52 protein-coding genes (1 of these 52 running past the window's edge) are annotated in these 57,671 nt (G+C 33.9%); 35 read left to right on the top strand and 17 right to left on the bottom strand.

Annotated elements, in window-relative coordinates; all coding sequences use genetic code 11:
- The 12 genes from dnaA to KZH69_RS17190 all read left to right on the top strand — a co-directional run.
- A protein-coding gene (gene dnaA, locus KZH69_RS17245) for a chromosomal replication initiator protein DnaA (RefSeq protein ID WP_116797344.1) crosses the window boundary here: on the top strand, window positions 1-458 show its 3' portion. 970 nt of this gene lie to the left of the window's left edge; 458 of the gene's 1,428 nt are visible here — the last part of the coding sequence; the start codon falls outside the window, past its left edge; it ends in the stop codon at window positions 456-458.
- 8 nt (window positions 459-466) lie between these two features.
- On the top strand, window positions 467-934 hold the full coding sequence (locus KZH69_RS17240; RefSeq protein WP_219318724.1) for a low molecular weight protein-tyrosine-phosphatase: 468 nt from the start codon (window positions 467-469) through the stop codon (window positions 932-934).
- A gap of 109 nt (window positions 935-1,043) precedes the next feature.
- Window positions 1,044-1,766 carry an SAM-dependent methyltransferase gene (locus tag KZH69_RS17235; RefSeq protein WP_219318723.1) on the top strand — a complete coding sequence of 241 codons (723 nt, stop codon included), beginning with the start codon at window positions 1,044-1,046 and terminating at the stop codon, window positions 1,764-1,766.
- 252 nt (window positions 1,767-2,018) lie between these two features.
- The gene (locus KZH69_RS17230; RefSeq protein ID WP_219318722.1) at window positions 2,019-3,146 is read left to right on the top strand and encodes a methionine aminotransferase; all 1,128 of its coding nucleotides are present in this window, start codon (window positions 2,019-2,021) and stop codon (window positions 3,144-3,146) included.
- Window positions 3,147-3,224: 78 nt separating this feature from the next.
- The gene (locus KZH69_RS17225) at window positions 3,225-4,106 is read left to right on the top strand and encodes an SDR family oxidoreductase (protein WP_219318721.1); all 882 of its coding nucleotides are present in this window, start codon (window positions 3,225-3,227) and stop codon (window positions 4,104-4,106) included.
- Between the two features lie 256 nt (window positions 4,107-4,362).
- Window positions 4,363-5,130, top strand: coding sequence for a ParA family protein (locus KZH69_RS17220; protein ID WP_077375486.1), 768 nt, complete (start codon window positions 4,363-4,365; stop codon window positions 5,128-5,130).
- 4 nt (window positions 5,131-5,134) lie between these two features.
- On the top strand, window positions 5,135-6,034 hold the full coding sequence (locus KZH69_RS17215; RefSeq protein ID WP_219318720.1) for a ParB/RepB/Spo0J family partition protein: 900 nt from the start codon (window positions 5,135-5,137) through the stop codon (window positions 6,032-6,034).
- Window positions 6,034-6,594: a DUF5683 domain-containing protein gene (locus KZH69_RS17210; protein ID WP_219318719.1), complete on the top strand. Its 561-nt coding sequence runs from the start codon at window positions 6,034-6,036 to the stop codon at window positions 6,592-6,594. The genes KZH69_RS17215 and KZH69_RS17210 overlap by 1 nt, the downstream gene beginning before the upstream one ends.
- Window positions 6,595-6,641: 47 nt before the next feature.
- Complete coding sequence (dapB, locus tag KZH69_RS17205) at window positions 6,642-7,376, top strand: 4-hydroxy-tetrahydrodipicolinate reductase (protein WP_219318718.1); 735 nt, start codon at window positions 6,642-6,644, stop codon at window positions 7,374-7,376.
- A 58-nt stretch (window positions 7,377-7,434) separates the two neighbouring features.
- Complete coding sequence (gene lepB, locus KZH69_RS17200) at window positions 7,435-8,997, top strand: signal peptidase I (RefSeq protein WP_219318717.1); 1,563 nt, start codon at window positions 7,435-7,437, stop codon at window positions 8,995-8,997.
- 12 nt (window positions 8,998-9,009) lie between these two features.
- Complete coding sequence (gene lepB, locus KZH69_RS17195; protein ID WP_219318716.1) at window positions 9,010-10,623, top strand: signal peptidase I; 1,614 nt, start codon at window positions 9,010-9,012, stop codon at window positions 10,621-10,623.
- A gap of 71 nt (window positions 10,624-10,694) precedes the next feature.
- Window positions 10,695-11,315 (top strand): WbqC family protein, encoded by a 621-nt coding sequence (locus KZH69_RS17190; RefSeq protein ID WP_219318715.1) that lies wholly within the window; start codon window positions 10,695-10,697, stop codon window positions 11,313-11,315.
- 115 nt (window positions 11,316-11,430) lie between these two features.
- Here the strand turns inward: KZH69_RS17190 and KZH69_RS17185 are convergent, their stop codons facing one another.
- The 7 genes from KZH69_RS17185 to KZH69_RS17155 all read right to left on the bottom strand — a co-directional run bounded on the left by KZH69_RS17185 (window position 11,431) and on the right by KZH69_RS17155 (window position 18,625).
- Window positions 11,431-12,477, bottom strand: a complete 1,047-nt coding sequence (locus KZH69_RS17185) for an endonuclease/exonuclease/phosphatase family protein (protein WP_219318714.1) — start codon at window positions 12,475-12,477, stop codon at window positions 11,431-11,433.
- 70 nt (window positions 12,478-12,547) lie between these two features.
- A complete protein-coding gene (locus KZH69_RS17180) occupies window positions 12,548-13,408 on the bottom strand; it encodes a rhomboid family intramembrane serine protease (protein ID WP_219318713.1) in 861 nt (286 codons plus the stop codon).
- A gap of 54 nt (window positions 13,409-13,462) precedes the next feature.
- A complete protein-coding gene (locus KZH69_RS17175) occupies window positions 13,463-14,221 on the bottom strand; it encodes a rhomboid family intramembrane serine protease (protein WP_219318712.1) in 759 nt (252 codons plus the stop codon).
- Window positions 14,218-16,110 carry a DNA mismatch repair endonuclease MutL gene (gene mutL / locus KZH69_RS17170; protein ID WP_219318711.1) on the bottom strand — a complete coding sequence of 631 codons (1,893 nt, stop codon included), beginning with the start codon at window positions 16,108-16,110 and terminating at the stop codon, window positions 14,218-14,220. Before mutL ends, KZH69_RS17175 begins: the two co-directional genes overlap by 4 nt.
- A 165-nt stretch (window positions 16,111-16,275) precedes the next feature.
- Window positions 16,276-16,980, bottom strand: coding sequence for a DUF6624 domain-containing protein (locus KZH69_RS17165; RefSeq protein WP_219318710.1), 705 nt, complete (start codon window positions 16,978-16,980; stop codon window positions 16,276-16,278).
- 191 nt (window positions 16,981-17,171) lie between these two features.
- The gene (ribH, locus tag KZH69_RS17160; protein WP_219318709.1) at window positions 17,172-17,744 is read right to left on the bottom strand and encodes a 6,7-dimethyl-8-ribityllumazine synthase; all 573 of its coding nucleotides are present in this window, start codon (window positions 17,742-17,744) and stop codon (window positions 17,172-17,174) included.
- A 101-nt stretch (window positions 17,745-17,845) separates the two neighbouring features.
- Window positions 17,846-18,625 (bottom strand): tetratricopeptide repeat protein, encoded by a 780-nt coding sequence (locus tag KZH69_RS17155; protein WP_219318708.1) that lies wholly within the window; start codon window positions 18,623-18,625, stop codon window positions 17,846-17,848.
- Between the two features lie 389 nt (window positions 18,626-19,014).
- On the opposite strand from KZH69_RS17155, the gene recF reads away from it, so the two are divergent.
- The 8 genes from recF to KZH69_RS17115 all read left to right on the top strand — a co-directional run bounded on the left by recF (window position 19,015) and on the right by KZH69_RS17115 (window position 26,091).
- Window positions 19,015-20,094 carry a DNA replication/repair protein RecF gene (gene recF, locus KZH69_RS17150; protein ID WP_219318707.1) on the top strand — a complete coding sequence of 360 codons (1,080 nt, stop codon included), beginning with the start codon at window positions 19,015-19,017 and terminating at the stop codon, window positions 20,092-20,094.
- A gap of 78 nt (window positions 20,095-20,172) precedes the next feature.
- Window positions 20,173-20,871: a thioredoxin domain-containing protein gene (locus tag KZH69_RS17145; protein WP_219318706.1), complete on the top strand. Its 699-nt coding sequence runs from the start codon at window positions 20,173-20,175 to the stop codon at window positions 20,869-20,871.
- 8 nt (window positions 20,872-20,879) lie between these two features.
- Window positions 20,880-21,551, top strand: a complete 672-nt coding sequence (locus KZH69_RS17140; RefSeq protein WP_219318705.1) for a DUF2461 domain-containing protein — start codon at window positions 20,880-20,882, stop codon at window positions 21,549-21,551.
- Between the two features lie 35 nt (window positions 21,552-21,586).
- Window positions 21,587-22,600 (top strand): UDP-N-acetylmuramate dehydrogenase, encoded by a 1,014-nt coding sequence (gene murB / locus KZH69_RS17135; RefSeq protein WP_219318704.1) that lies wholly within the window; start codon window positions 21,587-21,589, stop codon window positions 22,598-22,600.
- A 54-nt stretch (window positions 22,601-22,654) separates the two neighbouring features.
- Window positions 22,655-23,269, top strand: coding sequence for an FMN-binding negative transcriptional regulator (locus KZH69_RS17130; RefSeq protein WP_219318703.1), 615 nt, complete (start codon window positions 22,655-22,657; stop codon window positions 23,267-23,269).
- A 76-nt stretch (window positions 23,270-23,345) separates the two neighbouring features.
- The gene (locus KZH69_RS17125; protein WP_219318735.1) at window positions 23,346-24,452 is read left to right on the top strand and encodes a glycosyltransferase; all 1,107 of its coding nucleotides are present in this window, start codon (window positions 23,346-23,348) and stop codon (window positions 24,450-24,452) included.
- A complete protein-coding gene (locus KZH69_RS17120) occupies window positions 24,443-24,994 on the top strand; it encodes an RNA polymerase sigma factor (protein WP_219318702.1) in 552 nt (183 codons plus the stop codon). The genes KZH69_RS17125 and KZH69_RS17120 overlap by 10 nt, the downstream gene beginning before the upstream one ends.
- Window positions 24,995-25,263: 269 nt before the next feature.
- Window positions 25,264-26,091 carry an energy transducer TonB gene (locus tag KZH69_RS17115; RefSeq protein ID WP_219318701.1) on the top strand — a complete coding sequence of 276 codons (828 nt, stop codon included), beginning with the start codon at window positions 25,264-25,266 and terminating at the stop codon, window positions 26,089-26,091.
- Window positions 26,092-26,178: 87 nt separating this feature from the next.
- On the opposite strand, the gene KZH69_RS17110 is transcribed toward KZH69_RS17115, so the two are convergent.
- Window positions 26,179-27,039, bottom strand: coding sequence for a M48 family metalloprotease (locus KZH69_RS17110; protein WP_219318700.1), 861 nt, complete (start codon window positions 27,037-27,039; stop codon window positions 26,179-26,181).
- Between the two features lie 247 nt (window positions 27,040-27,286).
- On the opposite strand from KZH69_RS17110, the gene lipA reads away from it, so the two are divergent.
- The 3 genes from lipA to KZH69_RS17095 are packed head-to-tail and all read left to right on the top strand — an operon-like array spanning window position 27,287 to window position 31,430.
- Window positions 27,287-28,186: a lipoyl synthase gene (lipA, locus tag KZH69_RS17105; protein ID WP_255558385.1), complete on the top strand. Its 900-nt coding sequence runs from the start codon at window positions 27,287-27,289 to the stop codon at window positions 28,184-28,186.
- A gap of 50 nt (window positions 28,187-28,236) precedes the next feature.
- Window positions 28,237-29,253: a type I glyceraldehyde-3-phosphate dehydrogenase gene (gene gap / locus KZH69_RS17100; protein ID WP_219318699.1), complete on the top strand. Its 1,017-nt coding sequence runs from the start codon at window positions 28,237-28,239 to the stop codon at window positions 29,251-29,253.
- The gene (locus KZH69_RS17095) at window positions 29,250-31,430 is read left to right on the top strand and encodes a tetratricopeptide repeat-containing hybrid sensor histidine kinase/response regulator (protein WP_219318698.1); all 2,181 of its coding nucleotides are present in this window, start codon (window positions 29,250-29,252) and stop codon (window positions 31,428-31,430) included. The genes gap and KZH69_RS17095 overlap by 4 nt, the downstream gene beginning before the upstream one ends.
- Here KZH69_RS17095 and KZH69_RS17090 read toward each other — a convergent pair.
- Together KZH69_RS17090 and lpxK are read right to left on the bottom strand one after the other, a co-directional pair.
- Complete coding sequence (locus KZH69_RS17090) at window positions 31,427-32,239, bottom strand: purine-nucleoside phosphorylase (RefSeq protein WP_219318697.1); 813 nt, start codon at window positions 32,237-32,239, stop codon at window positions 31,427-31,429. The genes KZH69_RS17095 and KZH69_RS17090 overlap by 4 nt on opposite strands.
- Window positions 32,211-33,236 carry a tetraacyldisaccharide 4'-kinase gene (lpxK, locus tag KZH69_RS17085; protein ID WP_219318696.1) on the bottom strand — a complete coding sequence of 342 codons (1,026 nt, stop codon included), beginning with the start codon at window positions 33,234-33,236 and terminating at the stop codon, window positions 32,211-32,213. Before lpxK ends, KZH69_RS17090 begins: the two co-directional genes overlap by 29 nt.
- A gap of 397 nt (window positions 33,237-33,633) precedes the next feature.
- On the opposite strand from lpxK, the gene KZH69_RS17080 reads away from it, so the two are divergent.
- From KZH69_RS17080 to rluF, 5 genes are all read left to right on the top strand, one after another.
- A complete protein-coding gene (locus tag KZH69_RS17080) occupies window positions 33,634-34,905 on the top strand; it encodes a tetratricopeptide repeat protein (protein WP_219318695.1) in 1,272 nt (423 codons plus the stop codon).
- A 400-nt stretch (window positions 34,906-35,305) separates the two neighbouring features.
- Entirely contained in the window at window positions 35,306-36,403 is a 1,098-nt protein-coding gene (locus tag KZH69_RS17075; protein ID WP_219318694.1) for a Nif3-like dinuclear metal center hexameric protein, read from the top strand.
- Window positions 36,404-36,406: 3 nt separating this feature from the next.
- Window positions 36,407-37,186: a zinc ribbon domain-containing protein gene (locus KZH69_RS17070; RefSeq protein WP_219318693.1), complete on the top strand. Its 780-nt coding sequence runs from the start codon at window positions 36,407-36,409 to the stop codon at window positions 37,184-37,186.
- 49 nt (window positions 37,187-37,235) lie between these two features.
- Complete coding sequence (locus KZH69_RS17065) at window positions 37,236-38,087, top strand: alpha/beta fold hydrolase (RefSeq protein ID WP_219318692.1); 852 nt, start codon at window positions 37,236-37,238, stop codon at window positions 38,085-38,087.
- 139 nt (window positions 38,088-38,226) lie between these two features.
- Complete coding sequence (gene rluF / locus KZH69_RS17060; protein WP_219318691.1) at window positions 38,227-39,039, top strand: 23S rRNA pseudouridine(2604) synthase RluF; 813 nt, start codon at window positions 38,227-38,229, stop codon at window positions 39,037-39,039.
- Between the two features lie 60 nt (window positions 39,040-39,099).
- Here rluF and KZH69_RS17055 read toward each other — a convergent pair whose 3' ends face one another.
- Window positions 39,100-39,981, bottom strand: coding sequence for a bifunctional 5,10-methylenetetrahydrofolate dehydrogenase/5,10-methenyltetrahydrofolate cyclohydrolase (locus KZH69_RS17055; RefSeq protein WP_219318690.1), 882 nt, complete (start codon window positions 39,979-39,981; stop codon window positions 39,100-39,102).
- Between the two features lie 148 nt (window positions 39,982-40,129).
- Window positions 40,130-41,482: a signal recognition particle protein gene (gene ffh / locus KZH69_RS17050; RefSeq protein WP_219318689.1), complete on the bottom strand. Its 1,353-nt coding sequence runs from the start codon at window positions 41,480-41,482 to the stop codon at window positions 40,130-40,132.
- A 335-nt stretch (window positions 41,483-41,817) separates the two neighbouring features.
- Between ffh and KZH69_RS17045 the strand changes: the two genes are divergently transcribed.
- Window positions 41,818-42,162, top strand: coding sequence for a DUF6686 family protein (locus tag KZH69_RS17045; protein ID WP_219318688.1), 345 nt, complete (start codon window positions 41,818-41,820; stop codon window positions 42,160-42,162).
- Window positions 42,163-42,669: 507 nt separating this feature from the next.
- Window positions 42,670-43,224: a hypothetical protein gene (locus KZH69_RS17040; RefSeq protein ID WP_219318687.1), complete on the top strand. Its 555-nt coding sequence runs from the start codon at window positions 42,670-42,672 to the stop codon at window positions 43,222-43,224.
- A 106-nt stretch (window positions 43,225-43,330) separates the two neighbouring features.
- On the opposite strand, the gene argS is transcribed toward KZH69_RS17040, so the two are convergent.
- Window positions 43,331-45,109, bottom strand: coding sequence for an arginine--tRNA ligase (gene argS, locus KZH69_RS17035; RefSeq protein WP_219318686.1), 1,779 nt, complete (start codon window positions 45,107-45,109; stop codon window positions 43,331-43,333).
- A 353-nt stretch (window positions 45,110-45,462) separates the two neighbouring features.
- On the opposite strand from argS, the gene KZH69_RS17030 reads away from it, so the two are divergent.
- Window positions 45,463-47,805 (top strand): TonB-dependent receptor, encoded by a 2,343-nt coding sequence (locus tag KZH69_RS17030; RefSeq protein ID WP_219318685.1) that lies wholly within the window; start codon window positions 45,463-45,465, stop codon window positions 47,803-47,805.
- A 138-nt stretch (window positions 47,806-47,943) separates the two neighbouring features.
- On the opposite strand, the gene KZH69_RS17025 is transcribed toward KZH69_RS17030, so the two are convergent.
- From KZH69_RS17025 to KZH69_RS17010, 4 genes are all read right to left on the bottom strand, one after another.
- On the bottom strand, window positions 47,944-48,951 hold the full coding sequence (locus tag KZH69_RS17025) for a 3-oxoacyl-ACP synthase III family protein (RefSeq protein WP_219318684.1): 1,008 nt from the start codon (window positions 48,949-48,951) through the stop codon (window positions 47,944-47,946).
- Between the two features lie 300 nt (window positions 48,952-49,251).
- Complete coding sequence (locus KZH69_RS17020) at window positions 49,252-50,196, bottom strand: ABC transporter ATP-binding protein (protein WP_219318683.1); 945 nt, start codon at window positions 50,194-50,196, stop codon at window positions 49,252-49,254.
- A 128-nt stretch (window positions 50,197-50,324) separates the two neighbouring features.
- The gene (locus KZH69_RS17015) at window positions 50,325-51,008 is read right to left on the bottom strand and encodes a YiaD family glycine zipper/OmpA-like lipoprotein (RefSeq protein ID WP_219318682.1); all 684 of its coding nucleotides are present in this window, start codon (window positions 51,006-51,008) and stop codon (window positions 50,325-50,327) included.
- 18 nt (window positions 51,009-51,026) lie between these two features.
- Window positions 51,027-51,536, bottom strand: coding sequence for a lipocalin family protein (locus KZH69_RS17010; protein WP_219318681.1), 510 nt, complete (start codon window positions 51,534-51,536; stop codon window positions 51,027-51,029).
- A 169-nt stretch (window positions 51,537-51,705) separates the two neighbouring features.
- Here KZH69_RS17010 and htpG point away from each other — a divergent pair, with 169 nt between their 5' ends.
- From htpG to KZH69_RS16990, 4 genes are all read left to right on the top strand, one after another.
- Window positions 51,706-53,607, top strand: coding sequence for a molecular chaperone HtpG (htpG, locus tag KZH69_RS17005; RefSeq protein WP_219318680.1), 1,902 nt, complete (start codon window positions 51,706-51,708; stop codon window positions 53,605-53,607).
- Between the two features lie 347 nt (window positions 53,608-53,954).
- Window positions 53,955-55,139: a pYEATS domain-containing protein gene (locus KZH69_RS17000; protein ID WP_219318679.1), complete on the top strand. Its 1,185-nt coding sequence runs from the start codon at window positions 53,955-53,957 to the stop codon at window positions 55,137-55,139.
- Window positions 55,140-55,331: 192 nt separating this feature from the next.
- Window positions 55,332-56,141: a hypothetical protein gene (locus tag KZH69_RS16995; protein ID WP_219318678.1), complete on the top strand. Its 810-nt coding sequence runs from the start codon at window positions 55,332-55,334 to the stop codon at window positions 56,139-56,141.
- A 246-nt stretch (window positions 56,142-56,387) separates the two neighbouring features.
- On the top strand, window positions 56,388-57,332 hold the full coding sequence (locus KZH69_RS16990; protein WP_219318677.1) for an MASE1 domain-containing protein: 945 nt from the start codon (window positions 56,388-56,390) through the stop codon (window positions 57,330-57,332).
- The last annotated feature ends 339 nt before the right edge of the window (window positions 57,333-57,671 follow it).

The following is a 57,671-nucleotide window of genomic DNA, read 5'->3' as shown; positions in this document are numbered from 1 at the left end:
AGATGCCGGATGATATCATAGAATACGTAGCTCGTAACATTAAATCAAATGTTCGTGAACTAGAGGGCGCTATCATTTCATTGATTGCACAATCTTCTTTCAACAAAAAAGAAGTAACTATCGAACTTGCTAAAAGTGTCGTAGAAAAATTTGTAAAAAATGTAAAGAGAGAAATTTCAATCGATTACATTCAAAAAATTGTTTCTGATTATTTCCAATTGGATTTAGAAACATTACAATCCAAAACTAGAAAAAGGCACGTTGTACAAGCGAGACAACTAGCTATGTTTTTTGCAAAAAAATTCACCAAAGCTTCATTGGCTAATATCGGTTCTCAAATAGGAGACCGTGATCACGCCACAGTATTGCATGCCTGTAAAACAGTAGACAATTTAGTAGCAACCGACAAACAATTCAAAAAGTATGTCGAGGATATTAATTCAAAATTAACGCTATAAAAAGCAATATGCCTGTTAAAATTTTAATGGTTTGTTTGGGTAATATCTGCCGTTCTCCATTGGCAGAAGGTATTTTAGCCTCCAAACTTCCCCCAAACAAATTCCTTGTAGATTCTGCAGGAACAGGTTCTTGGCATGTTGGCCGTGCTCCAGACAATCGTTCTGTAGCCACCGCCAAAAAAAACGGTTTAAACATTGCCAATCAACAAGGAAGACAATTTCAACAATCCGATTTCGATGCTTTTGACTATATTTTTGTAATGGACAACCACAATTACAATGATGTGATTCATCTTGCTCAAAACGAAACCCAAAAAGAAAAAGTCCAACTTGTTTTAGACGCTATCTTCCCAAATGAAAATGTTGATGTCCCAGACCCATATTATGGTGTTGCAAATGGTTTTGACATGGTCTATGAAATGCTCGATGAAGCTTGCGAAGTAATTGCCCAAAGACTGATTGCCAAACATTCCTAAAAAACTAAATAAGTTTTTTATAACTTTGCCCATAAAGGCAAATACATTAGCCCAAAACCATTATTAGAAAACTACAAAATCGTATTTCTAATAACAGAAAGTCACATCTATGAAATCAGCACCTCTTTTTGGTAAACTATACTTAATCCCAACTACTATGGGCGATTGCGACCCGATGGACGTATTACCACAAACCATAAAAAGATGCGTTGATTTAATTGACTATTATGTGGTTGAGAACGACAAAACAGCTCGAAAATCAATAAAACAGACTAATCCTGACAAAAAACAATCAGAGCTAAAGCTTTTTATCCTCAACAAATACACAGAACCCAAAGACCATCAAGAGTTCATCAAACCACTTTTGGAAGGTAAAGACATGGGACTTATGAGCGAAGCAGGATGCCCCGGGGTAGCCGATCCTGGTGCTGTAATCGTAAAACTAGCCCACGACAAAGGAATTCAAGTTGTCCCACTTGTTGGCCCATCCTCCATATTATTAGCCATGATGGCATCCGGAATGAATGGTCAAAGTTTTACTTTTCATGGTTATTTACCTATCGAAAAAGACGAAAAAAAAGCCAGTTTCAAGAGTCTAGAACGCATATCTTTTGAAAAAAATCAGTCTCAGATTTTCATTGAAACCCCATACCGCAACAACAAACTGCTCGAAGATTTAATCCAGACATTACATCCCGACACACATTTATGTATTGCTGCCGATATTACTTTATCAACTGAATACATAAAAACAAAGAAAATTTCAGCATGGAAAAAAGAAACTGTCGATTTACACAAACGCCCCACCATTTTCATAATTCATAAAATGTAATTAACAAAGCTCTTTTGGGCGTGCCACCATAAAAAAAATGGGCCTACTCATCTACACCGGTGAGTCGGCCCATTTTCTTTATGCTGTCGGGCTATCACGAGTGCTTTGGCGCCTTGCTCCATCCCTCACGCAGCACGCAAGAACACTCGTTTAACCCACAATATTTATATTTCCTGAACATCATTGCGCCAAAAAAGAAAAAACAAGCTTAAAAAAACTACTTTTATACTCCTAAATAAATTCATTTATTACATGAGTAAATTACCAAATGTAACAACTAGCATCTTTACGGTAATGTCCAAAATGGCAGCGGAACACAATGCAATCAATCTTTCCCAAGGATTTCCAAACTTCCCCGTTGATGAAAGATTAACTAAAATTGTTTCTCGATTGGCGCATGAAGACGTTCACCAATACACACCCATGTCAGGTTACCCTCCATTGTTGACAAAAATTGCAACATTGGTAAAATCATCTTACAATCGCAACATTCGTCCAGAAACCGAAATACTCGTAACTGCTGGAGCAACCCAAGCCATATTTACCTCTTTATTGGCTTTGTTGAAACCCAACGATGAAGCAATCATTCTTGATCCAAGCTATGATTCATACGAAGCCCCCATACTGTTAAGCCATGCCAAACCTATTCGTGTAGCACTTAATGACGATTACACACCCCATTGGGAGAATATTGAAAAGGCCTTTTCAGAGAAGACCAGAATGATTATCATCAATAATCCACACAATCCTACGGGTAAAATTTTAAATGAATCTGATTTTGAAAAATTAGAATTACTTTTAGAAAAATACCCTAATGTATTATTGCTTTCTGACGAAGTATATGAATACATCACTTTCGAACAAAAACACATTTCGACCCACACTCGACCCAAATTACTCGATCGTTGTATTATGGTTTCCTCTTTTGGCAAATCATTTCATGTAACAGGCTGGAAAATAGGTTATCTTGTAGCACCCGATTATTTGATGAAAGAAATCAAAAAAGTGCATCAATTTTTGGTTTTCAGTGTCAACAGCATTTGTCAAGTAGCCGTTTCCGAATACTTAGATTTAGTGAACATAAACGAGATCAGCTCACTTTATCAAGAGAAAAGAGATTATTTTAGAACCTTATTAAAAAACAGCCGCTTTGAATTAATGCCCTGCGAAGGAACTTATTTTCAAGTCGCGTCGTATGCCAACATTTCAAAAGAAAACGATGTTGATTTTTGCAAACGATTAATTACTGAATATGGCGTCGCTGCAATTCCCATATCTACTTTTTATGCTGATGAAAAAGATTTAAAGTTAATCCGTTTTTGCTTCGCCAAAGACAACCAAACTTTAGAAGAGGCAGCAAAAAGAATGTGTGAAATTTAAAAAATTATAATTTTACACATTTATTATGCATGCATACTATTTTATTTCACTACATTTACAATCCAAAAAAAATAAATTATGAGTTATACCGATAAAATGTTAAGAGACGATGCCTTAAAAGGCAAAGTAATAGTTGTTACAGGAGGCGGAAGTGGCTTAGGAAAAGCGATGACCAAATATTTCTTGGAATTAGGAGCTCAAGTAGCCATTACGTCCAGAGATTTAGAAAAACTAAAAAACACCGCTAAAGAATTAGAAACCGAAACAGGAGGTACGTGTTTACCTCTTCAATGCGACGTTCGCCATTATGAAGAAGTAGAAAACATGTTGCAAGAAGTACTGAAAGCTTTTGGAAAAGTTGATGTATTATTGAATAATGCAGCAGGAAATTTCATTTCGCCAACAGAACGTTTATCTGCCAACGCTTTTGACACGGTAATTGACATCGTTTTAAAAGGATCTAAAAACTGCACTTTAGCCTTTGGAAAACATTGGATTGATACCAAACAAACTTCGGCAAGCGTTTTGAATATCGTCACTACTTATGCCTGGACAGGTTCAGCTTATGTAGTTCCAAGCGCCACTGCCAAAGCGGGAGTTCTTGCCATGACAAGAAGTCTAGCGGTAGAATGGGCAAAATACGGCATTCGTACAAATGCCATTGCACCTGGACCCTTTCCTACCAAAGGAGCCTGGGACCGATTACTACCGGGAGATCTTGCCGAAAAATTTGATTTAGCAAAAAAAGTACCTTTGAAGCGAGTGGGTGACCATCAGGAATTAGCCAATTTGGCTGCTTACTTAGTCTCTGATTTTTCTGCCTATGTCAATGGTGAAGTAATTGTTATTGATGGAGGTGAATGGCTGAAAGGTGCAGGACAATTCAATTTACTTGAAGCCATTCCTGAAGAATTATGGGATCAATTGGAAATGATGATTAAAGCAAAGAAAAAAAGTTAGTCACTTGCAATATTCACCGATTAACATCAAAAACTACTGAAAACAATCAGAAATAACACCTAAATAAAGAGTCAAAAAAGAGAACTATTTCTACAGTTCTCTTTTTTTTAGCCATAATACTTACCAAAAAAGCAATAAATATAGACTATTGTTAAGATAAATTGGGGATTGGGAAAACTATTTGTTTTTGTTAACAAAATAGATTTTCAAAACCCATAAATAATTGTATTTTTACCGTTCAAAATTTAGAAAATAAATGGGCAAAATCATAGCGATTGCGAATCAGAAAGGTGGAGTTGGAAAGACAACTACTTCCATTAACCTAGCTGCTTCATTGGGTGTTTTAGAAAAAAAAGTATTACTAATAGACGCTGATCCTCAGGCAAATGCCACTTCAGGTTTAGGAATTGATGTAGAAACAGTTGAAATTGGAACCTACCAAATTCTCGAACACAGTCACACACCATCGGAGGCTATCATAAAATGTTCTTCTCCAAATGTTGATGTAATTCCTGCACATATTGATCTTGTTGCGATTGAAATAGAATTGGTTGACAAAGAAAATAGAGAATATATGCTTAAAAAAGCATTGGAAAGTGTAAAAGATCAATACGATTATATTTTAATTGATTGCGCTCCATCTCTTGGACTTTTAACCCTGAATGCTTTAACTGCTGCAGATTCAGTAGTTATTCCTATTCAGTGCGAGTATTTTGCATTAGAAGGTTTGGGTAAATTATTAAATACTATCAAAAGTATTCAAAAAATTCACAATCCAGATTTAGATATTGAAGGTTTACTATTGACCATGTTTGATTCTAGATTGCGTTTATCCAACCAAGTAGTAGAAGAAGTTCAAAAACATTTTAACGATATGGTTTTTGAAACCGTGATACAAAGGAATGTAAAATTGAGCGAGGCTCCTAGTTTTGGAGAAAGCATTATCAACTATGATGCAACTAGTAAAGGAGCAGTTAACTATATTCATTTAGCTCAGGAAATTATAAAGAAAAACAGTAAATAGTTGTATGTCAAAAGCAATAAAAAAACAAGCCTTAGGTAGGGGTTTATCTGCGTTATTAAAAGATCCTGAAAACGATATTCAATCGGTAGAAGATAAAAATGCAGATAAAGTAGTAGGAAATATTATAGAGCTTGAAATTGATGCAATAGAAATAAATCCTTTTCAGCCTCGTAGCAATTTTAACGAAGAATCATTACGAGAATTAGCCACTTCCATCAAGGAATTAGGAGTTATTCAGCCTATAACTGTTCGTAAATTAGACTTCAATAAATACCAATTAATTTCCGGAGAACGTCGTTTGCGCGCTTCGACATTAATCGGACTTACAACTGTTCCTGCTTACATTCGTATTGCAAACGATAATGAATCTCTAGTAATGGCCTTGGTTGAAAATATCCAACGTCATGACTTAGATCCAATAGAGATTGCGCTTTCTTACCAACGTTTGATTGATGAAATTCAATTAACTCAAGAACAAATGAGTGAAAGAGTTGGTAAAAAACGCTCTACTATTGCCAATTACTTAAGACTTTTAAAATTAGATCCAATCATTCAAACCGGAATTCGTGATGGTTTTATCAGCATGGGTCACGGTCGTGCCATCATCAACATTGATGATCATGATGTTCAAACCGATATTTATCAAAAAATAGTAAGTCAAAATCTTTCTGTTAGAGAGACTGAGACTTTGGTAAAAAACTACCATGAAAGTTTAAAACCAAAACCTGCCATCCCAACGAAAACAGCCTCTTTCGAAATTAATGATGAAGACGTTAGTACTTTCAACAAGTATTTTGGAACAAAAATTGATGTAAAAGTTGCTGGAAATGGTAAAGGAAAAATCACCATTCCTTTTCATTCTGAAGAAGACTTCAATAGGATTATAAAATTAATAGAAGGGTAGTGAATAAAATCATATCCATAGGGCTACTGCTTTTTCTTTTAGGAAACGCTTCGGTTTTTGCACAAGCAAAAACCGAAGCTGTTTTAAAGCCAAAAGACACTTTAAAATCAATAGACATAGACCCTTTGACACCTGCAAAAGCTGCTTTCTATTCGGCTATATTACCGGGATTAGGACAGGCATACAATAAAAAGTACTGGAAAATTCCAATTGTTTATGGAGCTATTGGAACTAGTTTATACTTATACGTTGACAACAAAAAAAAATACCACGAATACAGAGATGCCTACAAAGGTCGTTTAGCCGGAAATCCGGACCCTAACTACGACTATCTCTCTGACAAGCAGTTAATATCGGCTCAAGAGTTTTACCAAAGAAACGCTTCGTTATCAGGTCTTTTTGTGATTGGCTTTTATGTTCTAAACATTATAGATGCCAATGTTGACGCTGCCTTAATTCAATTTAATGTTAATCAGAGTTTGTCTTTTCGACCAGAAATCACTCCGGATGCTGTAACATTAAAATCAAATTTAGGACTAACCCTTAATTATCGTTTTTAGATTCGAGCAGTATTCGTTTCTTTTTAAAAATCAAAAAATATATACAAATGAAAATTGCGCTTTTAGGATACGGAAAAATGGGGCAAGTAATCGAAAGAATTGCTTTAGAAAGAGGACATGAAATAGTTTTGAGAAAAGATGAGTTTAATACCTATGATGGACTTTCTACTGCCGATGTTGCTATCGATTTTAGCGTACCAGCAGCAGCAGTAAGTAACATTTCCAGTTGCTTCAATGCACATGTTCCTGTAGTCTCCGGAACAACAGGTTGGTTGGAACATTATGATGAAATGATTGCACTTTGCAAAGCAAAAAATGGAGGTTTCATATCCAGTTCTAACTTTAGTCTTGGCGTAAATTTGTTTTTTGAGTTCAATGAATATTTAGCCAAAATAATGTCACAATTTGATCATTATAAAGTAAAAATGGAAGAAATTCACCACCATCAAAAACTAGATGCACCAAGCGGAACTGCTATTTCATTGGCCAAAGGCATTACTGAAAATAGTAATTACACCAATTGGACATTAGACACTTCAAAAGAAAATGAACCGAGCGACAGCGAACAGGCTAAGCAAATTCATATCAAAGCAGTAAGAGTTGGAACGGTTCCAGGAACCCATACAGTAACCTACAACTCTGATGTAGATTCTATCGAAATAAAACACACCGCACATAATCGGGAAGGCTTTGCCCTAGGAGCTGTTATTGCTGCAGAGTGGCTTGTTGGAAAACACGGTGTATTTACGATGAAAGACGTTTTGAATTTAAATTCCAAATAATAAATTACTAAATCCAAATAGAAATTTGGTTAAAATCTAAAGTTTAAAATCTAAAATTATGACACTATATCTTTGGTTTGTATTTTTCTTAGCTGTTCAGGTTATTCATTTCTTAGGAACTTGGAAATTATATGAAAGTGCCGGAAGAAAACGTTGGGAAGCAGCAATTCCAGTTTACAATGCGATAGTTTTAATGAAAATAATTGGTCGCCCTACTTGGTGGACTCTTTTACTTTTTATCCCAATCATCAACCTAATTATGTTTCCCGTTATTTGGGTAGAGACTATTCGTAGTTTCGGTAAAAAAACTTTTTTAGATACAGTGCTTGTAATTGGAACCTTAGGATTTTACATCTTTTATCTCAATTATACCCAAACTTTAAATTACGAAGCAGATAGAAATTTAAGTCCTGACCATAAAGCGGCTGACACAATTAGCTCATTACTTTTTGCAGTGATCGTCGCCACTATTGTTCACACCTACTTGATTCAACCTTATACTATCCCTACTTCCTCATTAGAGAAATCCCTATTGGTTGGTGACTTTTTGTTCGTGAGCAAAATGAATTATGGAGCTAGAGTCCCGATGACTACGGTAGCCATGCCAATGGTGCACGACACCATCCCATTGACCAAACGAAAGTCTTATTTAACTTGGCCTCAATTGCCTTATTTTAGACTTCCAGGCTTACAAACGATCAGTCGTACCGATATTGTTGTTTTCAACTGGCCAGCAGATACTGTATACAAATTCAGAGACCGTTCCGGACTAAGAGTAGACAAACCAATTGACAAAAAATCAAATTATGTAAAACGTTGCGTTGGTATTCCTGGTGATAGCTTATCCATAAAAGACGGATTAGTTTATATCAACGGAAAAGAATTGATTTTGCCGGAACGTGCTAAACCGCAGTTCTCATACAACGTAGTTTTGGATAGCAAAACACCTATTGACTTTGAATATCTTTTCAAAGATATGGATATCACTGATGGTGCTGGTTTCTTAAACCAACAAACAAGAGACACTTTATTCATAAGTGCCTTAACTGCTGCAGGAGCTGAAAGATTACAGCATGTTCCAGGAATAACAGCTGTAAACAGAATTATTTCAAAAAATATTGAAGATGGTATTTTTCCACACATTGGCAAATGGAATAGAGATAATTTTGGCCCAATTTATATCCCTCAAAAAGGAAAAACCGTTGCCTTAAACCTAGAATCGTTACCTTTTTACAAAACTATAATCACCGATTACGAGAAAAAAGATTTGAAAGTAAATGGAAATGAGATTAGGATCGATGGCAAAGTAGCCACAGCCTATACTTTTGACCAAAACTATTATTGGATGATGGGAGACAATCGTCATAACTCTGAAGACAGCCGTTATTGGGGCTATGTTCCCGAAAACCATATCGTAGGAAAACCAATATTCATCTGGATGAGTATCGATGGTATTAATGGCTCTAAGAGCAACTGGAAAGTTCGTTGGGACAGAGTATTCACAACCGTAAGCGGTGAAGGACAGCCTCAATCATACTTTAAATATTTCTTAATTGCACTTGCTGCCTTTTTTGTTGGTGAGTATTTTTGGAAAAAAAGAAAATCGAAAAAAGAACTATAAAACGAGGTGACTATGTCAATATATCAATGGTTTATTTTTTTTCTGTTCATACAAATAATCCATTTTTTAGGGACATGGAAATTATATGAAATTGCAGGAAGAAAACGCTGGGAAGCTTTAATTCCTGTTTACAACGCAATTATTCTAATGAAAATTATCGGCAGACCTGCTTGGTGGACTATTCTGCTTTTTATTCCTATTATTAATCTCATCATGTTTCCTATAATTTGGGTAGAAACATTACGAAGTTTTGGAAAAAATTCAAATTTAAATACCTTTTTAGCCATTATTACTTTAGGATTTTATATTTATTATGTCAGTTATACTCAAACATTAAATTATAAAGCAGAGAGAAATTTAAAACCTGAGAATAAAACAGCCGATACAATCAGTTCTTTACTATTTGCTATCATTGTCGCTACATTAGTTCATACCTATATTATACAGCCATTTACGATTCCTTCTTCTTCATTAGAGAAAACATTATACATTGGGGATTTTTTATTTGTAAGCAAATTAAATTATGGTGCAAGAGCTCCAATGACTGCAATTGCATTGCCTATGATGCATGATTCTATCCCTATTTTAAGAAAAAAGTCATACCTTTTCAATGATGATATCACAAAAAAAGAGACTTCGCTTTTGAATAAGTTTCAATTACCCTATTTTAGATTTCCTTCTATTGAAACGATTAAACGTAATGAAATCGTAGTGTTTAACCAGCCCGCGGATACTTTATTGGATATGGATAATTTCAAACCAATAAGAAATTACTACAAACCGATTGACAAAAAAACAAATTTAGTAAAACGCTGTGTTGCCATACCTGGAGATTCTTTGGAGATTCGTGAAGGAAACGTATATATCAACGGAAAACCAAGCAAATTACCTGAAAGCGCAAAACTCCAATACAACTTTTTTGTAAATACTCAAGGTACACCTATGGATCAAAATTCATTAGTGAACCTGTATGGTGCTAGGGATGGTTTGAAGAATGGGAATGGAGATTTTGCGCTGACCAATAATGGAGAATATGTATTGACATTAACCGATAATGAAGCAAAGAGAATAGCAAACAATCCAGTAGTTAAAAGTGTTAAAAAGTATCTACTCCCAAAGGGAGAAGATGGAGATGTATTTCCTCACATCCATTCGTTAGGATGGAACATAGACAATTTTGGGCCTATCTATATTCCAAAAAAAGGCGTGACAATTAAATTAGACAAAAACACACTTCCATTTTATAAACGTATTATACAGGAATACGAAAAAAACACATTACAAATTAATGGCGATAAAATTATAATAAACGGAAAATCTACGAACAACTATACTTTTAAACAAGATTATTATTGGATGATGGGAGATAATCGTCAAAACTCTTTAGATGCAAGATTTTGGGGATATGTTCCTTTTGATCATGTTGTTGGTAAACCTGTATTCATTTGGTTTAGTTGGGAAAAAGATGGTAAAGGCCTTCAAAAAATTAGATGGAATCGAGTTTTCTCTTTTGTAAATGAAAACGGTGAACCTAAATCATATTTAATTCATTTCTTAATTGCTTTAGCTGCTTTTTTTGCTGGTGAGCATTTTTGGAAAAAAAGGAAAGAGAAAAAAAATAGTTAAAAAAGTTCATAGTTTAAGGTTTAAAGTTACCCTGACAACCTTAAACTTTTAAACCTTAAACAAATCAACAAATGAACATCTTAATTCATCCCTCCTATTTTCCATCCATAAGCCATTTTGTTACCATGGCTCAATCGGATAGTATTATGTTTGAAATGGAGGATAATTTTCAGAAACAAACCAATCGCAACAGAACTTATATTTACAGTCCTAATGGGATTCAACTATTGAATATCCCTATAAAACATTCCAATTTAACACACCAGAAGACAAAAGACATAAAAATAGAATCGGAGTTTGACTGGCAAAAACAGCACTTTAAATCACTCGAAGCCGCATACAGAAGTTCGCCATTCTTTGAATATTTTGAAGATGATTTACTGCCTATTTTTCAAAAAAAACACACTTTTTTGATAGATCTTAATTTTCAAGCTTTAGAAATAACATGTAAATGTCTAAGAATGAAGCTAGAATTTGGCACCACAACCGAATATTTACACGAAATAGATAATACTCAAATTACTGATTTTCGCTATTTAATAAACGGAAAAAAAGATAATTCTGTATTTGAAAACTACACTCAGGTTTTCGATGACAAATTCGGTTTTTTGAATAATTTGAGCGTTCTTGATTTATTATTCAATGAAGGAAGATATGCTATGGATTATTTAAAAAATCAAGTGCTTCGATAACAGAACGAACCTCTTTAAAAATTAAAAACAGTACAGCAATTAAAATTCATTTCGAATTGAAACTTAATTGCTGTACTGTTTTTTTTTTACTTTTTATAAAGAAGTAAATCAAAATCTATTTCATAGACAATTTCGCCATAATGGGATAATGATCGGAGTTTTGAAAATCAGGAAAGTTTTCAAATTGCGTGACTTCCATAGTTTCATCTACAAAAATATAATCAATTCGAGCTGGATAATACTTAAACTTATAGGTAGCACCAAAGCCTTCTCCCGCTTCTTCAAAACTATCCTTCAATTTTCCTTTTATATTTCGATACACATAAGAAAAAGCACTGTTATTCATATCGCCACAGATGATAATAGGATATTTACAATTTTTCTCATGCTCTTTAAAAATTGCCGCTTGCTCCTGCTGCTGTTTAAACGCTTTACTGATTCGGATAAAAAGAAACTTTGATTTTTGCTGATCAATTACATCAATATTTTCGGAAATTTCATTAACATCCGGCGAAATCTTAATAGACTGCAGATGCATATTGTACACTCTAATAATATCTTTACCTTTCTTAATATCTGCAAAGACTACATTGTTATTCGAATTGGGAAACACAATATTTCCTTGATCTATAATGGGAAATTTTGAAAATATGGCTTGACCTGTTTTAATTTGTTTCCCTTCCATCAAAACGTACTTGTACGGATATACCTTTAAATCAATATTAGCCGAATTAGAAAACTCTTGAATACATAATATATCAGGATTCTCCGTATTGATAAATTCTAAAATTACATCTGGAATATCGTCACGATCCAACCATTTAAAAACATTGAATAATCTTACGTTATAACTCATAACCGTAAAATCTTTGTCGCTTTCCTGAAATTCTTTGGCAGAAAACTTATAAAACTTATTGAAAAAGGTAATTCCAACCAAAAGAACGATGCCAGATAAAATCATTCGCTTTTTAAATTGCATCGCCCAATAGACAAAGAACAATCCATTTGCTAAAAAAAACAAAGGCATAAATAAGGTAAAAACCGACAAAAGAGGAAATATTTTTGGCGCCAAAAAAGGGAGTAAATAGGCAATGAATGTTAGCACTATAAGTACTAAATTCAAAAAAAACATTCCCTTATTAAACCATGAAAGGTTCTTCATTTTTAATGCGTTTTAAACTTTAAGAGCAAAAAGTTCAGGATTTACACTTCAATAATTAGATAAAAATAGTTTATTTTCCGGCTTGAAACAAGAATTCTTTTTCTTCTTGACTCAAACTATCATAACCCGACTGGCTGATTTTATCCAAAATCTCATCTATTTGTTGTTGCTTTTTGTCTTTTACAACTATTTTGGAAACTGGCCTTTCGGCTGGTTTTTGATAATTTTTATGTACTTTTTTGAAGGGAGTTGCTGGTTTTTTAAAAATATTGGTAAAAAAATCTAAAACAATGCTCAATATTTTACTCATATCTATTCCATTTTGAAGCAACTTGATATAAACAAAACCGAAAAAAGCACCTGCTAAATGAGAAATATGACCGCCTGAGTTCTCCAATCGGAATTGCATTAAATCCAAAATAAGAATTACCGCCGTAACATGCCATAATTTTACATTCCCAACGAGTAACAATCGCACATTCATCAAAGGGCTATAAGTGGTTACAGCAACCAAAATAGCCATTATTGCCGCCGAAGCTCCAATTATTGCTCCGCTGTAATGCATTAAATTAAATCCCAAAACAAAAATAACACCCGCAAAAATGGCACTCAAAATATACAAGCCCAGATATTGTTTGGAGGAGAAAAAAGTCAAAAACAAATAGCTCGAAAAATTCAACACCATCATATTAAAAAACAGATGAAGAAATCCATCATGAAAAAAAGCATATGATAAAAAAGTCCACGGTTTCAAGACAAAAACAGCGGGTTCCGATGACAAAGCAATCCAACTAGGAAAATCAAATACCCCTACTTTAAACGAATAGAAAAAAACCAACGAAACCAGGAAACACGCTACATTCCAATAGATCATTTTTAAGGCGATACCACCTAATTTATATTGCAATTTTAAATCGTCTAAGATATTCATATTCCAAGTTATGAGTTATGAGTTCTATTCAATAACATAATTCCCAATTAGGGGTTAATTCCAACGATGATTGTCAAATTGATTTTTCTTCCAATACCACATCATCACAAAACCAACCAATGCGCCTCCAAGGTGAGCAAAATGAGCAATTCCGCTAGAACCTCCAAACAAAGAACCTCCAGAAACACCCAAATATAAATCAATTAACAATAATGCAGGAACAAAATATTTTGCTTTGATTGGAATTGGAATAAACATCAAGGCCAATTCGGCATTTGGAAACATAAATGCAAAAGCTACCAATAAACCATAAATAGCTCCCGAAGCTCCTACAACATTTCCTAAATAAGCTCCCATAAAAGCCTGAAAATCGGAAGGTGCTAATAATTCCTGCCATTTAGTATCAAATTTCCCTTCACTTAGAATTTTTAGTATTTCAACTTTTTGGTATCCATTGGCCACTAAGGTATTGATTCCATTTTCAAAGAAATAATAATTAACGCCGGTATGTAATAAAGCTGCTCCTAAACCACATGAAATATAAAAAAATAAAAACTTTTTACCTCCCCAAAAGTGTTCTAATGCAGAGCCAAAAGAATACAAAGCAAACATGTTAAAAGCAATATGCATGATATTTGGCAATGGAGCATGCATGAACATGTGCGTGAAGAGTTGCCAAAAATGAAAATCCGGGCTTTCGAAAAAATACATCGAAAGCAATTTATAAGCAGGCTCTCCAACAATCATAGAGCCAATAAAAAACAATATATTTATTATTAACAACTGTTTTACTGTAGGTGTAATATTCATCATAATGCAAATTTTTTATCTAAGTCTTCCACACGCATGGTGATGAAAGTCGGTTTTTGAAATGGGGAAACATTTGGGTCTTTACAGGCAAAAAGTCCATTTACTAAGTTTTCCTGTTCTTTTTCAGTCAAATAAGCACCCGTTTTGACTGCCAAACTTTTTGCCATAGATTTGGCAATAGTATCATTCTGACTAAAACTATTCTCTGGAATTCCGTTATGTAAATCACTCAATAACTGATCCAAAACCGCAGCAACTTCGCTCTCCGTAATGTTAACCGGAATACCCGAAATCACGATATGGTCTGGATTTGATTCCTCAAAAACAAAACCTGTGTTGACCAACGATTGCTGCAACTCTGCGATAAGTTCCATTTCGGCCGCTGAATAAAATAAATTAATAGGAAACAACAATTGCTGACACGAAGCATGTTGCACAGTCATATTCACCAGGAATTGCTCATACAAAACACGCTGATGCGCCCTGCTTTGATCGACAATCACCATACCCGATTTTATAGGCGAAACAATGTATTTTTTATGAATTTGATAGGTTTTATGAACTGCTTGCTCTACTTCCTCATCATTAAACAAAGAGGACGTTACCTCTTCATTTTCAAAAATAAATTCATTGTTTTCAAAACTAGAATCGTTGTTACTTGACGCAAATGCAGCACCTCCAGAAACAATACTTGTATCGTGTTTAACATCTACGTACAAACTCTCCCAACTGGCTGTTGATTCCGCTTTTTTATATGTTGGAAAAAGTTTATTTGACTTTTCATCAGCAAAAGGATTGTAATTTCCATCCACTTGAATGGTAGGCACTTCAGCATCTAAGTTTTTATAATGATAGGGGGTATCCAAATTTGCATCACGCTCAAAATCTAGAACAGGTGCCACATTAAACTGCCCTAAACTGTGTTTTATTGAAGCTCGCAAAATAGCATACATCGCACTTTCGTTATCAAACTTGATTTCCGTTTTCGTGGGATGTATATTGATGTCAATGGTATTCGGTGGTACGGTTAAATATAAGTAATAACTCGGTTGTGAACCAGCTGCTAAAATCCCATCATAAGCAGCCATCACGGCATGATGCAAATACGGGCTTTTTATGAAACGGTCATTCACGAAGAAAAACTGTTCTCCTCTACTTTTTTTTGCAAATTCTGGTTTGCTGACAAAACCCTGAATGTTCATCATCTCCGTATCTTCTACAACGGGCACCAATTTTTCATTGGTTTTCCCTCCAAAAAAATTAACAATCCGTTGTCTTAAACTCGATGGAGGCAGATTATACATATCGCTGCCATTATGATAGAATGTAAAATGAATCTTGGGATGTGCCAAAGCCACGCGTTGAAATTCATCAATAATATGACGGTACTCTACCGTATCCGATTTCAAGAAATTACGGCGAGCAGGTATATTAAAAAATAAATTTTTGACTGCAAAAGAAGTTCCTTTTGGCAGAACCGCCACATCTTGGGACATAAATTTACTCCCTTCAATAACAATGTGCGTTCCTAACTCTTCCTGCTCCAATTTAGTTTTCATTTCCATGTGGGCAATTGCGGCAATAGAGGCTAATGCTTCTCCGCGAAACCCTTTGGTATGCAGCGAAAATAAATCTTCAGCCTGGCGAATCTTGGACGTGGCATGACGTTCAAAACACATACGAGCATCGGTAACATTCATTCCCGAACCATTATCAATGACCTGAACCAATGACTTCCCTGCATCTTTTATAATCAATTTGATGTCGGTTGCTTTGGCGTCCACCGCATTTTCCAATAGTTCTTTTACTACTGAAGCAGGTCTTTGCACCACTTCTCCAGCGGCAATTTGGTTGGCAACATGATCAGGAAGCAGTTGAATTATACTCGACATTGAAAAATTTTAGATTTAGGATTTTAAATTTCAGATTTTAAATAATAATTAAAATCAAGGAGGACAAATTTAAGGAATTTCTGTTGGGTTTTAGCTCTTTGACAGTCATAAAAAAAAGCAAATTTAAATCGAAAGCTAACCCTTTTAAAACCAATAATAATGCTATTATTCTTTTATGGTTAATTGCTTTACTTCTTCAAGGGAATAACGTTTATAAGCTATTCCCATTCTTTTCGCATTCTCTTCTACAGTAGTGGTAAACCCCGCTTCCTTCCTCAGTTCATTTACTGATTCTGCATTTTGTATAGGCCAAATATAATTCCAAAACTCTTTCTTCCCCGATGTCGGGTTCAAAATATTCATTCCAGCTCCTTGAGTGCCATGAAGTTGCTCCTTTCCCTCCTGCATTAGCATTCTATCGTGCATCATGGCAACTTTTGTAAAGGGTATTTCATTGCTTGCTCCTGCTTCCTGAATCATCGGAAAATAATCAGCTATTTTTTTGCTGTGCTGAATCACAAACCAAGCCGCTTCATTGGTCGGTTCTCCAACTAATGTTTTACCTGGGTAACCCTGTTTTGCGATAATTTCCTCAATCCGTATAAGATTAATGGAATCTAGCTTATTCAGTATCACATACACATTACCATTTGCCAAATCATCTTTTGAATAACCTGTTTCATTGAGTATTTGTAATTTTCTGCTATCGGTTGTTTCAGAATCAATATACTCTCTAAGAATTTGGTCCGATTTATAAATACCATCCAACTCTTTTTTCAAATTTTCATCAATTACGCCTTGGGCCTGACTAAATCCGAATACAAACAACAACAGAATAAATGCATATCTTTTTATATTCGAAACTATCATCAATTATTTTTTTAAACATTTAGCATCAAATATAACAATTAAGAAGATTCCGTAAAATTCCGTTAATCACAAAAAAAACATAAAAAAGCCTATACAATTCAATGAAAAGTATAGGCTTTTTTTAAGTAATTAGTAAATAGCACTCCGTAATCAGCTTTTCACTAATTACTAATCGCCAATTACAAAATCTATTATTCTTCTATTTGCAAAGGCAAATTTTCAATTCGCAAAGCACCTGGAGACAATAAATGCTGATTGTCAATTTGGTGAGACAAAGAAGCTTGTTGACGAATGTAAGCCATTTTTATGGCTGCAATAGCTGCTTCAGTACCTTTGTTTCCATGAATCCCCCCACTTCTATCAATTGATTGCTGAATGTTATCATCTGTCAAGACACAAAAAATAACAGGTACATCGGTTTGAACATTCAAATCTTTAATTCCTTGGGTTACCCCTTCACATACAAAATCAAAATGCTTGGTTTGCCCTTGAATCACACATCCAATTGCAATTACAGCATCTACATTTTGAGTTTGCAACATTTTTTTTGAACCATAGATCAGCTCAAAACTTCCAGGAACATTCCACCGGATAATGTGATGAGAAGGAACCTCATTTTCCAACAAAGCCGCAATTGCTCCTTTAAAAAGACCTTCTGTGATAGTATCATTCCATTCAGAAACAACAATCCCAAAGCGAAAGTCTTTCGCGTTTGGGACCGTGTTTTTATCATAATCAGATAAATTTTTATTTATGGTAGCCATTATATTTTAGAATTTAGTCCCGAAGCTATCGGGATAGAATTTAGATTTCAGCTATTAAAGATAGAAATTTAATAGCTATAAACCAACAATCTTAAATCTTTTTACTCTTGTGACAAACCAATCAAACCATCCACTGTTGCAGCTTCAGGAGCGTTTTCGTAATTTTCTTTAATATCAGTGAAATATTTCAAAGCATCCGCTTTATTTCCTAATGCCAAAGCTACTTTACCGGCTTTCATCAAGAAACGAGGCGTTGTAAAATCATTTTTGCTAGCCTCAGAAGCTTTAATATAATTCTCCAAAGCTTCTTTTGGTTGATTTTTTTGAGAATAAGCATCCCCAATAGCTCCTTTTGCCAAAGCACTTAACATCAAATCATTTGAACTGAATTTACCTAAAAAAGTAATCGCTTCATCATATTTACCGGTATTCAAATAAGCAATACCCGCATAATAATTAGCCAAATTTCCCGCAGCAGTTCCAGAATATTCATCAGCGATTTTTACAAATCCAAATTTACCTTCAGAACCATTCAATGACAATTTATACAATGAATCACTTGCCACACCATTAGTCGCTTTTTCAAAGTTAGATTGTGCAACAAACATTTCGTTCGCAGCATCATCTTCTTTAGGATTGGCGATAAATTTTTGATAAGCAAAATATCCAACAGTTACCAATGTAATAGCACCAACAACCCCAATAATAATTTTTTGATTCTTAGCAACCCAGTCTTCTGTCTTAGAAGCTGTTTCGTCTAATTTCGAAAAAACCTCAGCCGTAGCACTGTCTTTTTCGTCAATCGTTACATTTTCAACTGCATCGTCTTTTACTTCCTTTTCTTTTGGTGTTTTATATCCTCTTTTACTGTAAGTAGCCATTTAAAATTTAATTTAGTGAACGGCAAAAATAAAATTTTTATTCTAATGCACGTAAAAAAAATGAATTTTATATTAAAATTTAGAAAAATATTTTTAATCCCTTATTTTCACTGAAAAAACACCCCTTAATATCCGAATAATTAGGGCGTGCCACCAGCTAGAAAAAAGGGCTATCAGCTTTGACGTCAGCGCCCTTTTTCCTAGCTGCTGTCGGGCCATCCGCGCTACTTTGGTAGCTTGCTCCTATCCCTCACGCGAGCGAACGGACGTAGTAAAAAAACGAAAACATAAATTCCCATCCTTTATATCGATATTTTTCAATAATTTGCACCTTCTTAGAAACCGTCCAAAAAAAGCTTCAAAGTCAACAATTCCAGCAAGACCTTCAGATGTATTTAAAAAAAATATCGTTATTCAATTACAAAAACTTTTCCGAAGCCAATTTCGAATTTGACAGCAAAATCAATTGTTTTGTGGGCAAAAACGGCATCGGAAAAACCAATGTATTGGACGCTATCTATCATTTGTCGTACGGGAAAAGTTATTTCAATCCACTTGCCGTTCAAAACATCAAACACGGTGAAGAGTTTTTTGTAATTGACGCCGAATTCGAAAAAAATGAAAGAACCGAACAAATTGTCTGCAGTCTCAAAAAAGGCCAAAAAAAAATACTGAAACGCAACGGAAAAGCATACGATAAATTCTCAGACCACATCGGTTTCATCCCTTTGGTTATTATTTCCCCAGCGGACAGAGATTTAATCGTGGAAGGAAGCGAAACCAGAAGAAAATTTATGGACAGCGTGATATCCCAATTGGATTCACAATATTTGCAACAACTCATCCAATATCAAAAGGTAATGAGCCAGCGCAATGCCTTATTAAAGTATTTTGCACTGAACCATACCTATGATAACGATACCTTATCTATATATAATGAACAGCTAACCGAATTTGGCCAATCCATTTTCGAAAAAAGAAAAGCGTTCATCGCCGAGTTCATTCCTATTTTCAACTTTCATCATCACAATATAACAGGCTCGCAAGAATCGGTACAGTTGATTTACGAAAGCCATTTATTCGAAAATGATTTACTGACACTCTTGCAGCAAAGCATTAATAAGGACCGCATCCTGCAATACACGAGTATGGGAATTCATAAAGACGACCTTTCTTTTGAAATCGACAATCATCCCATCAAAAAATTTGGTTCCCAAGGGCAGCAAAAATCTTTTTTGATAGCCTTGAAACTCGCGCAATTTGAATTCCTAAAAAAACAAAGTGGTGTAAAACCCATTCTGTTATTTGATGACATCTTCGATAAACTAGACGAAAACCGAGTGTCTAAAATCATCGAAATGGTCAACAACGACACATTCGGACAACTTTTTATATCAGACACCCATCCTGAACGCACGGAAACAATTGTAAAATCGACATTGCAGAGTTATACTATTTTCAATTTGTAACTTTTATTTAAGATTGCTTAAAGATTCAAAAAAGTAAAAATTGTTTAATTTTACACAAAATATAATACTAACACCCCAATGAAAACAAATCATTTTTTTTTATTCCTCATATCCTTTATTATACTCTCTTGTAACGGACAAACATCACCCGCTGTTAAAACAATTGATGTTACTACCTTTTCTGAAAAGATAAAGGCAACCCCAAATGCACAAATTCTTGATGTTCGTACACCCGAAGAATACGCCTCAGGAAATATCGAAAATTCCGATAATGTGAATTGGCTCAGTGATAGTTTTGTTTTAAAAACGGACAAATATGACAAAACCAAACCGGTTTTTGTATACTGTAAAAGTGGCGGAAGAAGTGCCAAAGCATCGAACAAATTGGCCGAATTGGGTTTTACAACCGTTTACAACCTTGACGGCGGAATGCTCAAATGGGAGGCCGCAGGATTGGCAAAACCCGACACTAAAATCATTGGTGTTTGCCCTCAGGAATATGCCGAATTATTAAAATCCGACAAGAAAGTGTTAGTGAATTTTTATGCTCCTTGGTGTGCTCCTTGCAAAAAAATGGAGCCTTATATCCTAAAAATGCAAAAAGAAATGACTGACAAAGTAGTAATCATTCGCTTAAACGCCGACGAAAATAAAACCATTATGCAGGAATTAAAAATCAGCGAACTTCCTACTTTAATATTGTACGAAAACAAAGCCGTCAAATGGCAAAAATCAGGATTCGTTAGTGAAGAAGATTTAAAAACCCAATTGCAATAATCTGGCCTATGCTCTCAAAAGACACTCTAAAATTCCTAGAAGATTTAAAAGCCAACAACAATCGTGATTGGTTTCTTGAAAACAAAAAACGATACGAAGCCGTAAAGAAAGACTACCATCAGTTGGTGGCCTCTTTTCTTGACGCTATGAAACCTCTTGATCCTTCATTGGAAATGCTCGAAGTAAAAAACTGCGTTTTCAGAATCAATCGTGACGTTCGTTTTGCCAAAGACAAATCACCTTATAAAACGAATTTGGGCGTTTGGATCTCTCCGGGAGCCAAAAATGCAGAAGCTTCGGGTTATTACCTTCATATAGAAAATGAAAAATGCTTTGTAGGCGGTGGATTGTATTGCCCACAGCCCGACCAGCTTCAAAAAATTAGAAAAGAAATTCACTTTTTCTATGATGATTTACAGGAAATTTTAAATGACAAAAAATTTAAATCTATTTATCAAAATCTGAATAGGGACGAAACTTCGACTTTGAAAAATCCACCAAAAGGCTACGATAAAGAAGATCCTGCCATTGAATTCCTGAAACTGAAAAGCTTTACTGCCACTCAGTCTTTCGATACCAAATTGGTTACCCAAAAAGATTTCGTATCCATCATGGCCGAAAAAATGTTGGCGTTAAAACCTTTCAATAACTTTATCGAGAGAGCTTTATATTCGGAATAAATTCAAAAGTTAAACATTACCTAATTACTTTCTTTATGGAGATTTTAAATGATTTTTCTTTAAAAAACTACAATACATTTGGCATTGAAGCCAAAGCCGAACAATTTGTTGCCGTTCACAGTGTCTCCGAATTGAAAAGCATTTTGGAACAAAACAAAAACCAAAAGAAATTCGTTCTTGGAGGAGGAAGCAATATGCTTTTGACAAAAAATATCGAAGCCCTCGTAATCCATATTGATTTAAAAGGAAAAAAAATACTGAAAGAAGATGCCGATTATGTTTGGGTAGAAAGTCAGGCGGGCGAAAATTGGCATCAATTTGTGCTTTGGGCGATAGACCAAAACTTTGGCGGACTCGAAAATATGTCGCTCATTCCAGGCAATGTTGGCACAACGCCAGTACAAAACATCGGCGCTTATGGTACTGAAATCAAGGACACTTTTGTTTCCTGCGACGCGATAAATATCGAAAGTCTAGAAATGAGAACCTTCAACAAAGAAGAATGTAATTTTGGATACCGAGAAAGTATTTTTAAAAACGAAGTAAAAGACCAATACATTATAACCTCTGTTGTTTTCAAACTAACGAAACAAAACCATAAAATAAACACTTCCTACGGTGACATCACCGCCGAATTAGCCAAAAATAACATCACAACTCCCGGTTTAAAAGACGTGAGTAATGCAGTGATTGCCATTCGCAAAAGCAAATTACCTGACCCTGCCGAATTAGGAAACAGTGGCAGTTTTTTCAAAAACCCAATCCTTTTAAAGTCTGATTTTGAGAAAATACATCAAAATTTTCCAGAAATGCGATTCTTTGACATTTCAGAAACAGAAGTCAAAGTTCCAGCTGGATGGTTAATTGAAAAAGCCGGTTTGAAAGGAAAACGTTTTGGAGATGCTGGGATCCATAAAAACCAGGCATTAGTTTTAGTGAATTATGGAAATGCAACAGGACAAGAAATTTTGGATGTTTCCAAAACGGTTCAAGATACTGTTTTCAATACATTTGGGATTCATATTGAAGCAGAGGTTAATATAATTTAGATTACAGATTATAGAATTCAGATTACAGTAATCCTAAATCTAAAATAGCAAAACATGTACATTCCAGATTTATACAAAAACGAAGATAAAGAAGTCATCAGAACCTTTCTCAAAGCAAATGCTTTTGGTATTCTAATCAATCAAACCAATGGAAAATTATGGGCAACTCATATTCCATTGGAACTGGAAAGCAATTCAGAAGGCGAAGAAGTTTTGATGGGACATATATCAAAAGAGAACCCGCAATGGACAGCATTCGAATCGGATAACCAAGTTTTGGCTGTATTTACAGGGCCTCACTCCTATATTTCTCCATCTTGGTACGATCATGAGAATGTTCCCACTTGGAATTACTCGGCGGTTCATGTTTATGGAAAGATAAAAATCATCGAAGGAGACGCTGTAATTGATTCCTTAACCAAACTGGTCGACAAATACGAACAAAACTCCAAATGTCCTGTCCGAGTGGCAGAGTTATCAAAAAAAACGATGATGCAGACCAGAGGAATAGTAGCTTTTGAAATTAAAATAGAAGAAATACAAGCGCAAACTAAAATGTCACAAAACCGAGATGACAAAAATTATTCGAATATTATTTCCGAATTAGAAAAAACAGAAAACCCTCAATCTATGGCTGTCGCGAAAGAAATGGCTAAATACAGAAAGTAATTACCGATTTTATATTGATAATTCACAATTGCTAATTACATTTGCAATCGTTTTTAAAAGCCAAAAAAATACAATGATGCTAACCTTTACTCTATACGTTTTTATTGCAATTGTTGTTATTCAACTTTTTTATTATCTAATTGTTTTTGGAAAATTTTCATTCACAAAAGCACAAGAAATAGAAGCCAAAAACATTCCAATCTCTGTGATTGTTTGTGCCAAAAATGAAGAAGAAAATGTAATCAAATACGTTCCATTATTGGCTGAACAAAATTATCCCAACTTCGAAATCGTTTTGATTGACGATGCTTCCAGTGATAACACTCTGGACATATTTGAAGAGTTTGAAAAAAAATATTCAAACATAAAATTAGTTAAAGTAAAAAATAATGAAGCTTTTTGGGGAAACAAAAAATATGCTTTAACATTAGGAATTAAAGCTGCTACAAAAGAACATTTATTATTTACAGATGCCGATTGTTATCCAATTTCCAAAGATTGGATTACCGCAATGAGCTCTCAATTCACAAAAGAAAAAACTATTGTCTTGGGTTATAGTGGTTACGAAAAGATAGCCAACTCATTACTCAATAAAATAATCCGATTTGAAACTTTGCTTACTGCCGTACAATATTTTTCGTGGGCAAAAATAGGTAAACCTTATATGGGTGTAGGCCGCAATTTGGCTTACAAAAAAGAGGAATTCTTCAATGTAAATGGTTTTATAGACCACATACAAATTCGTTCTGGTGACGATGACTTATTCATTAATCAAGCTGCAAATTCAGGCAATACCACTATTAGTTATAATCCTGAAAGTTTTACCTATTCGGCACCAAAAACTACTTTTAAGGATTGGTTTATTCAAAAAAGAAGACACGTTGCCACCGCCAAACATTACAAAAGCTTTGACAAAATGCAACTAGGACTTTTCTTTAGTTCTCAATTGTTATTCCTATTATTACCAATCGTATTATTGGCTTTTCAATTTCAATGGATATTGGTAGTAAGCCTCATTGGTTTCCGATATTTGGTTACTTGGATTGTTACCGGATTTGCTGCAGGTAAATTAAAAGAAAAAGATGTGATGTATTGGTATCCTATTATAGAAATTATACTTATATTCACTCAAATTAATGTCTTCATAACCAACATTTTTTCAAAACCTGCGCATTGGAAATAAGTAAACAAATAGAAAAAGCCAAGAAAGGAAATCAAGTTGCCTTTACTTTTCTATTGGATTACTATTGGAATGAGGTATATGGTTTTATGCTAAAACGCACCGAAAATGAAACTACCGCCGAAGATATTACAATTGAAACATTCTCCAAAGCATTTGACAAAATAGCCACATACAATCCCGAATTTCAATTCAACACTTGGTTGATTTCTATAGCCAAGAATGTGCATATCGATTTAATTCGCAAAAAAAAGTCGAGTCTTTTTATTGAAATCACTGACGAAGAAGACCAAACTGCTTATAATATTGCCGATACCACTCCATCTGCAGAAGACGTTTTGATTACCGAACAAAATCTTTCTCAATTATTACAATTCATCAAAGAATTGAAACCACATTATCAGGAAGTGATTCAGTTGCGTTATTTTCAGGAAATGAGCTATCAGGAAATTGCCAACAAAATAGATGAGCCTTTGAGTAACGTGAAGATTAAATTACTTCGCGCCAAAAAATTACTTTCGGAAATTATCCAAAACAGACGATAATTTCATCTAAAGGCTTTACGGAATAGCACCCAGAAAACATACTCCCCTCTTATATTAAAATTCAATTACATTAACATAACTTAATTTGTTAAATACCTATAGTTATATTCGATAAATATTTCTATATTTACTTACATCAATACCTATTTAACATTTTTGTTGAAAAATAACCATATATATAAATAATAAAATTCCTGTTATTTACGTTAAAAACTAAAACCACTTTAGCTTATGATTTAATTTCTACTTAACCATTAAATCCATAAATTATGTCTAAATCAAACATCTTCGAAACCAGTTGGACTGATCTTGTATTCGAAAACAGAAACAAAGAGTACGGCGCTTATAATTTACGCCAGGAAAACACCAAGACATCCTTTTTTGCGCTCTTTATGGGAGTATTACTTTTGACTGCGGCCATTAGTATTCCAATGGTTTATAATTACCTAAATCCAGATCATCGAATCCCATCACTAGTACCAGACTTACCCGCAGTTGTTGTCGTGGATATTGACCCTTATGCACTACCCGAAACAAAAGTCGAAGAAGCGCCTATGCCCCAAATTAAAAACCCAATTACTGAAAATATCAACACCAATGCGCAACTTATAAATCCAGAAATCGTTCAAGCGGCATTAGCAACTCCAGAAAAAATTGCTACTAATACTGAACTCAAAAATAATACGGATATCAATACCGCAAGCACAGGCGGTACTGGCATAGGAACAACTCCTTCAACCGGTACAGCTGTTGCAAGTACCACAGGCATTACTGATACCACCATTCTACCAAGCAATGCTGTTGATAAAATGCCTGAATTTCCAGGTGGAATCAAAAAATTCTACACTTATGTGGGCAATAATTTTGAAAAACCCGAAATAGACAGCGAAAATGCAATCCGAGTAAGTGTTTCTTTTGTTATAGAAAAAGACGGAAGCATGACAGATATAAAAGTTTTAAAAGATCCAGGATATGGTCTAGGAACTGAAGCCATTCGTGTTTTGAAATCATTAAAAACAAAATGGTCACCAGGTATGTTTGAAGGCAAAGCGGTTAGAACTTCTTATAATTTACCTATCACTATTCAACCAAATTAATTTCAACTTTTATATTACAAAAAAAAGAGAAAGCTGAACTTTTTGAGTTCAGCTTTCTCTTTTTTTAACACATACTAATATGAATAATTATTTTTTCTTTTTAGTAGTTGTTTTCTTTTTCGTTGTTGTTTTCTTTACAGGAGTTGTCACTGCCGGCTTTTTCACATAAGGCTTATACAAACCATCTTTTTCAGCCCTAGCTTTGGCTTCATCCGCTCTTAAACTGGAATCAGGATGCGAGCTCATCATTTGATCAATAAAGGAACTTTGAGCACCTTCACTCATTTTAGCCAATATTCTAAAAGCAGATTCTTCTGCATTTACATCATAACCATTTTTTTTCATGAATTCATAAGCAAACAAATCAGCCTCTGATTCCTGCTTGCGACTGTATTTACTATCAATCATCGCGCTACCGATTTTAGCCAATTGACTATCGGTTACTGCCGCTACTTTATTAGATTGTGAAGCTGCAGCATCAATCAAAGCTTCTTTTTGATACAAAGCTTTCATAGCATCTCTGGAATCATGATTATTAACGTGTCCGATTTCATGACCAATTACAGCTATTAATTCGTTATCATCCATTACATCCATCAAACCCGAAAAAACACGTACACTACCATCGGCAGTTGCAAAGGCATTGACATCTTTAGTCAGATACACTTTGTAATTCAAGGTGTAAAATTCTCCTTTGGTGTATTTTCCAAAAACTTTAGCCAAACGGATAGCATAGGGATCTGTTGGCCCTGCCACTTTATTTTCGGCATCCATTTTATCGACGGCAGGCTTAGACAAAGCCGCAGCATCTGCATCTGTAAAAGTAAATCCTGTCATTCCTTTTTGAACGGCACCTAATGCTCGTTCTCCAAAATTAATTTGCGCTTGAGCTTTTGAAAGCCCAAAAAACATTAAAAAAGCTCCTAATAACAATGATTTTGTATTCATCCTTTTATTTTTTTATTTAAAAATGCAAATATACTATAACTTTAAAAACAACGGAATCTTGTTTTTATTTTAATATCTAAAATTTAACACTACAAACCCCCATGTTAAATTTATCTACAAAAGCCACTTTTTAATGTGGAATTCTAAAAAACGACCTGATAACCGAACAAGTTTTATCAAAATTCATAAATACGTAACTCAAATTCTAAAACTACATTCCTTATCTTTGCAGTCAGAAAATTGAAATATGGAAACTGTTTTAGATAATACATCACCTATTGAAACCCGTGGCGTAGCCGAATCGAGCGTAACTAAACCAAAATGGTTGAAGGTAAAACTCCCAATAGGACAAAAATATACTGAACTACGCGGTTTAGTAGATAAATATAGCCTGAATACAATTTGTACGTCAGGAAGTTGCCCAAATATGGGAGAATGTTGGGGCGAAGGAACGGCAACTTTTATGATTTTAGGAAATGTATGTACACGCTCTTGTGGTTTTTGCGGTGTAAAAACAGGAAGACCCGAAACCGTAGACTGGGATGAGCCTGAGAAAGTAGCCCGCTCGATAAAAATCATGAATATCAAACACGCTGTAATTACAAGTGTCGACAGAGATGATCTAAAAGATGGTGGTTCAATTATTTGGATCGAAACCGTAAAAGCCATCCGAAGAATGAACCCAAACACTACTCTAGAAACTTTGATTCCTGATTTTCAAGGTATCGAAAGAAATATCGACCGTATCGTTGAGGCCAATCCAGAAGTGGTTTCCCATAACGTTGAAACTGTTCGAAGACTGACTCGTGAAGTACGAATACAAGCCAAATATGACCGAAGTCTTGAAGTTTTGAGATACCTTAAAGAAAAAGGAATCAACAGAACCAAGTCTGGAATTATGCTAGGACTAGGCGAACAAGAAGAAGAAGTTTTTCAAACCATGCGCGATTTACGTGCTGCCAATGTTGACATTGTAACTATTGGTCAATATTTACAACCCAGTAAAAAACACCTTCCTGTAAAAGAATTTATAACTCCTGATCAGTTTGCGATTTACGAAAAATTCGGCTTGGAGTTAGGCTTTCGCCATGTAGAAAGTGGTCCATTGGTTCGATCTTCTTACAAAGCACAAAAGCATATATTATAAATAGTTTATTCGGTTAATCGTTTAACCGATTACCCCATAAACAAATAAACGTGAAAACAAGAATTGCGATTAATGGTTTTGGAAGAATTGGGCGAAATTTATTTCGTTTGCTTTTGAATCACCCCCATATAGAAGTAGTTGCCATAAATGATATTGCCGACAAAAAAACGATGGCACATTTAGTAAAATACGACAGTATTCACGGCGTTTTGCCTTTTGCGGTAAGCGATGACGAAAAGGGAATTGTGGTCGATGGAAAACATTTTTTATTTTTCCATGAAAAAAGTATCCCAAACCTGGACTGGAAAAGCATAAGCATTGATTTTGTTGTAGAATCTACTGGAAAATACAAAACTTTTGAGGAAATAAACGCCCATGTTTTGGCTGGTGCCAAAAGAGTAATTCTATCGGCTCCATCGGAAGTGGACACCATTAAAACAGTAGTTTTAGGAGTCAATGAATCCATTCTTGACGGGACAGAGACCATTATATCGAATGCGAGTTGCACCACTAATAATGCAGCACCAATGATCAAAGTGATTGAAGAACTTTGTGGGATTGAACAAGCTTATATCACCACTATTCACTCTTACACTACTGATCAAAGTTTACATGATCAACCTCATAAAGATTTACGCAGAGCCAGAGGAGCAAGTCAATCCATTGTCCCAACTACCACTGGCGCAGCAAAAGCATTAACCAAAATTTTCACATCTCTTGATGGCAAAATGGGTGGATGCGGAATTCGAGTACCGGTTCCTGATGGTTCTCTGACCGATATTACTTTCAATGTAAAACGGACAGTTAGTATAGAGGAGATAAACAACGCCTTCAAATTGGCTTCTCAAACCAATTTAAAAGGAATTTTAGAATACACAGACGACCCTATTGTTTCTGTCGATGTAATTGGCAATAAAAATTCTTGTATATTTGATTCCCAACTTACTTCGGTAATCGATAAAATGGTAAAAGTAGTAGGCTGGTATGATAATGAAATTGGATATTCTTCCAGAATCATTGACCTCATTCTATTATTGAATAATAAAAACCATCCTCAATCATCATGAAATACTTTTTATTATTCATTGTTTTTTTTCATTCAATGCTCTATTCGCAGAATAGGACTAAAATAGACAGTCTTGCTTTTTACTCCAAACTAGCATCTGAAAATACTAAAAACAATAATTATAGAGAAGTTTTATTATTTACGCAAAAATCAATCGATTATTGTAAAAAAAACAATCAGAATGAAGCCGAAGCGATTCAAACATATAAGTTAGGTAAAATATATTTTGACCTAAACCTTTACAACGATGCCATTGAACTATTGAATAAAAGCATTTTTTTATTCAACAATATCTCAAAAAAACCCAACAATAATGTAGCCAATGCTTATTATTATTTAAGTTTATCCTATATTGAAAAAAGAGAATACAGCCTTGCGGAAGCCTGCCTCCTTCAAACCGAAGAGATCCAAAAAAAATTAAAGAGTAAGGAGAATGCAGATCAAATTACTCTTCAAAAAGGAATACTTTCAAAATTAAGAGGTAATACCATTGTAGCCTCAGATCTTTTCAATAGTATCATTTCAAAAGCTGAAAACAGAACATTAATAAACACAAAAGCCGAAGCCCTTTATCAAATGGGTACTATTGAAGCTGAAAATAAACGATACAATTTAGCTTTAAATTACTTCAATAAAGCTTCTAAATTAAACAACAAAACTAAAAACTTAAATCAAAAGTCTAATATCTTATTGGCTTTAAGTATGGTTTATGATAAATTATCTGATAAATCATCTGCCTTTACTTATTTAAAAAAACACTTAAATTTAAAGGAATACATTATACTAGCAAATGAAGAAAGACTACGTGTCAATGATTACAAAACTTTTAAAGAATCACAACGAAAGCACGAAGAATTACTACTGGAAAAAGAAAATAAAGAGAAAGAAAAAAACGATAAGTTTTCAAAACTCATCAGCATTCTAGCCATTGCTATAATTTCGATTTTATCACTTTTGAGTTTATCACTTTATAAAAACAACATTATACGCAATCAAACCAATTCACTATTGAAAGAAAAAAACAATGAATTGATTGCTGCCAAAAACAAAGCTGAAGAAGCTTCTAAAGCAAGATCTGAATTTTTATCGACCGTGAGTCACGAACTTCGAACCCCACTAAACGCCATTAACGGTATTACTCATTTACTTTTAGAAGAAAATCCAAAAAAGTCACAAATGCATTATTTGTCTTCACTAAAATTTTCCGGCAACTATCTGACAAATTTCATAAACGACATCTTAGAAATAAACAAAATTGACTCCAATAAACTGGAAATAGAATACATTACATTTAACCTAAAACAACTGCTGGGAGACATTCAAAATTCACTCAAAGAAATTGCCACCATAAATAATAATAAATTCATTCTTAAAATCGATTCTGCCGTACCTGAAAATCTAATAGGAGATCCTACAAAATTATCTCAAATTTTCATGAACCTTATTAATAACGCATTAAAATTTACCAATAATGGAACCGTTAGTGTAATCGCAAGATTGAGAAACCACCAAAACGACAATGCTACTATCTATTTTCAAATTATTGATACAGGTATCGGAATTCCGGAAGATAAATTAAAAACTGTTTTTGAAAGTTTTTCACAAGGTTCGGTCGAAATTAATAGAAAATTTGGAGGCACAGGATTAGGGTTGACTATTGTAAAAAAACTAGTTCGAATATTGGGTGGGAGAATAAGACTAAAAAGTGTGGTCGGCGAAGGTTCGACTTTTTCATTTGAATTAAATTTCAAAGTAGATACAAAACCCGCTCAAATTAAATCAAAAATCAAAAGTTATGATTCATCTTTGTTTAAAAATAAAAAAATATTAGTGGTTGAGGACAATAAAATCAACCAAATGATTACCAAAAAAATGCTATTGAACAAAGATATGGAATGCACTATTTTAGACAATGGCGAAGAAGCAATCGAAATTCTAAAAAACACTACTTTCGACATGGTATTAATGGATGTTCATTTATTAGGTATCAACGGCACTATTGCAACGCAACAAATTAGAGAGTTTGACACAAAAACTCCAATTCTTGCTCTTACAGCCATTTCATTAAATGAAAACAGGGAAATGCTACTCTCTTTTGGGATGACAGATGTAATAACAAAACCTTTTATTCCAGAGGACTTCTACAATGCTATTGCCCAAAATTTCAGCAATTCCTAATTCCTTATAATCAATTCTTTGATGAGACAACGCAAATGAGGCTCAGCATTTTTGGCGGCTTCCAAAACCTCATCATGTGAAATGGTCAATATACTTTTCTCATCACCCATATCAGTTATTATAGAAACTCCAAAAGTTTCTAACTCCATGTGACGCGCAACAATTACCTCGGGCACAGTGGACATTCCCACGCAATCGGCACCCAAAATTTTAACCATTCTGTATTCCGACAAAGTCTCAAAAGTTGGTCCTTGCAAGCCTAAATAAACGCCATCATGAACTTCAATACTTAACTCTTGAGCTATTGCTTTGGCCTTAACAATCATTTCAACCGAATAAGGCTGACTCATATTAACAAACCTGGGTCCAAAACGCTCATCATTTTTTCCTCTCAAGGGATGCTCTGGCATAAAATTGATATGATCCTTAATAATCACAATCGAGCCTACTTTGTAATTCGGATTCACACCCCCAGATGCGTTGGAAACTATTAATTTTTGAATCCCCAAATACTTCATCACCCGAACAGGAAAAGTCACTTCTTTCATGGAATATCCTTCATAAAAATGAAACCGCCCTTGCATAGCAACTACTTTTTTGGCTCCAATAGTACCAAAAACCAGTGCCCCTTTGTGTCCTTGAACAGTCGAAACCGGAAAATTTGGAATTTCCTCATACGGCAAAGTATATTCGATAATGATATCATCAGTAAATCCTCCTAGTCCCGACCCTAAAATCACACCATATTCTGGAGTGAAATTTATTTTCTCTTTTATATAACTAACGGTCTCTTGTACTTTGTCCCACATAATTCAAAATATTTTTATCAAAATTATCACCATCAGAAAGAAAGGTACTTTTTATAGGCAAATAATAAAGCTGATCGCTTAAAATACTCCCTTTCAATCGCACATAATCTTTTTCGGTTGTTACAATAATTTTACTGTTTGCTTTTTTCTTAATTTCCTCTAATTCGCCTTCGCTAAAATGGTGATGATCAGGAAAAGTCAAACATTCATCATTTTCTTGCTTCAAATAGGCAAAAAAAGATTCAGGTTTTGCAATTCCTGCCAAAAGCAACTTATCCATATTCTTAATTTCGGAGACTTTTAGCATTTTTTTATCCGAATAAACCACATCATCATAATCAATAAAGGTAAAGAACAAACTTTGATTAACAGAGAGATTCAGTTGTTTTTTTATAGCGTTTTGCTCATTCAGGGAAAGATTTGACGGACATTTTGTAACAATGACAATATTGGCTCTTTGGACTCCACTTCGGCTCTCTCTTAAATTTCCCGTGGGCAATATAAAATCATTGCAATACAAGTCTCCATAAGAAGTAAGCATAATATAAAAACCAGCTTTTACCTTACGATGTTGAAAAGCATCATCCAACAAAATAACTTCCGGAGGATTCGAATTGGAAAGTAATTGCTCAATTCCATTCTTTCTATTTGCATCTACAGCCACTTGAATGTCTTTGAATTTTTGATAAAACTGAAACGGCTCATCACCCAATTGTAATGCATCAGAATTTGAATTGGCCAAAACAAAACCTTCGGACTGTCTTTTATAACCTCTACTCAAAGTGGCCACTTTATATTTATCTGATAGCAACCGAATTAAATATTCTATTTGTGGCGTTTTCCCCGTACCTCCCACACTAAGGTTTCCTACTGCAATAACTGGTATATCAAAAGAATAGGTTTTTAAAATTCCTTTGTCAAAAAGAAAATTCCGAATGCTCGTAATAAAGCCATACAAAATGGCAAATGGAAACAATATTTTTCGCAGTAAATTCATTCTACGAAAGTAAAACATTTTATGATAATGCAGAAAGCAATTACAAATCAAATGCGCTAATAATTGAAAAATCTAAATCAGCAGATTTTCAATTAAAAACTGCCAATTATTATTTTTTAACAACAGAAGTAAGACTTTTTCATCAAATTAATTTTTAATAAAAAAAGGCATGCATAATTAGGATAAACATAAATTAATATTGCGATTTTTTTCTTATTCTGAAAATAATTTGACTACAATTAAATTTTCATTAAAATCATTTAAATACTTGAATTTTAACGCTATTTTTGTTAAAAAAAAATAATATAAATACTTTTTATCTAAAATAAATACACAATTCAAAACCAAAAAAATACTACAAAAGCCTCAAATTCGTTTAACCCACAATCCTCTCAACATGAAAAAAAACTACATTATTGTCACTATACTGTTATTGTTTACAGGAACTATTCAAGCTCAAAAAGATAAAATAAAAGCCGCTGAAAAAGAAATGAATAGTGGAAATCTTCAGGACGCAGTTATCATTCTTAAAAGTATCGAATATCAAATTTATAATTCTAATGATGACGACAAAGCCTTGTTTTATTATGTTCAGGGAAGTTCCTTATTAGGATTAGCTGATAAAAATATTGATGAAGGTAAAAATTTAGCTTTGGCCTCAAAAGCGTTCCAAGAATTGATTAAAACAGAATCCGAATCAGGAAAAATTAAATATTCCAGCCAGGTTCAAGGCTCCTTCAAAAACATTAAAGGAAGATTAGTAAATAGTGCCATAAAAGACTCTAAAGCAAATAAATATATCGAATGCGGAGAAAAACTCTTTGAAGCTTATTTACTGGACAAAAAAGACACCATTAATTTATATTATGCAGCATCAGCCTTTGTGAGCGGAAAAGATTTTAGTTCTGCACTTAAGCATTATGAGACGCTTAAATCTATGAATTATTCCGGAATTGGAATCTTTTATTATGCAATAAACAAAGCAACGCAAGTAGAAGATAGCTTCCTGACAGCTAATGAAAGAGATATTTTCATCAAAGCTGGCACGCATGAAAAACCAAGGACCGAAAAAGGGCAATCTAAAAGAGGTGAAATCTATAAAAACATTGCTCTAATCTATATACAAAATGGAGAAATAGAAAAAGCAAAAAAAGCTATTTCGGATGCAAGAACGAAAAATCCGGAAGATGATTCATTAGCTTTATCAGAAGCTGATTTGTATTTGGAATCGAAAGACTATGATTCATACAAAAAATTGGTTGCTGTTATTTTAGAAAAGAATCCCAACGACGTAAACTTAGTTTTTAACCTAGGAGTACTTAGTGAAAAAGCAAATAACACAGCTCAAGCCGAAACTTTTTATTCGAAAGCAATTACTATTGACCCCCAATACATCAAAGCTTACATTAATTTATCTGTTTTAAAGTTAGGAGGGCTGAAAACAATAAATGACGATATGGATAAATTAGGGACGTCAGCACAAGACATGAAAAAATACAATGTATTAAAAATAAAAAGGGACGGAATTTATAAAAGTGTAATTCCGTATCTCAAAAAAGCAGTTGAAATAGATCCTAAAGACAAAGAAATTTCACAAAGTCTTTTAAGTGTCTACAATGCCCTGGAGATGACAGTTGAATATAAAGAATTGAAAGCTAAACTATCCTAATATCATTTTGATTCATAATTGTACTATTTTATTCAATCCTAATTTTTGTGACTAAATAATTTTTACTCACTTAACCTGTTGGGTATAATTCTTAAAAACCAATTACACCCAACAGGTTCATTTAATAATATTTTTTTTTAAATAAAAGACCTTATTAATATACTTTTTCAAGTATCAAACCAAAATAGTAGTCTCAAATCAAACTGATAAAAAGCCATACAAATGACAAATAGATGCAATATTTTTTAAAGGAAATTCATTTTACGAAAATATAATATTTTATCTTTGAGCGGAAAATATTAAAAACAAACTAATACTATCTTTATAAATTAATACCTGATAATATACGTTGTTAGTTTATAAGGCACCGATTAATAAATACCCCAAAAAGAATAAAATAATGAGTACAATAAAAGAAATTCTTTCTATACTTGAAGAAATGGCTCCATTGGCTTATGCCGAAGATTTTGACAATGTAGGTTTAATAATAGGAGATGAAGATGCCGACGCAACAGGAATTTTAGTATGTCACGATGCATTAGAAAATATAATTGATGAAGCTATTGCTAAAAAATGCAATTTAGTCGTTTGTTTCCATCCCATTTTATTCACTGGAATAAAGAAAATAACTGGTAAAAATTATGTAGAACGTTCCTTGCTAAAGGCCATAAAAAATAACATTGCCATCTATGCCGTTCATACGGCACTAGACAATCACCCGGAAGGCGTGAATAAAATATTTTGTGACACCTTGGAACTTACAAACACTCAGATTTTAATCCCAAAACAAAATCACATCCGCAAATTGGTTACCTATACCATTCGCGACAATGCCGAAAAAGTTCGAAATGCTTTGTTTGAAGCCGGAGCAGGAAGCATTGGGAATTATGATAAATGCAGTTTCAACTCTGAAGGAACTTTTACCTATCAAGGCAATGAAAAAAGCGAACCTACCATTGGTGAAAGAGGTGTGCTTTCCAGAGGGACAGAAACCAAAATCGAAGTGGTTTATGCTAAACATCTTGAAGCAGGAATCATAAAAGCACTGAAAGAAAATCACATCTACGAAGAAGTCGCTACCGAAATTTACAATATGAAAAACACTTTTAATCATATTGGCTTGGGAATGATTGGTGAACTGGAAGAAGCAATGGATGAAAAGGATTTTCTGCAGTATGCCAAAGACAAAATGGGAGCCAACGGAATCCGCCATTCTTCCTTTACAGGCAAAAAAATAAAAAAAGTTGCCGTCTTAGGAGGATCTGGAAGTTTTGCCATAAAAAATGCTATTCAAGCTGGGGCCGATGCTTTTTTGACTGCCGATTTGAAATATCATCAGTATTACGAAGCCGAAAACCAACTTTTATTGGCCGATATTGGTCATTTTGAAAGCGAACGCTATACAAAAGAGTATATTGTTGATTATCTTAGAAAAAAAATCCTTAATTTTGCAATCATTTTATCGGAAGAAAATACAAATCCAGTTAAGTACTTATAGAATATGGCGAATACGAAAGAATTAAGTGTTGAGGACAAGTTAAGAGCAATTTACGATTTACAGCTAATTGACTCTAGAATTGACGAAATCAGAAACGTTAGAGGAGAACTTCCTTTAGAGGTTGAGGATTTGGAAGATGAAGTTGCAGGTTTAAGCACTCGTTCAGAGAAATTGAAAGGGGAACTAGAAGTAATCGAAAACCTTATCAAAGAAAAAAAGAATGCAATTGACGAACACAAAGAAGCTGTCAAAAAATACACAAAACAACAAGAAAGCGTTCGTAACAACCGCGAATTCAACTCTTTGACCAAAGAAATCGAATTTCAAGAATTAGAAATTCAATTGGCTGAAAAGCAAATCAAAGAAATGAAAGCTTCTATTGAGCATAAAAAAGAAGTGATTTCTTCTTCAAAAGAGAGATTAGAATCTAAATCATCTCACCTGAAACATAAAAAATCGGAATTGGATGCGATCATGGCTGAAACTCAAAAAGAAGAAATCTTCTTGACTGAGAAATCCGCAGAATTTGAAGCATTAATTGAAGAACGTTTATTGGTGGCTTACAAAAGAATCAGAAGCAGTGTTCGTAACGGACTAGCGGTTGTTTCTATCGAAAGAGGTGCATCAGCAGGGTCATTCTTTACGATTCCACCACAGACACAAGTAGAAATTGCTTCTAGAAAGAAAATTTTAATCGATGAGCACTCTGGAAGAATCTTGGTCGACAGTGTTCTGGCTGAAGAAGAAAGAGAGAAAATGGACCAATTATTTTCTAAATTCTAAAAAACCATCTAAGCCTCGAATTTCGAGGCTTTTTTTATACCCCTTTATTTTGAGTCTAAAAAAAAGCATTCGGTTTCTACTTATCAAATCCGTTGGTCAATACATCAACCTGCTTAGTTTTGTGCATCCCAAAAAAGCATTGCATCTATCATACACTCTTTTTACAAATCCTAGAATAGGCAAAATTTCAGAAGACAAACTTCCAGAAATTCTGCGAAACACCATCAAAGAAACATTTCATCATAACGAAGACCATTTTCAAACTTATACTTGGAAAGGAAACGACACCAGAATCCTTTTGGTTCATGGTTGGGAAAGCAATTCGGCCCGTTGGGAAAAAACACTGCCTCATCTTCAAAAATCCGGTAGCACCATCATAGCGATAGATGCTCCCGCACACGGGCAAAGCAGTGGCAAGGAATTCAACGTTCCTCGTTATGCAGAGTTCATCAACAAAGCAGTCGAAAAATACAGTCCCAGTATTATCATCGGTCACTCCATCGGTGGTGCGGCCTGTGTCTATCACCAATATTTGCATCCTAAAACCAGTATTGAAAAAATGGTGATTCTAGGCGCTCCCTCCGATTTAAAAACACTTATCGACAATTACATCAATATGTTGAGCCTAAACAAAAAAATGTTTACACTTTTGGAAAAGCGATATTTAGAAAATTTCAATTTCAAACTTAAAGATTTCTCCGGTGGCGCATTTGCCAAACACATCCAAATCGAAGGAATTATAGCCCATGACACCACAGACACGGTCGTTGCCTATGAAGAAGGTCAAAAAATTGCCAGTGGCTGGAAAAAAGGAAAATTCATCACAACCCAAAATTTAGGACATTCGATGCATGACGATGATTTGTATCAAGAGATATCTCGTTTTTTATTTGAAGAATAGATTATTAGATTTCTTGATTAATATTTAAGTTGTAAGTGTGTATTCTTTTTGACTGAATTCTCAGATTATAGAAATAACTGAAGTCAACAATCTAATAATCTAACTACCCAACAATCTAAAAAAAGACTATTTTTGCAGCATGAAAGAAAATCTAAAACGCCTCAATAAATTCATAGGAGAAACAGGCTACTGCTCCCGCCGTGAGGCCGATAAAATTATCGAAGAAGGCCGAGTAACTATCAATGGTATTGTGCCGGAACTTGGAACAAAAGTTTCGCCAGATGACGAAGTGCGCATAGATGGAAAACTAATCCGTGAGAAAAATGAAAAACCAGTTTATCTCGCTTTTTACAAACCAGTAGGAATAGAATGCACCACCAATTTGGAGGTGCGAAACAATATTGTAGATTACATCAATTACCCCAAACGTATTTTTCCAATTGGAAGATTGGACAAAGCCAGTGAAGGCCTGATTTTCATGACCAATGACGGTGACATTGTCAACAAAATATTGCGTGCCCGAAACAATCACGAAAAAGAATATACCGTAACGGTAAACAAACCCATAACCGACCGTTTTATAGAACGAATGGGAAATGGCGTGCCAATTTTAGACACTGTTACCCGAAAATGCAAAGTAGAACAAATCAGTAAATACATCTTCAAAATCATTCTGACACAGGGCTTAAATCGTCAAATCCGTAGAATGTGTGAATATTTAGGCTACGAAGTTACTGCCCTAAAACGCATCCGAATTATCAATATTTCGCTTGACGTTCCCGTAGGTCGCTACCGTGATTTATCCGATGCCGAAATCAAAGAACTCAATGCACTCATTGAACCTTCGAGCAAAACCGAAGAAGCCAGCTTACCTAAAACAGAAACGCCAAAACGAAGAACCGAATTCATCAAGCGAGATGACCCTCGATTTAAGAAAAGAGGAGATTATTAAATACTAAAAAGCCGTTTCACCAAAATGAAACGGCTTTTTAAATTTTATGATGTAGTGTTTTTATTTTCTACTTCTAATTTCTCGAGCCAAAAGTGTGTTTTTCAACAACATGGCAATGGTCATTGGTCCTACTCCTCCTGGAACTGGTGTAATAAAAGAAGATTTCTTGCTTACTCCATCAAAATCAACATCACCAGTAATTACGTAGCCTTTTGGATGCGAAGCGTCTTCCACTCTCGTAATACCCACATCGATTACTACAACTCCATCTTTAACCATATCGGCTTTTAGATAATTTGGAACTCCAAGAGCTGTGATGATAATGTCGGCATTTTTTGTGTACTCTTCAATATTTTTAGTTCTACTGTGAGTAAGGGTAACTGTAGAATCACCTGGATAACCTTTGCGACTCATCAAAATACTCATTGGTCTTCCCACAATATGGCTACGCCCAATAACTACAGTGTGCTTACCAGCAGTTTCTACTTTGTATCGCTCTAACAATTCCATGATTCCAAATGGAGTCGCCGGCAGAAATGTTTCCATATCCAAAGCCATTTTTCCAAAATTAGCAGGATGAAAACCATCCACATCTTTTTCAGGATCAATAGCCATCAATATTTTTTGTTCATCGATATGTTTTGGTAAAGGCAGTTGAACAATATAACCATCCAAATTATCATCTTCGTTTAATTCTTTAATCTTGGCAAGTAATGCTTCTTCGGTAATATCGGCAGGTAAACTCACTAATGTAGACTCGAAGCCAATCTGTTCACAAGAACGTACTTTACTTCCCACATAAGTTAAACTTGCTCCATCAGTTCCAACAATTACAGCAGCTAAGTGAGGTACTTTCTCCCCATTGTCTTTCATTGTTTTTACCTTAGCCGCAATTTCATTTTTAATATCCTGCGATGTTTTTTTTCCGTCTAGTATTTGCATTTTTTAAAAAGTTAAATGTTTGAAGTTTAAAGTTTCAGGTTTAAAAGGCGAAACTCAAATTATAAAATTATTCTTTGTTTAATTTAAAAAAAATTTAAGGTCTAAAATCTCAAACTATTTGAAACTTTAAACCTTAAACATTCTTATTTTATCTCTGCATACCACCTGGCATTCCTTTCATTCCACCCATCATTTTCATCAGGTTTTTTCCTCCTGGGCCTTGCATCATCTTCATCATTTTGCTCATTTGCTCAAACTGCTTCATCAATTGGTTCACTTGCTCTACTTTTGTTCCAGAACCCTTGGCAATTCTTGCTTTTCTTTTTACATCGATCAATGCTGGCTTGCTTCTTTCAATTGGAGTCATCGAATGGATAATCGCTTCAATGTGTTTGAAAGCATCGTCTTCAATTTCGATATCTTTCATTGCTTTAGAAGCACCTGGTATCATTCCTACCAAGTCTTTCATATTACCCATCTTCTTCACTTGCTGAATTTGAGATAAGAAATCATCAAAACCAAATTCGTTTTTAGCAATTTTCTTTTGGATTTTTCTGGCTTCGTCTTCATCATATTGCTCTTGCGCTCTTTCTACCAAGGACACGACATCCCCCATCCCAAGGATACGTTCTGCCATACGATTTGGATAGAAAACATCAATCGCATCCATTTTTTCACCAGTACCCACAAACTTAATTGGTTTGTTTACTACCGATTTAATAGATATCGCAGCTCCACCACGAGTATCTCCATCTAATTTGGTCAAAATAACCCCGTCAAAATTCAAGATATCGTTGAATGCTTTTGCAGTGTTCACTGCATCCTGACCAGTCATCGCATCCACAACAAATAAGGTTTCTTGTGGTTGGATGGCTTTATGCACTTTGGCAATTTCATCCATCATTTCCTTATCAACAGCCAAACGACCGGCAGTATCGACAATTACCACATTAAATCCATTCGCTTTTGCATGCTTAATTGCATTTTGAGCAATTTCAACTGGATTTTTATTTTCTGGTTCAGAGTATACTTCAACAGCAATAGAATCTCCTACAACATACAATTGCTGAATAGCCGCCGGACGATAAATATCACAGGCAACCAAAAGCACTTTCTTATTCTTTTTTGTTTGAAGATAATTAGCCAATTTTCCGGAAAAAGTAGTTTTCCCAGATCCTTGCAATCCTGACATTAATACAACGGATGGCGTGCCCGAAAGATTGATTCCCGCAACATCTCCACCCATCAATTCAGTAAGCTCATCTTTGACTAACTTCACCAATAATTGTCCAGGTTGCAATGTCGTTAATACATCTTGACCTATTGCTTTCTCTTTTACTTTGGTTGTAAAATCTTTGGCAATTTTAAAATTGACATCGGCATCAAGTAAAGCACGACGCACTTCTTTCAAAGTTTCGGCTACGTTTACTTCTGTGATTTTTCCGTGTCCTTTTAATATATGAAAGGCTTTGTCTAGTTTATCGCTTAAATTATCGAACATAATTTTATTTCTCTTTAATTAAGGCGCAAATTTAATGATTTGATATTGAAGTTTAAATAGTATTAGAAATAAAAAAGCAATTGTTTTAAAATAAAATTCAAAACAATAAAAAGAGGCCCGATAAATCCAGCCTCCTTTCTCCAAAAACAGTAAAACGAACTAAAAATGATTATACATATTATTTGCTGTCAATTCATTTTTTACAAACAAAAATAATATTTTTAATTAAATAATGCTACGATAACATTCAATGTCTTTTTTTCAATTGAAAATTGACTAATGGAACCAGCAAAAATCATATTTCTTTACTCATAAAATAATTAAGAATTACGCTTATGTGCAATCTAAAAGTATTAAACCGAACCTCTAATGGAATTCTGCTGTATTGCCAACATAGAGACATGTATCAATTGCTGTTTAATAATTTGACCTTTGATTTGAACAGCATCGAAATGACGAGTTTTGCCAATTATTTAAACCAAATAGATATTGATTATTGGGAAAGGGAATATAAAAATTCACTTTATGAAAAGAAGATTCCGATTCCAACTTTACAGTCTAATTTTATTATTCTGCTAAACAGAAAAGAACTGGAGGAATTACGCTTTTTGGTAGATTGTGTCAATGAAGATAAAATTCTAAAACCAGTAGAAATCAATTATCTGATTATTTCAAATTGATAAACAGACATAGAGACAGCACATAAAAAAATCCGTCCCGTTTTATTAAACGGGACGGATTTTTTGTTTTAGGCAGTATCTGATAAAATTTAATTTGTGATGAAAAGCAGAATTTAAGGAATTCAAAATTACTGCAAAAGCGGCATATAAAAAGTTATATTTTGAGATGTCATCTTTTATACAATTTAAGACTAGTTTTTCATGTCTTCTGATTGATAATTAAGTCGGATTTTACGCTTTTAGCATTAATTTATATCAAACGTTTTCGTTTGTTTTACAGTTTGCCAAAAGAAGCTTTTAAATTAATGTCTTAATGTTAAAAAATAAAGAATAATTTAATTTAAAATTAAAATAAACACATAAGATTATTGTATTTGCAAAAAATATTTGTTTTTTTGAAAAATTAATAAAAAAATATTTTTACTGTTTCAAAAATAAATGTACTTTTATACTATAAAATAAAAACATAAAAATCATTAAAAAAACAATATAAAAAAATACAAGATCATGAGAACAATTATCACCTTTGCCCTTTGCTTAAGCTTCTTTTCTGCGACGTATTCACAAGACCAAAAAACAGCTGATAAAAAACCAGAAACTTTAAAAATGGAAGTATTACCAGAAGTATTAGTTTCACACACTAAAAATGTTTCAAAATACATCCCAGACAACAATCCTGATGCAGTTATCAGAAACACTCAAAACGAATTCATTTCCTACAATGTAGATAATGAAGAGTGCAAAAATTTCGACGAGTATTTAGTGACTTTAGAAAATGAAAAAGGCTTCTTGGTGGCAACTTACAATCAACACGGAGTACTAGTACGGGTTAACGAAAAATATGCAAATGCAGAATTACCAAGAGAAATAATGCGTTTTGTCTTTATGTGGTATCCTGAATGGACAATTACAAAAAGTAAGTTTGAATATTCTCAACAAAAAGGAGCAATATTAAAAAAAACATACCATTTGAAACTTAAAAAAGATAATCAAACTCAAAATATACAAATTAGTTCAACAGGCGAAATTGTTAAAACAAACAATGAATTAGCAATGAATTAAAATTGCAATGATTCTCAATTAAACCAAAATTCCCCCGTCCCTAACAAATAAAAAAGAGGCTGTCTAAAAACATAGACAGCCTCTTTTTTAAATTTTATTTATAAAATTACATTCTTTCTGGAACATTAATCCCTAATAAACTAAAGGAATCTGCAATAACATCTGCCACTTTTTTAGACAATTGCACTCTGAATGTTTTTTTGTTCAAATCTGTTTCTCCAAGTATAGAAACGGCTTGATAAAAAGAATTGTATTCACGAACCAAATCATACGTAAAATTAGCGATCAAAGCTGGGCTGTGATTTTGAGCCGCATTCTGAATCACCTCTGGGAACAATTCTAATTGTTTTACCAATTCTTTTTCTTTTTCGTGAAGTTCAACAATTCCTGCATTGGCTGCAAAATCAAAGTCAGCTTTGCGAATAATTGATTGAATTCTCGCATACGTATACTGAATAAACGGACCTGTATTCCCTGCAAAATCAACTGATTCTTCTGGATTAAAAAGGATTCGTTTTTTTGGATCTACTTTTAGAATATAATATTTAAGTGCTCCAAGGCCTATTGTATTGTATAATTTTGCTTTTTCTTCTGCCGAATAAGAATCCAATTTCCCTAAATCTTCAGAGATTTTTTGGGCTGTATCGGTCATTTCCTGCATCAAATCATCAGCATCAACAACTGTTCCCTCACGGCTTTTCATTTTTCCGGAAGGTAAATCAACCATTCCATAAGATAAATGGAACAGACTGGAAGCCCAATCAAATCCTAATTTTTTCAATATCAAAAACAATACTTTGAAGTGATAATCCTGTTCGTTCCCAACTGTGTAAACCATTCCGCCAACATCTGGCATATCCTTTACACGCTGAATTGCAGTTCCGATATCCTGTGTCATATACACCGCCGTACCATCCGAACGCAAAACAATTTTACGATCCAAACCTTCATCAGTCAAATCAATCCAAACAGAACCATCTGGATCTTTTTCAAAAATTCCTTTTTCTAAACCAATCTGAACAACATCTTTACCCAATAAATAGGTATTGCTTTCGTAATAAAAGCTGTCAAAATTGACTCCAAGATTTTTATAACTTATTGCAAAACCATCATAAACCCATTGGTTCATAGTTTTCCAAAGTTCGATAACTTCAGGTTTTCCATTTTCCCAATCCAAAAGCATTTGCTGCGCTTCGAGAATAATTGGCGCTTGTTTTTTGGCTTCATCTTCTGTTTTACCGGCATCCATCAACTCTTTGATTTCTGCTTTGTAGGCTTTATCAAAAGCAACATAATAATTCCCAACCAATTTATCGCCTTTCAATCCTGTAGATTCTGGAGTTTCTCCGTTTCCAAATTTCTGCCAAGCCAACATGGACTTACAAATATGAATCCCTCTATCGTTGATGATTTGTGTTTTATATACTTTTTTCCCAGATGCCTTGATAATTTCGGCAACTGAATATCCTAATAAATTATTACGAACGTGTCCTAAGTGCAACGGTTTGTTAGTGTTTGGAGAAGAATATTCTACCATCACCGCTTTATCATTTGCCGAAGACGTAACAAATCCGAATTTCTCCACATTTTTGATTTCGTTGAAAAAATTCAAATAATAACTATCTGAAATCACAATATTCAAAAATCCAGAAACCACATTAAAACGAGCTACTTCCGAAACATTTTCAATCAGATAATTTCCAATTTTATTACCTAATTCAACAGGATTGCTTTTTACCAATTTAAGCAATGGAAAAATAACCATCGTAATATCGCCTTCAAACTCTTTTCTTGTGGTTTGAAACTCTACTTTATCAATCGTTACATCAAACAAAGTTTGAATGGCTTTCTCTATAGATGGGGTAAGAATATTGGATAATGACATGGATACTTGATTTTTTTAAGTGTGCAAATATAAGGCTTATTCGCCAAATATGGAAAGTGAAAAAGCATTCTGTATTGTAATGTTTCTAAAAACGGATTATCATATGCAATGCAAGGCGATATTGGATGCAAACTGTATCCATTTATAATAAATCTTCCGAAACACAGATCCATTAGACTATAAAAATGACTTTTAAATTAGAAAAAAATAGATATCGAATCTCCTAAAAATCAAAGCACTCAAATAAAATATCCAAATATTTTAAAATTTATTTTTAAAAATGTGTTACAAAAAGAAGACAAAACAGTCTTATGGAAAATCATCAATCAAAATCATCAATCAAAAATCAAATCATGAAGACTAAACTATTAATTGTATTCCTAATGAGTTTTATAGGAATAACACATGCCGAAAACCCGGGAATTATTTCGGGTAAAGTAATAAACAAAACAACAAACCAGCCCGTACAATTTGCTTCAATAGTAATAAAAGATGCTGGCAAATTGGTTACCGGAATTGTTGCTGACGAAAATGGAACCTTTTCCATTAAAAATCTAGAATTGAAAAAATATACCTTGGAGGTAGAATTCATTGGTTACAAAAAATATTCCACTTCTTTAGAATTGAATACCGAGAAAAAGAATTCAACTATAAAAATATTACTGGAAGAAGAAGCTACAGAGCTGCAATCAGTTGACATTATCAAAGAGCATTCCTTAATCGAACAAAAAACAGATCGGAAAATCATCAATGTCGGCAAAGATTTATTGAGTGCAGGAGCTACTGCTGCCGAAATCATGAACAATATTCCTTCGGTAAGTGTCGATCCACAAACCAATGCGGTGAGCCTTAGAGGAAATTCAAATGTTCGTATATTTGTAGACGGTAAACCAAGTACTGTTGATACGGCTCAGCTATTGCAGCAAATTCCATCTACTTCAATCAAACAAATTGAATTAATCACAAATCCATCGGCCAAATACAATCCCGAAGGAATGAGCGGAATCATCAATATTGTTTTAAACAAAAACGCCAAAATAGGTTTTAACGGAAGTATAAATGGTGGTGTGACTTTTGGTGAAACTCCCAAAACAAATTCTTCTTTTGATGTAAATTACCGCAATGGAAAAGTGAATATGTATGCCAATTATGGTTTAACTACCGGTAAGCATCACAATCATGGACAAGTAGAGACGTTCAATGACAATGGAGCTATTGAAAACACTCAAAAATTTGATTTTTCAAATGAGAATACATCGCACTTAGCCAAAGTAGGACTTGACTTTTATTTGAATGACACCAATACTATTTCTATCTATACCACCCAAAACATCAGTAATGAAAATGGAAAATCTCAAGTAAATGTAGATTTTTCAACCCCTCCTAAACCAAGTATCAATCAATTACTGGACACTAAAAACGATAATTACACACAAACCTATAATTTAGATTACAAGAAAAAATTCAAAAAAGAAGGACATACTCTTGAATTTGAAGGCAATTACAGCAACAACGACAATACCGAAAATAGTGTATTCAACACTCCTAAAACGAATGACATTACCAATAAAGGAGAGAATGTTTTACTCAATTTAGATTATACCAATCCTTTGACAGAAACCATCAAATTGGAAGCAGGATTAGAAACTCGCATTGAAAACACCAAAAACAACTTCCTTTTGGATGGTGCCTATAATTCTAATTTCAATTACGAAAGAAATATTTATTCTGCCTATACCACAATCTCAAAACAGTGGAAAAAATGGAATGCACAAGTTGGAGCTCGTTTTGAAAAATACAATGCCGATGCTTTATTCAAAAAAGTGAATGAAGCCGATGGCACTTTTAATGATAATTTATTTACCGTGTATCCTTCGGGTTTTTTAAATTATGCACCAAATGATAATGACTCCTTCAATTTGAGTGTTTCAAAACGTGTAGACAGACCAAGTATTGATCAAGTAAATCCTATCCGAGAATGGAGTACACCACTAATAGATTCAGAAGGTAATCCAAATTTATATCCTCAATTTACCAATTCGGTTGAATTAAATTATACTCGAAAAACAAAAATAGGTTCCATCACTTCGGGAGTGTTTTACCGTCAAATCAATGACGAAATCTCAAGAACTCTTAATGAAAACCCAACTGATCCTGAAAGACAAATATTGTCTTATGCCAATTTGGGCGACAACAATGCATTTGGAGTAGAACTTTCCGGAAATTTAGACTTTACAAAATGGTATACGGCCAATATTAGTTTTGATTTATACAACAAAAAAACCAAAGGGTATGTAGAAACAGAATATGTGGAAGTTGATGTTACAACTTTTAACTCTCGCATAAGCAACACCTTTAAAGCATCTAAAAATTTACGTTTTCAATTGACAGGAATGTATCGTGGAGAAGATTTAGGACTGCAATTTCTAAGAAAACCAATGTGGAAAATAGATTTAGGTTCTAGCCTAACCGTTCTTAAGGGAAGTGGTACCATAACTGCCAGAGTAAGTGATCTACTTGATAGTATGCATTTTGCTTTTGATGCTACAAGACCCAAAGTACAAACTGGTGAATTCCATTGGGAAAGTCAAACTGCCTATGTAGGATTCAATTATCGTTTTGGAACTGGAAAAAACAAAGCAATTCAAAGAAAAGAAAGAGATAAGAATGAGACCCAAGGAAGTGGTGGTTTTTAAAAATTAGTTTTAATAATAGGTTACCCAAAAAGAAACCCCAGAGTATGCCAACTCTGGGGTTTCTTGTGTTTAAAAATAATGTTATTGTGAGCTTTTATTTCGACAGTTATCGAATTCTTTAATCAATAAAAGAATATATTACCATTTTATAATAGCACTTGCCCAAGTAAATCCACTTCCAAAAGCAGCTAAAACCACAGTATCTCCAGATTTTATTTTCCCTTGTTCCCAAGCTTCGGTCAAGGCAATTGGGATAGAAGCTGCGGTTGTGTTACCATACTTTTGGATATTGTTGAATACTTGATCATCATTCAATCCAAATTTCTTTTGAATAAACTGTGAAATTCTCAAATTGGCTTGATGTGGAATCAACATATCAATATCCGAAACCTGTAAATTATTAGCTTCCAAACCTTCGTTGATTACTTCTGCAAAACGAACTACTGCATTTTTGAATACAAATTGTCCATTCATATGAGGATAATAACTTTCGTCATCCGGATTGTTGTCAGCCAAAATATCTGTTACCCAACGGCCTCCCATTCCTGGAGCTGTTACAACCAATTCTTCGGCATGTACTCCTTCAGAATGTAGATGTGTTGATAAAATTCCTTTAGTCAAATCTTCTTCTCTGCTCAAAATAGCAGCTCCTGCCCCATCACCAAAAATCACCGAAACGCCACGCCCTCGAGTAGTCATATCCAAACCAGTAGATTGAACTTCGGAACCAATTACTAAAATATTCTTGTACATTCCTGTTTTGATATATTGATCCGCTACAGAAAGAGCATACACAAAACCCGAACATTGATTACGCACATCTAATGCTCCAACAGTTCTTAAACCCAAATCACGTTGCACTAAAACTCCTGGACCTGGAAAATAATAATCTGGGCTTAGCGTTGCAAAAACGACGAAATCAATATCCTCCGCAGCTACACCAGAACGCTCCATAGCAATTTTGGCAGCTTTTACACCCATTGAGGTGGTTGTATCTTCACCGCGTATAATATGTCGTCTTTCCTGAATCCCTGTGCGTTCCTGAATCCATTCGTCATTGGTGTCTATAATCTTAGACAAATCATCATTAGTCACTACATTTTCTGGGACATAATATCCCAAACCTGTTATTTTTGAATGGTACATAGTTTTGTTGTTTTATTAAAATCAAGGGTGCAAATTTAAATATACTTTAAAATATTCGGCTACAAATTACTGAATTTTTAGCAATATGCGAATATAATTTTTGGGAGCTATTTCCTGTTTACCGACAGCTATCGGGAAACTATATCTTTTTTTCTCGAGAAAAACGAGAAAAAAGGTTGCGGTTTCCATAAGGGCTAAGTGTCCAAAAAACAGATTTATTTAAATAATTAAGTTCAAAAAAAGAGACAGTCGTAAACATAGCTCTTCCTAATATAAATGACTTTGTTGATTTCTAACACACTAGGAAATCTTCAGTACGACTTCTTGATTGAGTTCTAAGGCTGTTTCATGTTCAAAGAAAATAGCTTTTCTATCAAAAGCCGCTTTTATTAAATAACGACTTCCTTTAAAAAAAGACTGCTTTACAACTGCTTTTAAAGACCCGTTTTCATTCACTTTTAACTGATGCGGATACAATAGAATAATTTCATCCTCTCCGTCTATTGGCATCAATTGTGACAATCTCAGTTCGTTCACTTCTCCAAAAAGGGATGCGACATATTTATTTAGGGGATAATTATATACATCTGCTGAAGGACCTTTTTCTATAATTCGTCCTTGATACAAAACAAGAGTTTCATCAGAGAAAGAAAGAGCATCGGTACTATCGTGAGTGGCTATAAAACAAGTAATTCCCTTTTTCTTTAGATAAGCGAACAAATTTCGGCGCAATGCATTTTTTCTAAAATTATCAATATGACTAAAAGGTTCATCAAGCAATAAAACTTCTGGCTCCAAGGCCAAAACTCTAGCCAATGCAACGCGTTGTTGTTGACCGCCACTCAATAATTTTGTTTTTACATTAGCAAATTCAGTCATTTCAACCATTTCCAGCAACTCCTGAATACGCAGTTTTTTCAGAGGCAAAAAGCCATTCGAAAGAAACTTACCCACATTCTCAGCTACGGTTTCATAGGGCATTAAATCAAAATCCTGCGCCAAATATTTCATAAATGGCACCCCTGGAATCAAATTGTATTTGGGTCCTCGAATCTCCGTTTCATTATAAAAAATGTGTCCTTCATTTAAATCGTACATCCCGTAAATAAGCTTTAAAAGCGTACTTTTCCCACATCCACTTTCACCAAGTATAGCAATGTTTTGTCCTTTGGCAACCGTGAAATCTACATTTTGAATAATGATTTTTTCAGTATAGCCGAATGAAATATTTTGAATTTGAAGCATTCTATGACATTAAAATTTGAGAGAACAAATATAGTCCCTTTACTAAAAAAAAATTGTTGATAATTCATTTATATCCAAAAAAAAACTGCTTTATAAAAGCAGTTTTTTTTCGTTATTCTAAGAAGTCGCTATTGTTTCTTTTTTGCTTCCTCAATCATTTTGGCATTTGCAGTAATGGCAAATTCAACACGACGGTTTTGACTTTGACCCTCTTTGGTGTCATTTGAGGCAATTGGGTCTGCAATTCCATAACCAGATGTTTTGAAACGGCTAGCCGCTAATCCTTTAGAGATTAAATATCCTTTTACTGATTCGGCTCTTTTTTGAGAAAGTGTTAAATTGTATTCCGGTTTACCTGTATTATCTGTATAACCAAAAATTTCAATGTTAGTATCTGCATACGAATTAAACACTGGAACCAATTTATCCAAATTTGTTTTGGCTTGAGAAGTCAAAGTTGATTTATTTAAATCAAAACGTACTGCATCTTCTTTTAAAACCAAACGGATTCCTTCGCCTACTCTCTCAACATCAGCACCAGGAAGTGCTTCGTCTATTTCTCTTGCTTGTTTATCCATACTATTACCAATCAAAGCTCCGGTACCACCTCCTACAGCAGCACCTATGGCGGCACCAGCAGCAGTTCCAAGCTTAGTATTGTTTCCAATAATTGCTCCAAGAACTCCTCCTGCAACAGCTCCTATTCCAGCTCCTTTTTGTGTGTTATTGGCATTCTTTACAGAATCACAACCTGTAAAAAGAAAACTCAATACCAATAAACTACTTAATCCTAAAATCGTTATTTTTTTCATCTTTATCTTATTATATTTTTAATTAACTCTTTGGAATTGATAAACAACATCAGTTGGGTTGTTGCCTACATTTATTTTGTCGATCAATTCAAATGAAGTTTCTGTTTGGTTTCTAACTCCTAGAATAAAACCTGTTTTCACCTTTTTAGACTTCAATCCTTCGTCTAAAATTTTAAGAACAAACTGCCCTTCCTTATTCACATACCAAGTAATGTCAGATGTAAAAGCGGTACAATTAGGACTGTTCAATGTCATATTCCCTTTATTATTGTTCGAAATAAACTTCCATGTACTTCCTACAAAACATTTCGAGTCAGCAAGATTAAAAGAGTTTACTTTAATATAATCAGAACCTGGATAACTAACATTCGTAATTTGCCAATTTCCTTTCATACCTACTTGAGAAGTCTTATCTAATTTTGTCATAGGAGCATTAGAAACTGGCTCCGGGGCAGCAGGGATAGTAGACGCAGATTTACATGCAAAAACCAAAATGGCTATAGTGCATATTAAAAGAATTTTCCTCATTTTTTTTCAATTTTAAATTAATGTAAGTACAAAGGTACATATCAAATTTATTAAAATTTATTTTTTTGTTTATATAATTTACTTACGACAATTTGTCACTTCCCTCGCAATTGGTACTCTATTTGAAAGCTAAATAAACAGATTGTAAAACCTTTAAAAAAATTAAAATATGACAACAGGTAAAATTAATGTTTCGGTTGAAAACATCTTTCCCTTAATCAAGAAATTCTTATACAGTGATCACGAAATTTTCTTGCGTGAATTGATTTCAAACGGAACCGATGCGACTTTAAAATTAAAACACCTTACCAGTATTGGTGAAGCCAAAGTTGAATATGGTTCTCCGATTATTGAAGTTAAAATTGATAAAGAAGGCAAAAAAATCCACATCATTGACCAAGGTCTTGGTATGACAGCCGATGAAGTAGAAAAATACATCAATCAGGTTGCCTTTTCCGGAGCCGAAGAATTCCTGGACAAATACAAAGATTCTGCCAAAGATTCTGGTATTATTGGACATTTTGGACTTGGCTTTTATTCTGCCTTTATGGTTGCCGAAAAAGTGGAAATTATCACCAAATCATACAAAGACGAACCAGCTGCACACTGGACTTGTGACGGAAGCCCTGAGTTTACTCTTGAGCCAGCTGACAAAACTACCAGAGGAACTGAAATCATTTTACACATCGCCGAAGATTCTCTTGAATTTTTGGAAGAATTTAAAATTTCGGGCTTATTGAATAAGTACAATAAGTTCATGCCTATTCCAATTAAATTTGGAACCAAAAAAGAAAAAATAGAACAAAAGAAAGGTGAATTTGTTGAGTCTGAAGACAAAGAAAATGCTTTTACAGAAGTAGAAGTGGACAATATCATCAACAATCCAAATCCTGCCTGGACAAAACAACCGACAGAATTATCTGATGAGGATTACAAAAATTTCTACCGTGAAATGTATCCGATGCAATTCGAAGAACCGTTGTTTCATATCCATTTGAATGTTGATTATCCTTTTAATTTAACGGGTATTTTATATTTTCCAAAATTGGGTTCTGACTTACAAATTCAGAAAGACAAAATTCAATTGTATCAAAACCAAGTATATGTAACCGATAATGTAGAAGGAATTGTACCTGAATTCTTGATGATGCTTCGCGGTGTAGTTGATTCTCCAGATATTCCTTTGAATGTTTCCCGTTCTGGATTGCAAGCTGATGGTGCAGTTAAGAAAATATCCAACTATATCACTCGTAAAGTTGCTGATAAATTAAAATCTTTATTTAACGAAAACAGAGAGGATTTTGAACAAAAATGGAATGACATTAAAATCGTTCTCGAATACGGAATGCTTTCTGAGGATAAATTCTACGAAAAAGCTGGAGCTTTTGTCTTGTACCCAACAGTTGACGACAAATACTTCACTCTTGAAGAATTAAAAGATAATCTGAAAGAAAAACAAACAGACAAAGACGGAAAGTTGGTTATTTTATATGCTGGAAATAAAGAAGCACAACATTCTTATATAGAAATTGCAAAAGACAAAGGATACGAAGTATTGCTTTTGGACTCTCCTATTATTTCTCATTTAATTCAGAAAATTGAAGGCGATAACAGTGGGTTGCATTTTGTTCGTGTCGATTCAGACCATATTGATAACTTAATCAAGAAAGAAGACGCTGCTATTTCAAAATTATCTGACGAAGAGAAAGAAAGCTTAAAAACTGTTCTTGAAACTATCGTCCCAAAACAAACGTACACAGTACAACTAGAGGCGTTAGACAGCGAAGCGGCTCCATTTATTATTACGCAACCTGAATTCATGCGTAGAATGAAAGAAATGAGTCAGTCTGGTGGTGGGGGAATGTTCGGAATAGGAAATATGCCGGAAATGTATAATTTGGTAGTAAACACCAATTCTGATTTAGCAACAAGCATATTGAACAACAAAGACAAATCAGCTCAAGAAAGCTTGGTAAAACAAGCATTAGATTTAGCTAAATTATCTCAAAACTTATTAAAAGGAGAAGCTTTGACCGCTTTTGTGAAAAGAAGTTTTGATCTAATCAAATAATTTTATCCTTTTTTAAAGGAGAATCTAAACCTGCAAGGATCAACAATTGCAGGTTTTTTTATTTTCTGCAATTCTATATTTTTATTTCTATTTCAAACAAAATATAAATTATATTCCTGTAAAATAAGCACTTACACTTCATTTATGTCATTTTTTTACTTAATTTTAAGACATAAAAAAAATAAACGCATACTTTATTATTATTTTAAAATACATTAATCTTTATTTCTTCTTTTGAAACATTCCTGTAATTTTCGGGACATGAGTATTTGTTCTTATTGAATAATTCAGCTTAACAACCAACCTACAACTGATCTTGATTTAGAATTAATTAAAACTTTACACTTATGACAAACAACGAAAATAAAAGTCTAAAAGAAAAGGAATTAGAAGAAAAAAAAAGCACAGGAAAAGAAGCTGAAACTTCGGTCTTACTTACTTTATATATGGGCCTTTTTTTAGGAATGGTACCCGTTATTGGTTTCCCAATCACAATTCCGGAGATGGGCGGAAAAATTCTTTTTATAGGTCTCTTACTTGGGATTGCCGCTTTTATAAGTTCTTTTTTTACGGGTACTTTATTCGGTATGCCCAAACGAAACAATAAAAAGGAAAACAACTATTCTCTCAATAATAGTTTGGTCGAAATCTCAGATTGGTTAACCAAAATAATTGTAGGGATTGGATTAGTCAATCTAAAAGAAATCCCAGGATATTTAATTTCACTTGGGGAATATGTGAAAGAATCTTCAAAATATACAGGTCAATTATTGAATGTGTACACCATTGGCATTGTGGTGTATTTCGGTTTTTTGGGTATATATATCGGATACAATTATATGCGATTGGTTTTGTCTAATAAATATAAACACGCTGACGATAATTTGATTCGGATAGAACTGGAAATGGCAAAAGAAAAAGTTCTTGAAATTAAGCAAGAAAATCAACAAAAAGACAAACGAATTATTGAAATACAAAGTCTTGTCCAAGAAAAAGATCAATTGACAAAAACATTAATAGATAAAGTCAATGAACCTACGCTGTCTAAAAATAAAATTGAAACAATTGTTAAAAAATTAGTCCAAACCGATGAAATTAAAGATGAAAACATAGAGTTATACGTAGATAAAATGATAAGTGAAGCCAAATTAAAACTACAAAAAGGCCTAATCCTTAATCATGACGATCCTCAAAAAGGACAATGGAAAAATAATGCCCTAAACAATGAACGAGAATTAAAAGCTACAGTTTTTGAAGAAGCAAAAGGATTGTACAAAATAAACTTACAAATAGTGTCCACAAATCCAAAAAACAATCCATTAAAAAATGGCGACTTGGTATTATTCGCTTTACACAATACATTTGGCGATCCCCCTTTCAAACTGGTAAAAATAGATAAACAATCTGCTGAATTGAATTTTTATGCTTATGGTTCTTTTACAGTAGGCGCATTTGCAGACAATGGAGCCACAGAATTAGAACTTGATTTGGCTGAACTACCAAATGTTTCGAGTCATTTCAAAATACATTAATCTTATTTTGCTTTGACAAACAATTACTTACTATTGACATCCTAAAACAATTCTATATGTACGATTTTTAAATGAAAATAACATAATAAAAACGTTTCCTTCAATATTTAACAACCATTTCAATCAATAATTCATTTAAAATAATAAATTTGCCTACCCAACACAATAAACTTAACTAAATATTAAAATTTTATGAAGAAAAGCTTTTATTTATTAGCCACATTTACCTTTACTTGTTTTTTATTTGTTTCATGTACTAAAGAAGATTCTTTGAGTGCAACCGACAATAGTCCAGTAGTAGCATCAGCGTCTATTGATGCAATAAATGAAATGGATATTCAATCAGGAAACCAAGTATCTTTCGATAAATTAACTGCAAAAAAAACAGGAAAATCTTTAACAGGTTCATGCGCAACTGTAACAATGGACCCGATAACATCTACTTTCCCTAAAACATTCTATGTAGATTTTGGTGCTGGTTGCGTTACTAATAGCATTACTAGAAAAGGAAAATTAAAAATCACTTTTTCTGGCTATATTACAGAAACAGGTAGTACTATGACTGTAGAAAGAGTAAATTACTATGTAAACGGCAACAAAGTTGAAGGAAAAATTGTGTATAAAAATACAACTACAGCAAATGTACCTCAATGGACCAGAACAGTAACCGAAGGGGTTTTTACAGATACTAAAGGCGATGTATACCAAAACTCAGGAACTCACACCGTAAAACAAACTGCTGGCGTTTCTACTCTTGCTCTAGAAGACAACACTTATGAAATGACAGAAGGAACTCACACTGTTACTAAACAAAATGGTGCCAAAATCACTTTAACTGTTGTAGAGCCATTAGTTAAAAATTTCTCTTGCGATTATGTCTCTAAAGGAAAACTAAAAGTAGAAAGCACCATTTTAAATGGCACGATTGAATATGGCACTGGAGATTGCGATAATAAAGGAACTTACACTCAAAACGGAATTGTATTTCCTTTTACAATGTAATTTGAATATCATATAAAACAATACAGAGGCTGTCCAAAGACAGTCTCTTTTTTTATAAACTCTTTGCCTTAATCAAAACTTTCCTGATACTACAGCCTCTATAGAGAAAACCAAGAAGTGATAATTTTTAAAACTTTTTTAATTTCAGCACAATATTTGAATTAGGAAAAAAAACACAATTAAATTTTAAACACTAAATTTGTTTCATTAATTTCTGAATTTCAAAGAATAAAAAAACTGTCCATTATGTCAAAATTAGCTACAAACGATTATTATACTCCTTTTTTTTTAAAATCTTCTTTATTTAAAATTATTTTTGTAGCTCTTCTTTACAATATACTTGCCTTTTTAAGTTTTCGAATAACCGTTTCTCCAGATAATATTTCACCTATTTTTCCTGAAGCAGGATTTGCTCTTGCTGCAGTAATAATTATGGGCCGTAAAGCTTTAATTGGAATCTGGACTGGTTCTTTTGTTGCCAATATGTTTTCTTTTTGGGCCGTCTGCAAGATGCTTGACAAATCATTGCTCGAAACTATATTATCGGCTTGTTCTGTAGCTACAGGAGTTGTAATAGGTGCAGCTATAGCCGCTTACCTAATTGATGTATTCAATAAAGGAGAATACCCTTTGCGAAATGGCTATAGTATAATCATTTTAATAGGAGTTAGTATTATTTATTGTGCTATTTGTTCGTTATTAGGTGTCACTGCAATATCGCACTTTGGATTAAACACTCCTAATCATTTTATTTCCAACTGGACAACTTGGTGGCAAGGTGATTTAATAGGCACGATATTACTAACCCCTTTTATATTATCCTGGTTCTACCGCTATCACATAAAAATCATTTCTACTTCTATTTTTGAAGCCATTGCACTAGGATTAGCGACAGTTAGTGTGTGCGTTTTAGTCGCTTTCGATCACTCAGATGACCAATATTTGTTTATTTTAATATTATTATGGGCTACATTTCGATTTAGAATCAGAGGAGTATCTATCTTGGCATCCCTCTTTGCACTACTATCTTCAATCTATGGATATTTAGGTTATGGCTCATTTGTCGTAGTCACTTCCGAAGATCCATTGATATACATAAATTCCTTTTTTGGACTGAGTACTGTCATAGCCTTAATACTATCAGGTTTCTATTCCGAATACCTGCATAGAAAACTAGAATATAAAGTATAAATAAGTCTACTCTCTCCTCACAATTTCATCAAAATCAAGTAAATTCTACATTAGGGCATTACCTCATTGCACAAAATTTGATTCTCATAGAACATCTATCGACAATGAGGTCGGGCTGTACATTGTATCTTTTCTTTTCCAAAAAGAAGGAAAAGAAAAGGATGCCATTCCCATCCCTAATGCGATACCTTTTTCAAAACAGCATTTAGTATAACAAAAAAACAGCCCCTCTAAGAGCTGTTCTGCATAAATTCGAAGTAAATGTTTTTCTTAAAAAAATAACCCAATTAATTTACCGTGGCCACATTTTGGTTTTTTAGTTTCATATCGTCTTTGTAC

Origin of the sequence: Flavobacterium taihuense (assembly GCF_019351435.1) — a bacterium.
GTDB lineage: Bacteria > Bacteroidota > Bacteroidia > Flavobacteriales > Flavobacteriaceae > Flavobacterium > Flavobacterium taihuense.
This window is presented reverse-complemented; position numbering and strand designations above follow the sequence as displayed.

What these genes read in the sequence shown, in the direction of transcription:
- ribH (WP_219318709.1), bottom strand. Translation starts at nt 17,744, where the DNA reads ATGGCTACCATAAATAAAAATTTATCTGATTATGATAAAAACACGGTC.
- KZH69_RS17020 (WP_219318683.1), bottom strand. Translation starts at nt 50,196, where the DNA reads ATGCTTCAAATTCAAAATATTTCATTCGGCTATACTGAAAAAATCATT.
- KZH69_RS17180 (WP_219318713.1), bottom strand. Translation starts at nt 13,408, where the DNA reads ATGAATATCTTAGACGATTTAAAATTGCAATATAAATTAGGTGGTATC.
- KZH69_RS17055 (WP_219318690.1), bottom strand. Translation starts at nt 39,981, where the DNA reads ATGCAAATACTAGACGGAAAAAAAACATCGCAGGATATTAAAAATGAA.
- ffh (WP_219318689.1), bottom strand. Translation starts at nt 41,482, where the DNA reads ATGTTCGATAATTTAAGCGATAAACTAGACAAAGCCTTTCATATATTA.
- lipA (WP_255558385.1), top strand. Translation starts at nt 27,287, where the DNA reads ATGGAAACTGTTTTAGATAATACATCACCTATTGAAACCCGTGGCGTA.
- KZH69_RS17010 (WP_219318681.1), bottom strand. Translation starts at nt 51,536, where the DNA reads ATGAGGAAAATTCTTTTAATATGCACTATAGCCATTTTGGTTTTTGCA.
- argS (WP_219318686.1), bottom strand. Translation starts at nt 45,109, where the DNA reads ATGTCATTATCCAATATTCTTACCCCATCTATAGAGAAAGCCATTCAA.
- KZH69_RS17140 (WP_219318705.1), top strand. Translation starts at nt 20,880, where the DNA reads ATGCTCTCAAAAGACACTCTAAAATTCCTAGAAGATTTAAAAGCCAAC.
- KZH69_RS17145 (WP_219318706.1), top strand. Translation starts at nt 20,173, where the DNA reads ATGAAAACAAATCATTTTTTTTTATTCCTCATATCCTTTATTATACTC.
- KZH69_RS17225 (WP_219318721.1), top strand. Translation starts at nt 3,225, where the DNA reads ATGAGTTATACCGATAAAATGTTAAGAGACGATGCCTTAAAAGGCAAA.
- recF (WP_219318707.1), top strand. Translation starts at nt 19,015, where the DNA reads ATGTATTTAAAAAAAATATCGTTATTCAATTACAAAAACTTTTCCGAA.
- KZH69_RS17130 (WP_219318703.1), top strand. Translation starts at nt 22,655, where the DNA reads ATGTACATTCCAGATTTATACAAAAACGAAGATAAAGAAGTCATCAGA.
- KZH69_RS17175 (WP_219318712.1), bottom strand. Translation starts at nt 14,221, where the DNA reads ATGATGAATATTACACCTACAGTAAAACAGTTGTTAATAATAAATATA.
- htpG (WP_219318680.1), top strand. Translation starts at nt 51,706, where the DNA reads ATGACAACAGGTAAAATTAATGTTTCGGTTGAAAACATCTTTCCCTTA.
- KZH69_RS17185 (WP_219318714.1), bottom strand. Translation starts at nt 12,477, where the DNA reads ATGAAGAACCTTTCATGGTTTAATAAGGGAATGTTTTTTTTGAATTTA.
- dapB (WP_219318718.1), top strand. Translation starts at nt 6,642, where the DNA reads ATGAAAATTGCGCTTTTAGGATACGGAAAAATGGGGCAAGTAATCGAA.
- KZH69_RS17090 (WP_219318697.1), bottom strand. Translation starts at nt 32,239, where the DNA reads ATGTGGGACAAAGTACAAGAGACCGTTAGTTATATAAAAGAGAAAATA.
- KZH69_RS17190 (WP_219318715.1), top strand. Translation starts at nt 10,695, where the DNA reads ATGAACATCTTAATTCATCCCTCCTATTTTCCATCCATAAGCCATTTT.
- KZH69_RS17080 (WP_219318695.1), top strand. Translation starts at nt 33,634, where the DNA reads ATGAAAAAAAACTACATTATTGTCACTATACTGTTATTGTTTACAGGA.
- KZH69_RS17240 (WP_219318724.1), top strand. Translation starts at nt 467, where the DNA reads ATGCCTGTTAAAATTTTAATGGTTTGTTTGGGTAATATCTGCCGTTCT.
- mutL (WP_219318711.1), bottom strand. Translation starts at nt 16,110, where the DNA reads ATGTCGAGTATAATTCAACTGCTTCCTGATCATGTTGCCAACCAAATT.
- KZH69_RS17165 (WP_219318710.1), bottom strand. Translation starts at nt 16,980, where the DNA reads ATGATAGTTTCGAATATAAAAAGATATGCATTTATTCTGTTGTTGTTT.
- KZH69_RS17025 (WP_219318684.1), bottom strand. Translation starts at nt 48,951, where the DNA reads ATGTACCATTCAAAAATAACAGGTTTGGGATATTATGTCCCAGAAAAT.
- rluF (WP_219318691.1), top strand. Translation starts at nt 38,227, where the DNA reads ATGAAAGAAAATCTAAAACGCCTCAATAAATTCATAGGAGAAACAGGC.
- KZH69_RS17220 (WP_077375486.1), top strand. Translation starts at nt 4,363, where the DNA reads ATGGGCAAAATCATAGCGATTGCGAATCAGAAAGGTGGAGTTGGAAAG.
- KZH69_RS17155 (WP_219318708.1), bottom strand. Translation starts at nt 18,625, where the DNA reads ATGGCTACTTACAGTAAAAGAGGATATAAAACACCAAAAGAAAAGGAA.
- KZH69_RS16995 (WP_219318678.1), top strand. Translation starts at nt 55,332, where the DNA reads ATGAAGAAAAGCTTTTATTTATTAGCCACATTTACCTTTACTTGTTTT.
- lpxK (WP_219318696.1), bottom strand. Translation starts at nt 33,236, where the DNA reads ATGAATTTACTGCGAAAAATATTGTTTCCATTTGCCATTTTGTATGGC.
- KZH69_RS17000 (WP_219318679.1), top strand. Translation starts at nt 53,955, where the DNA reads ATGACAAACAACGAAAATAAAAGTCTAAAAGAAAAGGAATTAGAAGAA.
- KZH69_RS17230 (WP_219318722.1), top strand. Translation starts at nt 2,019, where the DNA reads ATGAGTAAATTACCAAATGTAACAACTAGCATCTTTACGGTAATGTCC.
- KZH69_RS17045 (WP_219318688.1), top strand. Translation starts at nt 41,818, where the DNA reads ATGTGCAATCTAAAAGTATTAAACCGAACCTCTAATGGAATTCTGCTG.
- KZH69_RS17095 (WP_219318698.1), top strand. Translation starts at nt 29,250, where the DNA reads ATGAAATACTTTTTATTATTCATTGTTTTTTTTCATTCAATGCTCTAT.
- KZH69_RS17115 (WP_219318701.1), top strand. Translation starts at nt 25,264, where the DNA reads ATGTCTAAATCAAACATCTTCGAAACCAGTTGGACTGATCTTGTATTC.
- KZH69_RS17075 (WP_219318694.1), top strand. Translation starts at nt 35,306, where the DNA reads ATGAGTACAATAAAAGAAATTCTTTCTATACTTGAAGAAATGGCTCCA.
- KZH69_RS16990 (WP_219318677.1), top strand. Translation starts at nt 56,388, where the DNA reads ATGTCAAAATTAGCTACAAACGATTATTATACTCCTTTTTTTTTAAAA.
- lepB (WP_219318717.1), top strand. Translation starts at nt 7,435, where the DNA reads ATGACACTATATCTTTGGTTTGTATTTTTCTTAGCTGTTCAGGTTATT.
- KZH69_RS17235 (WP_219318723.1), top strand. Translation starts at nt 1,044, where the DNA reads ATGAAATCAGCACCTCTTTTTGGTAAACTATACTTAATCCCAACTACT.
- KZH69_RS17070 (WP_219318693.1), top strand. Translation starts at nt 36,407, where the DNA reads ATGGCGAATACGAAAGAATTAAGTGTTGAGGACAAGTTAAGAGCAATT.
- KZH69_RS17215 (WP_219318720.1), top strand. Translation starts at nt 5,135, where the DNA reads ATGTCAAAAGCAATAAAAAAACAAGCCTTAGGTAGGGGTTTATCTGCG.
- KZH69_RS17040 (WP_219318687.1), top strand. Translation starts at nt 42,670, where the DNA reads ATGAGAACAATTATCACCTTTGCCCTTTGCTTAAGCTTCTTTTCTGCG.
- KZH69_RS17030 (WP_219318685.1), top strand. Translation starts at nt 45,463, where the DNA reads ATGAAGACTAAACTATTAATTGTATTCCTAATGAGTTTTATAGGAATA.
- murB (WP_219318704.1), top strand. Translation starts at nt 21,587, where the DNA reads ATGGAGATTTTAAATGATTTTTCTTTAAAAAACTACAATACATTTGGC.
- lepB (WP_219318716.1), top strand. Translation starts at nt 9,010, where the DNA reads ATGTCAATATATCAATGGTTTATTTTTTTTCTGTTCATACAAATAATC.
- KZH69_RS17125 (WP_219318735.1), top strand. Translation starts at nt 23,346, where the DNA reads ATGCTAACCTTTACTCTATACGTTTTTATTGCAATTGTTGTTATTCAA.
- KZH69_RS17110 (WP_219318700.1), bottom strand. Translation starts at nt 27,039, where the DNA reads ATGAATACAAAATCATTGTTATTAGGAGCTTTTTTAATGTTTTTTGGG.
- KZH69_RS17015 (WP_219318682.1), bottom strand. Translation starts at nt 51,008, where the DNA reads ATGAAAAAAATAACGATTTTAGGATTAAGTAGTTTATTGGTATTGAGT.